The 57,671-nt window shown below is 41.1% G+C and carries 50 protein-coding genes and 1 tRNA gene (2 of these 51 cut by a window edge); 16 read left to right on the top strand and 35 right to left on the bottom strand.

Going from position 1 to position 57,671, the window contains the following annotated elements; translation table 11 throughout:
- Together argS and E0H79_RS07490 are read left to right on the top strand one after the other, a co-directional pair.
- Nucleotides 1–1,101: the 3' portion of an arginine--tRNA ligase gene (argS, locus tag E0H79_RS07485; RefSeq protein WP_131261276.1), read on the top strand. Its footprint begins 690 nt before the window's first position; only the last 1,101 of its 1,791 coding nucleotides appear in the window; its start codon lies beyond the left edge, outside the window; it ends in the stop codon at nt 1,099–1,101.
- Between the two features lie 34 nt (nt 1,102–1,135).
- Nucleotides 1,136–1,744, top strand: coding sequence for an SPOR domain-containing protein (locus E0H79_RS07490; RefSeq protein WP_004970222.1), 609 nt, complete (start codon nt 1,136–1,138; stop codon nt 1,742–1,744).
- A gap of 95 nt (nt 1,745–1,839) precedes the next feature.
- Here the strand turns inward: E0H79_RS07490 and E0H79_RS07495 are convergent, their stop codons facing one another.
- The 3 genes from E0H79_RS07495 to E0H79_RS07505 all read right to left on the bottom strand — a co-directional run bounded on the left by E0H79_RS07495 (nt 1,840) and on the right by E0H79_RS07505 (nt 3,995).
- Entirely contained in the window at nt 1,840–2,493 is a 654-nt protein-coding gene (locus E0H79_RS07495) for a glutathione S-transferase family protein (protein ID WP_131261277.1), read from the bottom strand.
- A gap of 123 nt (nt 2,494–2,616) precedes the next feature.
- On the bottom strand, nt 2,617–3,015 hold the full coding sequence (locus E0H79_RS07500) for an OsmC family protein (protein WP_131261278.1): 399 nt from the start codon (nt 3,013–3,015) through the stop codon (nt 2,617–2,619).
- Between the two features lie 32 nt (nt 3,016–3,047).
- Nucleotides 3,048–3,995 carry a pirin family protein gene (locus tag E0H79_RS07505; RefSeq protein ID WP_004970229.1) on the bottom strand — a complete coding sequence of 316 codons (948 nt, stop codon included), beginning with the start codon at nt 3,993–3,995 and terminating at the stop codon, nt 3,048–3,050.
- Nucleotides 3,996–4,241: 246 nt separating this feature from the next.
- Here E0H79_RS07505 and E0H79_RS07510 point away from each other — a divergent pair, with 246 nt between their 5' ends.
- The gene (locus tag E0H79_RS07510) at nt 4,242–5,534 is read left to right on the top strand and encodes a GGDEF domain-containing protein (protein WP_171458217.1); all 1,293 of its coding nucleotides are present in this window, start codon (nt 4,242–4,244) and stop codon (nt 5,532–5,534) included.
- Nucleotides 5,535–5,750: 216 nt separating this feature from the next.
- Here the strand turns inward: E0H79_RS07510 and guaA are convergent, their stop codons facing one another.
- Both guaA and E0H79_RS07520 read right to left on the bottom strand, forming a co-directional pair.
- Complete coding sequence (gene guaA / locus E0H79_RS07515; protein ID WP_131261279.1) at nt 5,751–7,319, bottom strand: glutamine-hydrolyzing GMP synthase; 1,569 nt, start codon at nt 7,317–7,319, stop codon at nt 5,751–5,753.
- Between the two features lie 224 nt (nt 7,320–7,543).
- Complete coding sequence (locus E0H79_RS07520) at nt 7,544–7,966, bottom strand: DoxX family protein (protein ID WP_131261280.1); 423 nt, start codon at nt 7,964–7,966, stop codon at nt 7,544–7,546.
- 231 nt (nt 7,967–8,197) lie between these two features.
- Here E0H79_RS07520 and E0H79_RS07525 point away from each other — a divergent pair, with 231 nt between their 5' ends.
- Nucleotides 8,198–8,833 carry a DedA family protein gene (locus tag E0H79_RS07525; RefSeq protein WP_096902210.1) on the top strand — a complete coding sequence of 212 codons (636 nt, stop codon included), beginning with the start codon at nt 8,198–8,200 and terminating at the stop codon, nt 8,831–8,833.
- Between the two features lie 98 nt (nt 8,834–8,931).
- Here the strand turns inward: E0H79_RS07525 and E0H79_RS07530 are convergent, their stop codons facing one another.
- The 5 genes from E0H79_RS07530 to E0H79_RS07550 all read right to left on the bottom strand — a co-directional run bounded on the left by E0H79_RS07530 (nt 8,932) and on the right by E0H79_RS07550 (nt 11,916).
- Entirely contained in the window at nt 8,932–9,522 is a 591-nt protein-coding gene (locus E0H79_RS07530) for a LysE family translocator (protein ID WP_131261281.1), read from the bottom strand.
- A 241-nt stretch (nt 9,523–9,763) separates the two neighbouring features.
- Entirely contained in the window at nt 9,764–10,159 is a 396-nt protein-coding gene (locus E0H79_RS07535; RefSeq protein WP_131261282.1) for a hypothetical protein, read from the bottom strand.
- 13 nt (nt 10,160–10,172) lie between these two features.
- A complete protein-coding gene (locus tag E0H79_RS07540) occupies nt 10,173–11,009 on the bottom strand; it encodes a ParA family protein (RefSeq protein ID WP_070155018.1) in 837 nt (278 codons plus the stop codon).
- A gap of 189 nt (nt 11,010–11,198) precedes the next feature.
- Nucleotides 11,199–11,591 (bottom strand): SirB2 family protein, encoded by a 393-nt coding sequence (locus E0H79_RS07545; RefSeq protein ID WP_131261283.1) that lies wholly within the window; start codon nt 11,589–11,591, stop codon nt 11,199–11,201.
- A gap of 13 nt (nt 11,592–11,604) precedes the next feature.
- A complete protein-coding gene (locus tag E0H79_RS07550) occupies nt 11,605–11,916 on the bottom strand; it encodes a BolA family protein (protein WP_096902208.1) in 312 nt (103 codons plus the stop codon).
- Nucleotides 11,917–12,149: 233 nt separating this feature from the next.
- Here E0H79_RS07550 and E0H79_RS07555 point away from each other — a divergent pair.
- From E0H79_RS07555 to E0H79_RS07565, 3 genes are all read left to right on the top strand, one after another.
- Nucleotides 12,150–12,225, top strand: a tRNA-Gly gene (locus E0H79_RS07555).
- Nucleotides 12,226–12,574: 349 nt separating this feature from the next.
- Nucleotides 12,575–12,892, top strand: a complete 318-nt coding sequence (locus E0H79_RS07560; RefSeq protein ID WP_004883943.1) for a helix-turn-helix domain-containing protein — start codon at nt 12,575–12,577, stop codon at nt 12,890–12,892.
- Entirely contained in the window at nt 12,889–14,178 is a 1,290-nt protein-coding gene (locus E0H79_RS07565) for a type II toxin-antitoxin system HipA family toxin (protein WP_004970273.1), read from the top strand. The genes E0H79_RS07560 and E0H79_RS07565 overlap by 4 nt, the downstream gene beginning before the upstream one ends.
- A 17-nt stretch (nt 14,179–14,195) precedes the next feature.
- Here E0H79_RS07565 and E0H79_RS07570 read toward each other — a convergent pair whose 3' ends face one another.
- Together E0H79_RS07570 and E0H79_RS07575 are read right to left on the bottom strand one after the other, a co-directional pair.
- The gene (locus E0H79_RS07570) at nt 14,196–17,543 is read right to left on the bottom strand and encodes a DEAD/DEAH box helicase (RefSeq protein ID WP_131261284.1); all 3,348 of its coding nucleotides are present in this window, start codon (nt 17,541–17,543) and stop codon (nt 14,196–14,198) included.
- A 166-nt stretch (nt 17,544–17,709) separates the two neighbouring features.
- On the bottom strand, nt 17,710–18,948 hold the full coding sequence (locus E0H79_RS07575; protein ID WP_131261285.1) for a hypothetical protein: 1,239 nt from the start codon (nt 18,946–18,948) through the stop codon (nt 17,710–17,712).
- Between the two features lie 213 nt (nt 18,949–19,161).
- Between E0H79_RS07575 and E0H79_RS07580 the strand changes: the two genes are divergently transcribed.
- Nucleotides 19,162–20,532 (top strand): phosphomannomutase CpsG, encoded by a 1,371-nt coding sequence (locus tag E0H79_RS07580; RefSeq protein ID WP_131261286.1) that lies wholly within the window; start codon nt 19,162–19,164, stop codon nt 20,530–20,532.
- A 92-nt stretch (nt 20,533–20,624) separates the two neighbouring features.
- Here the strand turns inward: E0H79_RS07580 and galE are convergent, their stop codons facing one another.
- The 17 genes from galE to tviB form a co-directional block, all read right to left on the bottom strand.
- Complete coding sequence (gene galE, locus E0H79_RS07585) at nt 20,625–21,647, bottom strand: UDP-glucose 4-epimerase GalE (protein ID WP_131261287.1); 1,023 nt, start codon at nt 21,645–21,647, stop codon at nt 20,625–20,627.
- The gene (gene pgi, locus E0H79_RS07590; RefSeq protein WP_131261288.1) at nt 21,640–23,361 is read right to left on the bottom strand and encodes a glucose-6-phosphate isomerase; all 1,722 of its coding nucleotides are present in this window, start codon (nt 23,359–23,361) and stop codon (nt 21,640–21,642) included. Before pgi ends, galE begins: the two co-directional genes overlap by 8 nt.
- A complete protein-coding gene (locus E0H79_RS07595; protein ID WP_131261289.1) occupies nt 23,361–24,629 on the bottom strand; it encodes a nucleotide sugar dehydrogenase in 1,269 nt (422 codons plus the stop codon). The genes pgi and E0H79_RS07595 overlap by 1 nt, the downstream gene beginning before the upstream one ends.
- 305 nt (nt 24,630–24,934) lie before the next feature.
- Nucleotides 24,935–25,816: a UTP--glucose-1-phosphate uridylyltransferase GalU gene (gene galU, locus E0H79_RS07600; protein ID WP_131261290.1), complete on the bottom strand. Its 882-nt coding sequence runs from the start codon at nt 25,814–25,816 to the stop codon at nt 24,935–24,937.
- A gap of 88 nt (nt 25,817–25,904) precedes the next feature.
- The gene (locus tag E0H79_RS07605; protein ID WP_131261291.1) at nt 25,905–27,779 is read right to left on the bottom strand and encodes a nucleoside-diphosphate sugar epimerase/dehydratase; all 1,875 of its coding nucleotides are present in this window, start codon (nt 27,777–27,779) and stop codon (nt 25,905–25,907) included.
- A 258-nt stretch (nt 27,780–28,037) separates the two neighbouring features.
- Nucleotides 28,038–29,213: a DegT/DnrJ/EryC1/StrS family aminotransferase gene (locus E0H79_RS07610; RefSeq protein ID WP_131261292.1), complete on the bottom strand. Its 1,176-nt coding sequence runs from the start codon at nt 29,211–29,213 to the stop codon at nt 28,038–28,040.
- 38 nt (nt 29,214–29,251) lie between these two features.
- A complete protein-coding gene (locus E0H79_RS07615) occupies nt 29,252–29,908 on the bottom strand; it encodes a NeuD/PglB/VioB family sugar acetyltransferase (RefSeq protein WP_131261293.1) in 657 nt (218 codons plus the stop codon).
- Nucleotides 29,901–30,512 (bottom strand): sugar transferase, encoded by a 612-nt coding sequence (locus tag E0H79_RS07620; protein WP_131261294.1) that lies wholly within the window; start codon nt 30,510–30,512, stop codon nt 29,901–29,903. The genes E0H79_RS07615 and E0H79_RS07620 overlap by 8 nt, the downstream gene beginning before the upstream one ends.
- Nucleotides 30,506–31,774: an O-antigen ligase family protein gene (locus E0H79_RS07625; RefSeq protein WP_131261295.1), complete on the bottom strand. Its 1,269-nt coding sequence runs from the start codon at nt 31,772–31,774 to the stop codon at nt 30,506–30,508. Before E0H79_RS07625 ends, E0H79_RS07620 begins: the two co-directional genes overlap by 7 nt.
- Nucleotides 31,775–32,971: a glycosyltransferase gene (locus E0H79_RS07630; RefSeq protein ID WP_131261296.1), complete on the bottom strand. Its 1,197-nt coding sequence runs from the start codon at nt 32,969–32,971 to the stop codon at nt 31,775–31,777.
- A complete protein-coding gene (locus E0H79_RS07635) occupies nt 32,961–34,265 on the bottom strand; it encodes a flippase (RefSeq protein ID WP_131261297.1) in 1,305 nt (434 codons plus the stop codon). Before E0H79_RS07635 ends, E0H79_RS07630 begins: the two co-directional genes overlap by 11 nt.
- Complete coding sequence (locus E0H79_RS07640; RefSeq protein WP_131261298.1) at nt 34,258–35,421, bottom strand: glycosyltransferase; 1,164 nt, start codon at nt 35,419–35,421, stop codon at nt 34,258–34,260. Before E0H79_RS07640 ends, E0H79_RS07635 begins: the two co-directional genes overlap by 8 nt.
- Nucleotides 35,422–36,531 carry a glycosyltransferase gene (locus tag E0H79_RS07645; protein WP_131261299.1) on the bottom strand — a complete coding sequence of 370 codons (1,110 nt, stop codon included), beginning with the start codon at nt 36,529–36,531 and terminating at the stop codon, nt 35,422–35,424.
- Entirely contained in the window at nt 36,524–37,615 is a 1,092-nt protein-coding gene (locus E0H79_RS07650; RefSeq protein ID WP_131261300.1) for a DegT/DnrJ/EryC1/StrS family aminotransferase, read from the bottom strand. The genes E0H79_RS07645 and E0H79_RS07650 overlap by 8 nt, the downstream gene beginning before the upstream one ends.
- Complete coding sequence (wbpD, locus tag E0H79_RS07655; RefSeq protein WP_131261301.1) at nt 37,612–38,199, bottom strand: UDP-2-acetamido-3-amino-2,3-dideoxy-D-glucuronate N-acetyltransferase; 588 nt, start codon at nt 38,197–38,199, stop codon at nt 37,612–37,614. Before wbpD ends, E0H79_RS07650 begins: the two co-directional genes overlap by 4 nt.
- A gap of 14 nt (nt 38,200–38,213) precedes the next feature.
- Nucleotides 38,214–39,158: a Gfo/Idh/MocA family protein gene (locus E0H79_RS07660; protein ID WP_131261302.1), complete on the bottom strand. Its 945-nt coding sequence runs from the start codon at nt 39,156–39,158 to the stop codon at nt 38,214–38,216.
- A gap of 30 nt (nt 39,159–39,188) precedes the next feature.
- Nucleotides 39,189–40,487 (bottom strand): Vi polysaccharide biosynthesis UDP-N-acetylglucosamine C-6 dehydrogenase TviB, encoded by a 1,299-nt coding sequence (tviB, locus tag E0H79_RS07665; RefSeq protein WP_131261303.1) that lies wholly within the window; start codon nt 40,485–40,487, stop codon nt 39,189–39,191.
- A gap of 317 nt (nt 40,488–40,804) precedes the next feature.
- On the opposite strand from tviB, the gene E0H79_RS07670 reads away from it, so the two are divergent.
- From E0H79_RS07670 to E0H79_RS07690, 5 genes are all read left to right on the top strand, one after another.
- Nucleotides 40,805–41,908, top strand: a complete 1,104-nt coding sequence (locus E0H79_RS07670) for a polysaccharide biosynthesis/export family protein (RefSeq protein ID WP_131261304.1) — start codon at nt 40,805–40,807, stop codon at nt 41,906–41,908.
- Complete coding sequence (locus tag E0H79_RS07675; RefSeq protein ID WP_131261305.1) at nt 41,908–42,336, top strand: low molecular weight protein-tyrosine-phosphatase; 429 nt, start codon at nt 41,908–41,910, stop codon at nt 42,334–42,336. Before E0H79_RS07670 ends, E0H79_RS07675 begins: the two co-directional genes overlap by 1 nt.
- Before the next feature lie 51 nt (nt 42,337–42,387).
- Nucleotides 42,388–44,577, top strand: coding sequence for a polysaccharide biosynthesis tyrosine autokinase (locus tag E0H79_RS07680; RefSeq protein WP_131261306.1), 2,190 nt, complete (start codon nt 42,388–42,390; stop codon nt 44,575–44,577).
- A gap of 460 nt (nt 44,578–45,037) precedes the next feature.
- Nucleotides 45,038–45,412, top strand: coding sequence for an endonuclease domain-containing protein (locus tag E0H79_RS07685; protein WP_131261307.1), 375 nt, complete (start codon nt 45,038–45,040; stop codon nt 45,410–45,412).
- A gap of 175 nt (nt 45,413–45,587) precedes the next feature.
- Nucleotides 45,588–47,030, top strand: coding sequence for a capsule assembly Wzi family protein (locus tag E0H79_RS07690; RefSeq protein WP_131261308.1), 1,443 nt, complete (start codon nt 45,588–45,590; stop codon nt 47,028–47,030).
- Nucleotides 47,031–47,125: 95 nt separating this feature from the next.
- On the opposite strand, the gene E0H79_RS07695 is transcribed toward E0H79_RS07690, so the two are convergent.
- Both E0H79_RS07695 and dapB read right to left on the bottom strand, forming a co-directional pair.
- On the bottom strand, nt 47,126–47,770 hold the full coding sequence (locus E0H79_RS07695; RefSeq protein WP_131261309.1) for an START domain-containing protein: 645 nt from the start codon (nt 47,768–47,770) through the stop codon (nt 47,126–47,128).
- A 132-nt stretch (nt 47,771–47,902) separates the two neighbouring features.
- Nucleotides 47,903–48,724, bottom strand: coding sequence for a 4-hydroxy-tetrahydrodipicolinate reductase (gene dapB, locus E0H79_RS07700; RefSeq protein ID WP_070154911.1), 822 nt, complete (start codon nt 48,722–48,724; stop codon nt 47,903–47,905).
- A gap of 282 nt (nt 48,725–49,006) precedes the next feature.
- Here dapB and E0H79_RS07705 point away from each other — a divergent pair, with 282 nt between their 5' ends.
- Nucleotides 49,007–49,294: a hypothetical protein gene (locus E0H79_RS07705; protein WP_131261310.1), complete on the top strand. Its 288-nt coding sequence runs from the start codon at nt 49,007–49,009 to the stop codon at nt 49,292–49,294.
- Nucleotides 49,295–49,388: 94 nt separating this feature from the next.
- Here the strand turns inward: E0H79_RS07705 and dnaJ are convergent, their stop codons facing one another.
- The 4 genes from dnaJ to E0H79_RS07725 form a co-directional block, all read right to left on the bottom strand.
- The gene (gene dnaJ / locus E0H79_RS07710; protein WP_004970338.1) at nt 49,389–50,504 is read right to left on the bottom strand and encodes a molecular chaperone DnaJ; all 1,116 of its coding nucleotides are present in this window, start codon (nt 50,502–50,504) and stop codon (nt 49,389–49,391) included.
- A gap of 129 nt (nt 50,505–50,633) precedes the next feature.
- Nucleotides 50,634–51,011, bottom strand: coding sequence for a hypothetical protein (locus E0H79_RS07715; protein WP_026438412.1), 378 nt, complete (start codon nt 51,009–51,011; stop codon nt 50,634–50,636).
- A gap of 135 nt (nt 51,012–51,146) precedes the next feature.
- The gene (locus tag E0H79_RS07720) at nt 51,147–54,281 is read right to left on the bottom strand and encodes an efflux RND transporter permease subunit (RefSeq protein ID WP_131261311.1); all 3,135 of its coding nucleotides are present in this window, start codon (nt 54,279–54,281) and stop codon (nt 51,147–51,149) included.
- Between the two features lie 3 nt (nt 54,282–54,284).
- Nucleotides 54,285–55,424, bottom strand: coding sequence for an efflux RND transporter periplasmic adaptor subunit (locus tag E0H79_RS07725; RefSeq protein ID WP_131261312.1), 1,140 nt, complete (start codon nt 55,422–55,424; stop codon nt 54,285–54,287).
- 213 nt (nt 55,425–55,637) lie between these two features.
- Here E0H79_RS07725 and E0H79_RS07730 point away from each other — a divergent pair, with 213 nt between their 5' ends.
- Together E0H79_RS07730 and ppc are read left to right on the top strand one after the other, a co-directional pair.
- Nucleotides 55,638–56,252: a TetR/AcrR family transcriptional regulator gene (locus E0H79_RS07730; protein WP_019837343.1), complete on the top strand. Its 615-nt coding sequence runs from the start codon at nt 55,638–55,640 to the stop codon at nt 56,250–56,252.
- A gap of 235 nt (nt 56,253–56,487) precedes the next feature.
- On the top strand, nt 56,488–57,671 hold the start of the coding sequence (ppc, locus tag E0H79_RS07735; RefSeq protein ID WP_131261313.1) for a phosphoenolpyruvate carboxylase. The gene runs 1,501 nt beyond the window's last position; 1,184 of the gene's 2,685 nt are visible here — the first part of the coding sequence; it begins with the start codon at nt 56,488–56,490; its stop codon lies off the right edge, out of view.

A 57,671-nucleotide genomic window follows, 5' to 3' on the forward strand; every position in this document is an offset into this window, starting at 1 on the left:
GAAGATGTGCAATATGCGGCAGAACTCGATGCCGATGGCAACAAAGTGGTCTTGTCGGGCGACAAAGAAAAACACATTGATGGTTTGATTTTCAATTCACAAACGCTCTTGGGTGATGATTATCGCGTGTTCCATCAGGCTGCGCTGAATGCTATTTTGGCCGACATTAAAGATGACTTGGGCGAGTTTGGTGTCACCTTTAACCAATGGTTTAGCGAAGCGTCATTGACTGAAAAAATTGATGAAGCTCTGCAAACACTAGATCAACGTGGTTATCTATACGAACAAGACGGCAATATCTGGTTTAAATCGACCGCATTTGGCGATGAAAAAGACCGTGTGGTGAAACGCCGCAATGGTCAAACCACTTACTTTGCTTCAGACATTGCTTATCACCTGAATAAATTACAACGTGGCTACACAGACCTAATTGATATTTGGGGTTCAGATCACCACGGTTATATTTCACGTGTGAAAGCGGCCATTGATGCACTAGGCTACGACTCGAAAAAATTAACGGTACTGTTAGTGCAGTTCGTGAGCTTATGGCGTGGTGGTGAAATGGTACAAATGTCATCCCGTTCAGGTCAGTACGTGACCTTGCGTGATTTGCGTAAAGAAGTCGGCAACGATGCTGCACGTTTCTATTACGTCATGCGCAAATCTGAACAGCACATTGACTTTGACCTAGATTTGGCCGTTTCACAAAGTAAAGACAATGCGGTCTACTATATTCAATATGCTCATGCACGTATTTGTCGTATGCTCGAAAAAGCTGCTGCTACGCAATTGAATTTTAATGCGACAACTGCACGTCAGTTTGCCGCTAAACTTGAGCTAGATGCTGAAACTGAAATTTTAGCCAAACTGGCTGCGTATCCTGAAATTTTAGTACGTGCTGCCAACAGCCACGAACCGCATCAGGTAGGTAACTATTTGAAAGAATTAGCAGCATTGTTCCACGGTTGGTACAATGAGCATAAAGTTCTGAATGATGATGCAGCCTTGACTCAAGCACGCTTATTGCTTTCAGTAAACGTACAACAAGTCTTGCGTAATGGTTTAGAATTATTAGGTGTCTCTGCACCAGAAACAATGTAAAAGCCAAATAAAAGCATAACAAGAGGAAGTCCACGTGTTTGGAAAAACGCAACGCGGTGTATCTGAACGACCGAATAAGCCCAAAAAACCACTAATTCCAACGTGGTTAGGCACACTCGTGGTGATTTTAATCGTGTTGTGTTTTGCTGTAGCCTTAATGCTATGGAAACCGTGGGCACCTGTACAGCCTAAAGGGCAAATCAATTCTGAGCATTATCAGGAAGATACCAACAAAGACTATCGTTTTTATGATTTGCTGCCACAGCAACAGGTTACCCCAATTCCTGAGCAAGCGGTGCCTGAAACACAGCAACAGAATACCGTAGTCATTGTTGAAGCGCCTGCTGCTGTAGAGGCGCCAGCGGCCAGCGAAGCCAATGTTGGTCTGACAGAAATGCCTGCCCCTGTGGTACAAGCCAGCTATATTCTACAAGTGCGTAGCTATACCGACCCAGATGCTGCAGATGCACGTCGTGCCGAAATTATTTTGAATGGTTTATCGGCAGATGTAGTGAAAAGTGTAGAAGGTGGTGAAACTTGGTATCGGGTGATTTCAGGCCCTTATGATTCAGCCGATGCTGCAGTGATTGCTCAGCAAACTTTGCAGCATAGTGGAATTGATTCAATTGTCGTGAAACGCTAAGCCTCATTGTTATCAATCGACCAAAATCAATTAAAAAAAGATGCCTCGGCATCTTTTTTTAGGTCTATAGAACGATGTACTCACAAAAATCATCGCTAGATTTGCATTAACTGCTGCTCACGTTCGCGTGCACGCTGAAATGCAGGACGCTGTTCCACGCGTGCCAAATAAGCCGCAATCTGTGGATAATGATGCCCGGTACGGCTTTGCAATGCTTGGAGCGGGAAACCCATTTGAATATCGGCAAAAGAAAAATCCCCTGCAAAATAATCATGTTTGCCCAAATAATCTTCTAAATAAGCAATATGATCTTTTAAACGAGGCTGAATAAACCCTGCTTTAACACCTGCAGTAATTTTTTGCGCCATTGGTCGAACTAACCATGGCACATGCTGCGGCACATTGGTTATCACCAATTGCATCACTAACAATGGCATTAGCGAGCCTTCGGCATAATGCATCCAGTATTGATATGCTTGCTGTGCTGAAGCCTGCTGCGGTTTAAACTGCCTTTGCGTATCATAATGCTGCTGCAAGTACTCCAAAATGACTGCAGATTCTGCAATGGTCTGCTCTGCATCCGTCAAAATTGGTGCTTTACCCAATGGGTGAATCAGCTTCAATTCATTGGGCGCACTTAAATTGGGCTGACGGTGGTAAAACTTGATTTCATAGTCCAAACCCAGCTCTTCGAGCGCCCACAAAATGCGGAAAGAGCGGGATTGATCAAGGTGGTGTAAAGTAATCATAAACGTCCTATTTTGTTTTTATTACATCTGTTTTAAGTGATTGTTATATCTTCTGTTTCACGCAACATTATAAAAAGGCATGTCCTGCATGCCTTTTTATAAGAGACGGATTCAACTCTAGGTTTAACCCAATTCAGTACGAATTTCCACACTGCGTAACAAGGTTTTCGTCACAGGTGTTTTTTGACAGATATTCAGTACTTTTTGCTGTAATTCTACATCTAACGCTGCTTCAGTTTGCACACGGCGTTCAATCCACTCCTGCCCTTCCTGATTGGTAAAGAAGTCCGCCTCGACCTGAATTTTGCCAAAATCCAAACCCTTATGCTGTGCATACATACGCAAGGTAATCATGGTGCAAGCGACCAAACTGCTACATAACAGATCATAAGGTGCAGGACCTGCATCTTGACCACCTAACTTTTCAGGCTCATCTACCTTCCATTGGTGCTGACCACTTTGGATCTGACCTTGCCATGCCGTGTCTAAACTGCGTACCTGTGCTGTGCCAATCTTGGCCATAAGATGCTCCCTATAGATTGATATTCCATCATTTATTTTGATGCACGCATTTTTGCGGGGAAAGTCGGCGCTTCTAAACGTGGTCCATCGTAGTCTGGTATTGTGCCAAAACGAGGATCATGATTGACCCATTGCTCACGTGCAATGCTGAGTTCCTCTTGGGTACGACCGACGAGATTCCACCACAACAAAATTGGCGACTCAAAAGGTAAACCGCCCAATAGCAACAGACGCGCACCCGCATGTAAATCTAGCTGAATTTCGGTTAAGCCCGGTTCAAGCACCAGCATATTTTCATCGTTTAATTCATGCCCATGCACAGTGGCTGTGCCTTCCAGCATCATCAAACCATATTCAAATTTAGGATTCAGCGGCAAACGGGTTGTCGTGCTGGTTTCACTATAAATATCTACCCCTAGCAACTCACTATGTACTAATACTGGTGAAGTGGTATTTAAAAATTCACCAACTAAGATGGTAAATTCCACTCCATCTAGCAAAACCACAGGCAAGTCAGGGTAATGATCAAAACGTGGCGCCATATTGCGCTGATCATCAGGTAAAGCAATCCACAGTTGCGCTGTATGCATGTGTGTTTCGGTGTCGGGAGCAACTTCGGTATGTGAAATACCATAACCCGCGGTCATTAAATTAACCTGTTTGGGACGAATCAATTGCTTAGTACCCAAACTGTCGGTATGCATAATGCTGCCTTCAATCATCCAGGTGAATGTTTGCAAACCAATATGTGGATGCGGCCCGACGTCTAAGCCTTCACCTTGTGGAAAATTGACAGGGCCTGCGTGATCCAGAAAACACCATGCCCCAATCATGCGTTTATGCCGACTCGGTAAAGCACGTTTAATTAAAGTTCCCTGCCCAATTTCAGCACTACGCAGTGGAAATTCCTGTATAAATTGCTTGACGTACTTATCACAATCGTCTGAATTGGAAAGCTCGGTATAATTGCTGTTGCTCATCCTATACCTCTTATATTTCTGTAAATTCCTTGACTATTAAATACGCTAAATCACTAACGAAGAGCAAGATGAAATTTGTTGTTCTGATTTTTATGGTTCAAACTTGAACTACACCTTAAAATATATGGCATAATTTTGACCAAAATTTAAAAAAAATAGAGAAAATACCCAAATTTAGGGAGGTTATTTTTTCTGCATTTTGCGCATAATCCTCACTATAAGTTGTCAATTTGAGTAAATATCGCTATGTCTGTAAAAGCTCGAATGGGGGAACAGACCCGTTCGAAGATTTTAAGCAATCAGGAAGCCTCAGAAAAACTTTTAAAAACAACTGAGTGTGATCTTGAAAACCGACAAGCAATTGAAAAAGCATTGCAGCACCCTGCTGCGCAACTTCCACCACAATTTGAAACACATTTTTATCAACACCAAAATTTACATCAGCGTCGTTATTTACGCCAAGTCAATTACATTGGGCAAATGACGTTCCTGCTGTATTTCTTTATCGATTATTTCATCATTCCAGATGTCACTACGCTCTCGGCCACACTCCGTCTCAGTGCTGTTGTATTGGCGCTGATTGGCAATTATTTCTGCTTTAAATTGATCAAAGATATTCGCCTGCTGGATTTAATTTTACCGGTCAGCGCCACACTGTGCTGCGGTATTTGGTTCTATATCCTGTCGCAATCACAAAGCCCTTGGATTTCCACTTATGTTTATGCCTCGGTCATTTTTGTACTCATGGCCAATCTGTGTATTCAAGTGCGTTTCCGCCCTGCGGTCTATAATTCATTGGTCATGAGCGTACTCATGTTTTTTGGGGTGATTTCCCTCACCAACTTGCAGGATGCCTTAGTTTTTATGGTGATGTATATCCCTGTATGTTTGTTGAGTTTGTATATCAGCTGGATCAATACCCTAAATGCCCGCCATCACTTTTTACGCAGTTTGCTGGATGACTGGAATTTTCATACCTTGCAAGCCTTGGCGCATACCGATGAACTGACCCAACTCAATAACCGACGTCAGTTTGTACACATGGCAGAACACAAAATTCATGCATGGCCTAAATCTGAATCGGTCTGCTTACTAATGTTTGATGTCGACTTTTTTAAACAAATTAACGATACCTATGGGCACGATATTGGAGATCGAGTCTTACAAAATATTGCAGACATTGCCCGTAAAGAAATGCGCCGCAAGGATATTTTGGCACGCTTTGGCGGTGAAGAGTTTATTGCACTGCTTAGTGAAACCAGCTTAGATGAAGCACTGATGATTTCAGAGCGCTTAAGACAAAAAATTGCTCAGCATGAAATGTGCATTGATAAAAAATGTTTTAATTTTACGGTCTCCATTGGCGTGTCGAGTTTAAAACCACAACAAACCGACTTGCAGACCCTAATTAAAGAAGCCGATTTGGCCTTATACCAAGCCAAACAACGTGGACGAAATTGTGTCATCAGTTTTGATGTGGGGATGCCTGAGCCCCCTAAATCTACGGTAAAAAAAGAAATTAAATCTTGGATTGTTTAGCAGGCATAAAAAAGAGCACATGGAGTGCTCTTTTTTTATGTGCAAGAGGAAAGCTAGCTGCCGCAAGCATCTTGCACCCATTTTAAAAGCCGTGCTTTAAAATGGGCTCATGTCGTAAAACTGGCAAGCAGCAGTGCTGCTTGAAACCCCTAGCTGCCGCGCGCATAGCGCTTGGCGTAATTCAGGCACGAAGCAGTGCTTCGTGAAATCCCTGAATTACTCCCATTCAATGGTTGCAGGTGGTTTAGATGATACGTCATAAACCACACGTGAAACCTCTGCAATTTCATTCATGATGCGCGTTGAAATACGGTCAACCAAATCATACGGCAAGTGTGCGAAACGTGCAGTCATAAAGTCCACTGTTTCTACGGCACGTAGTGCGATTACCCATGCATAACGACGGCCATCACCTACGACACCAACTGATTTTACAGGTTGGAATACTGCAAATGCTTGAGCTGTTTTGTCATACCAGCCACTTGCACGTAATTCCTGCATGAAAATATCATCAGCTAGACGTAAAATGTCTGCATATTCTTTTTTCACTTCACCCAAAATACGCACGCCCAAACCTGGACCTGGGAATGGATGGCGGTAAATCATGCTGTGTGGCAAGCCTAAAGTGGTGCCAAGTTTACGAACTTCATCTTTAAACAAATCACGTAATGGTTCAACCAATTCAAAAGCTAAATCTTCTGGTAAACCACCCACGTTGTGGTGTGATTTAATCACATGCGCTTTGCCTTGTTTGCTGGCTGCAGATTCAATCACGTCTGGGTAAATCGTACCTTGTGCCAAGAATTTCACGCCATCCAGCTTACGTGCTTCTTCGGCAAAAACTTCAATAAATTCACGACCAATGATTTTACGTTTTTTCTCTGGATCAACTTCGCCAGCCAATGCACCCAAGAAACGCTGTTCAGCGTCGGCACGAATCACGCGAATCCCCATGTTTTCTGCAAACATTTGCATCACTTGATCGCCTTCGTTCAAGCGCAACAAACCATTGTCTACAAATACACACGTTAATTGATCGCCAATGGCTTTATGCAACAATGCCGCAACCACAGAAGAATCCACACCGCCCGACAAACCAAGCAATACTTTTTCATCGCCAATTTGCTGACGTAATTGCTCTACGCGCAGGTCGATGATGTGTTCTGGTGTCCATAAACCGCGACATCCACAAATTTGATGGACGAAGTTAGACAATAACTCTGCACCTTTTGCAGTGTGTGTCACTTCTGGGTGGAACTGAATCCCATAGAAACGGCGAGTTTCATCAGAAATCATTGCCACTGGGCAGCTTGGCGTGCTTGCAGTAATTTGGAAGCCTTCTGGAATACGTGCCACTTTATCGCCATGGCTCATCCAAACGTGCAATTGGTTTTCACGGTCTTGCAAGTTACCAATCAGTTTGTCACGTACCAAAATATCGACTTCGGCATAACCGAATTCATGCACTGTACCCGCTTCAACTTTACCGCCCAATTGTTCTGACATGGTCTGTAAACCATAGCAGATACCCAGTACAGGTACGCCTAAGTTAAATACAATTTCAGGTGCGCGTGGACTACCCGCTTGGTGAACACTTTCAGGTCCACCCGATAAGATAATACCGTTTGGATTAAATGCACGAATGTCTTCTTCCGACATATCGTAGGCATACATTTCAGAATATACGCCCGCTTCACGAACACGACGTGCGATCAGCTGGCTATATTGCGAACCGAAATCCAGAATCAGGATACGATCTTCAGTAATTTGAGTATTGGTAGTCATGACAAACAACTATAGAAAGGCAAACGAATTAAGCGCGCTATTCTAGCATTTTTCCACGCCTTGCGCACACTATTCAGACAATCCTAAAAATGGCTATTTTTCTTCGTGATATTGCAGTGACCACATACTCTAAGTTTTAAAAGACTATGCATTTTCTATGGCATAAAAAAAGCAACCTTCTTGAAGATTGCTTAAATTGTTGAGCTGATGTGGAAATCAATGACTTACTTTTTTGCTTCCAAAAGATGGTCTAGACTTATTTTGCCTGCACCGTAAAGCATGATGTAGAAGAAACCGCCAGCCAAACCAATATTTTTCATAAAACTCAGCGCATCTTCTGGTGCAGCATGGAATAAAAATGCAGTTAAAAGACTAAAAACACCTAAACCCAAACCCACGACACGTGCTTGTAAACCGAATAGAATTGCCAAACCACCACCAAGTTCTAGCAAAATCACCAAAGGTAGCAATGAACCTGAAACACCCATAGCTTGCATATAGCCCACTGTTGCATCATAGCCTGCAATTTTTCCCCAACCAGATACAATAAATAAATACGCTAAAAAAGCACGTGCAAATAAACTTACAATGGCTTGCACACTTGCTTTTTCGACCACACTTTTTAACACAACATTTGGATTAAACATCAGATCACCTATATTTTTGATTCATTCTTGAAGACAAATACATCTTAGTTTTTTCAAAATTCAGGATAAATACGCATTTAAAAGACATGTTGTTGCATCTATGCAACGAAAAAGAACCGATGTGGCTGGTCTAGCATCCCTAAAATCACTGTGAAAATTATTTACCTTTTCATACTGACTTTCCGCCTGTGGACTGCTAGGATTTGAGCACACTTTCGCTTGTTTTTTCCCATGGAACTGATTGATTTTATATTACACGTCGATGAACATTTGCTCGAATTCATCACCCAATATGGGGTATGGATTTACGCTATTTTATTCCTGATTATTTTTGTAGAAACAGGCTTGGTGGTCATGCCGTTTTTACCTGGCGATAGTTTACTGTTCGCGGCAGGCGCATTGGCTGCATCGACAGGAGTGATGGATCCGTGGATTTTGGGTATTTTATTGTTTACTGCTGCGGTACTCGGTGACACCCTGAATTACCACATTGGTAAATATATTGGTCCACGGGTTTTTGAACTGGAATCACGTTTTATCAATAAAAAACATTTGATCGAAACCCAGAAGTTTTTTGAGCGACACGGCGGAAAAACCATTATTTTTGCGCGTTTTGTGCCTTTTGCGCGTACCTTTGCGCCCTTCGTGGCGGGTGCAGGCAGCATGAATTATAAATACTTCCTGACCTATAACGTGATTGGCGCTTTTTGCTGGATCGCGTCGTTTATTACACTCGGTTATTTGTTTGGCAATATGCCAATAGTGAAAGACAATTTCACCCATTTAATTTTCGGCATTATTATTTTAAGTGTCTTGCCTGGAGTGATTGGTTTTATTCGCCAAAAACTCAAGAAAAAAACTGCTTAAGTTGTGAAATTCTTTGGGCATGCCTGTTGAACAGTGCTGCCCTTATCCATTCAAAATAGGTGAGATGAGTGCTCAACTCACCAAAAATCTCTAAATCTTTAGAAAAAACGTGCTACCACTGGCAGCATACACACCACCAACAGCAAAGCCGAGCCTTTATATAACAAATCTGCCGTCACTTTATTGGTTTCTCGCGCCAAAACTGCTCGCCCAAAAGACATCCAAAATAACGCTGTTGGCAATAAAATCAGACCAAATAAGACATAGACCATGGCAAAGTTGGTCGGGTTATCCCATGTTTCTGTAGGCAAAATACCTGCCGCAAATAACAAGGCTTTCGGGTTTTTAAAAGTCGAAAAAAATAATTGTGCAGGGCGAATGGCAGAGTGCTTTTGACAATGTTGTTCTAAATGTGACTGCTTCCATAAATGAAAAGCCATCCAAAATACATAGCCCGCACTTAAAACATGCAGAATATCAATCAAATAAGGCCAAATTGGCGCACTCAAATGAATGAATAACGCCCACAGACTAATGGCATACATATAACCAAAAAACTCTGCGGGAATCAGCAGACTGGTTTTGGCAATGCCTTGTTGGTGGGCTGAGCTTGCCAATAGCGCATTGGTCGGGCCAGGAATCATCAAGACCGCAATCATTGCTAGGACAAAGAGCCAACTTTCAATCATAAACACCAGAGCATGCAAATCAAAAATAGGAGCACACCTTATATGAAAGCCATTGAAAATGACAAGTTTTTCTATCTGGCAGGACTGACCCAAGGGTATAAATAGAACAGAAAATAAAATTAAGTTTTTGTTTTTAAAATATTAGATTGAAATCAATCTTGAATTATCTTGCTACATTTTTTAAGCAATGGTGCTGCAAAAATGACAGCACCACGGACGAAATATTCGTAAACCCTAAAATTTAAGATGTTGCGGGTTTGAGTTTGACAATAATCGGGCAAGCTTTAAATTTTGCTGCTTGCACAATGGCTTCTTGCTCACCTAAAAGACGTGCCAATTCTGTTCTTTTGGTATTGGATGACTGTCCCATATTGACAGAAACACTCGGTGCAACGCCCCAACCGCCACGGCTGCCCCAACCACCGCCTAAACCGATACCCACACCAACACCTGTACGTTTCGGTGCTTCAACACCGCTTTCAATATATTGCTGAATACGGTTATATTCGCTTTGTAATTGTTGGCAATTCAAAGCCTGATAATGTGTAGGCGACACATAGCTAGGTTTCACTGTGGTCGCACAAGCCCCTAGCAATAAACTACTTGCCGCGACAAGACCAATTGCAAATGTTTTCATGTCTACCTCTGTATCACGCTTGCTCAATTTCATTGAACAATGATTGATAGGCCTGCGTCAATTTATGATCTGTTGCCAAATGAATTAATGGCAAATTTTTATGATGTGATTCTTTCATCAACACCGAAGGCGGTAACATACTATTCAAAACAGGCAAACCTTCATCTTTGAGTTGCTGCACCACTTCACGCGGTAACTTGGCCTGTGCCTGATATTGATTCACCACAATGCCTTCAATTTGCAAGTTTGCATTGTGGTCATCCTGAGTTTCCAACACATTTTCAATCAAACTTTGCAAAGCACGTTTAGAAAAGACATCGCAGTCAAATGGAATGAGCACCCGATCTGCAGCAATTAATGCCGACAAGGTAAAGAAGTTAAATGCAGGCGGGGTATCAATAAACACGCGGTCATATTGATCGGACAATTGTTGCAAGGCATCGCGCAGTTTGTAAATTTTATGTTTCGATTCAAGTGCGTGTGCCAAACCGCCCAATTGCGGACTCGCAGGGATCACATCCAAATTTTTAAATGGCGATTGATGCACATAGGCTTCTAAACCTTTGCTGCGGTTTTTTAAAATTGAGCCTAAAGCATTGCCCAGTAAACCTTTGGATTGGTTTGCACCCAACACTTCTTCAAAGTAATTTTCGATGTTGGGTTCAAGCGCAGGCTTGTCGGCAGAATAAGTGGCATCATCACCCAATAAATATTGGCTGGAGTTGGCTTGCGGGTCGAGGTCAATCACCAATGTTTTTAAACCCTGATGCGCACTGATTGCAGCCAAATTGACGGTAATACTGGATTTTCCAACACCACCTTTCTGATTAAACACCACACGTGTGCGCATTGCCGCCCCTCTTTTCAATTTTTGTTGTGACATCACTTCAGTTTAACTGAGCTGTAAATATTCTTGCCGAATTATGTCTAACAATTCACCAGTGCTCAAATATGCAGCCAATCTTTTGCCAATATTTACATACATTCAATGCTCGTGAGTTCACACCCACGAGCAACATCCACAATAAGATCTGCTGACTTAGCCAAAGCTTGGCTTTAACATCACCAAACCTAAAATGGCAAAAAATGCGACTAAGGCTAAGCCCCAACCAACACGGCGTTGAATCAACAAAATACTGTCATCTTTTTTATACGCTTTGATTAAAGATGACAGCATCACCAAAAATAAAATAATTTTGGCATAAAACCATGTTTCGACTTGAAAGTCTTTTAAAAACAAAGCAATGACACCTGTCACTACAATCAACGTCAGTGCTGAATGTTGCAATGCAACAAAGACTGTCCACGCTTTAGGATTAGGCGAGTTATTTTGTGTGCCCTTAAACAAAGTCATGGCACGTACAAACAGCACCAATAATAATAAAGCCGCTGCAGCAACGTGAATGGTATTCAGCATTCCTAAATTTTCCATTTATTTCAATCCATTACGATGTTTTTGGTGCGTGGGCGCATTCTGGACTGCTGGTGTCTTGTCCCTGCCATTCAGATGCAACAAAGGCATGAATTGCCAATGCATGAATTTTACTTGGGGCGAGTAAGTCACCCACAGCAGCATAAATTTTTTGATGACGTTGTACGGCGCGTAGCCCCTGAAAATCTTCACTCACCATCACCACTTTAAAATGCGACTCTTTACCCGGGAAATAACCGCCATGTCCTGCAGATTCGTTCACCACCTCTAAATGGCTTGGATTGAAAACGGCTAAGCGTTGTAGCAACTGTTGTTCTAAGCTCATGCTTGTATTTCCCCGAATGGTTTTAAAAGCTCTCTGAAGTATAACGTGTTCTGTGTGATTCGCAGCATCTTGCCGTGAGGATTCTTCGATTTACGATTCGCACCACTTTTCGTTATGAAATTTAGGCTGATGACTGCTGTTTTTTCTAAAAATGTTGTTTATTTATTCAGTCAGTACAACGATATGCAAAAAATGATTGACCCTATTTTTGCATCATGTATTATACACCGCATGCGGGAATAGCTCAGTTGGTAGAGCACAACCTTGCCAAGGTTGGGGTCGCGAGTTCGAGTCTCGTTTCCCGCTCCAGATTCTAAAAGCCCCAGTCGAATGACTGGGGCTTTTTTATTGTTGTTTTATTCAATATTTTACTTCATAAGAAATTTTTATACTTAAAAAAGTAAGTTTACAAAAGTGCTCTTTCAAAACTGTGAACAAAAAACCGTGTAGATGATGCTCCAGAGTATCAATCATACAAGATAAAAAAAACTCCAAAACAAAAGATAGTATTAGCTACTACTAAGTGGCTTATGTTAAACAAGATCAGCTTGCCTAAATCCTAAATATTGATGCCGCGGAGCCTGTTAATAATTTCTGTCATTGCTTCTTAATAAAAAAGCAACTAATATGCTTCTTACATCACAAAAAAGCAATAAATATGTCTACACTAAATAAGTCTTTACTACAGCAAGTCAAAAAAAGACGAACCCTATTGGGTTTAAAGCAAGTTGATATGCAATCACGTACAGGCATTTCAAGACAGCAGTACCAAAAACTGGAAAGTCAAGGCAATCCTCGATTAGATACCTTAGAAATTATTGCGGCAGGACTAAATGCTCAACTGATGCTCATCCCAGATGATAAGGTTCATTTGATTAGACAATTATTGAATGATGAAATTAAAGTCACTATTGAAGATCAAGATGACTTAATGTCTAACCCATGGAAAGGTCTTCTCGGAGGAGAGGAACCATGAATACTGTTGCCGTCCTGAAATTAACATTACATCACGTTGTCGTTGGATACTTGGCAGGATTTCAGAGCGGAAAAAATATTCTGGTTTTCACAGATTCTTTTCACTTGGATCAGCAACGTCCGACCTTGAGCTTGCTTACTTCCCCTTTATATCCTCAAGCGGATAAGATTTTAGAAAAGACCTATGTTACACATCAGCGCTTACACCCCTTGCTATCAAATCTGCTACCAGAAGGTGCATTACGCGAACTCATAGCACAAAGCCTCAAAATACATATAGACAATGAATTTCAGTTATTGGCAGCTTTAGGTCATGACTTACCTGGGGCACTGATTGCAACCCCAGTAGATCCAGAAGAAATCCCAGATGGAATAAAATTTAAGCTTCAGATCTCGAATCCAGATCAGATATTAAAACAAGAGATTCGGACAAATAATAAGTTTTCCTTGGCTGGCGTCCAAATGAAGTTTTCCATGAAAGCCAAAGATGGGCGTTTTACATTAGCACAGGCAACGGAATCCAGCCTACTCGGTGATTGGATTGTCAAAACTCCTTCTACCAGACATGCTTTTGTTCCGCTGAATGAATACTCTATGATGATCCTTGCCAAAATGGTCGGAATAGATATCCCAGAGATTCGTTTGGTAGATATGGCACTCTTACAAGACCTTCCACCATTAAATCTACCCCAAGAGCAATATGCTTTTGCAATTAAGAGATTCGATAGGCAGAGTACTGCTAATACTACAGAGCTTATTCATATTGAAGATTTTGCTCAGATCTTTGGTTCATATCCACACCAGAAATACAGCACCACAAATTATGAGCAGATCGGTAAGATCATTTATCACTATTCAGATAACAAAATTTTTGATATTCAGCAATTTGCCAGCCGTTTACTCGTCAATATTTTACTCGCCAATGGAGATGCACACTTAAAGAACTGGAGTATGATTTATCACGATAAAACAACGCCAAGATTATCCCCTGCATACGATATATTGATGACAAGTGTATATATTGAAAATGAGCGTCATTTCGCCTTAAATCTTGCCAAAAATAAAGATTGGTATTTAGCTGAGATGAAACACTTTGAACAATGGGCTGAAAAAGTCGGTGTTCCATGGCGTGTTATTGAAAAACAACTTCACGCGATCATGGACAAAGCACGGTCGGTATGGCCAGTGCTATTACTAGACTTACCTATGATTTCTGTTCATAAAGAAAAATTAAGAGAACATTGGAAAAAATTGCATCCGGACTTTCAGATACTTACAGATGATTAGGGTAATCTGAAACCAAACTAAAATTTCTCAAACAAGTTCATCACGTCATTTTCCGTCAGTTTCGCTTCGCCTTCATGATCTGTACTTAGAATAGAGTGTGCCAGTTCTGCTTTATTTTGCTGTAAGGCAAGAATTTTTTCTTCTATGCTTTTATTAGTAATCAGCTTATAGACAAATACCGGCTTGTCCTGTCCAATCCGCCATGCACGATCTGAAGCTTGATCTTCAGCAGCAGGGTTCCACCATGGATCATAGTGAATGACCGTATCTGCGGCAGTTAGATTCAAACCGACCCCTCCTGCTTTCAGACTGATTAAAAATACCGGCACTTGTCCAGACTGAAACGCTGTAATGACTTCATCTCGCTTTTTGGTCTTTCCAGTCAGCTTCACATAGCCAATTTCTGCGTGATGGAACTGTTGTTCAATCAGTTCCAACATTGAGGTAAACTGAGAGAAGATAAGAATTTTTCGCCCCTCTTCCACCATTGGAACGACCATATCCATCAACTGTTCAAGTTTGGCAGAATGCGCCTGCCCAATTTTCACTGAATCCAGCTTTAGTAAGCTAGGATGGCAGCACACCTGACGTAGCTTCAGTAAGGCATCTAAAATTTGAATTTGACTACGTTTAAAGCCTTTTTCTGCCACAATTTTCTGAATGCTTGCCTGCATCGTGGCACGAACAGCCTCATATAACTTGGATTGCTGGTCATTCATATCAATATTGACTTCAATCGTGGTTTTTTCTGGCAACTCTTTGGCTACGTCAGTTTTCAAGCGACGTAAAATGAAGGGCTTAATCCGGTTGACCAACTTTTGTCTTAACTGCTCATCACCGCGCTTTTCAATCGGATGACGGTACTTTTTATTAAAAATTTCTTGTGAATATAAAAATCCTGGCATCAGGAAATAAAATAGTGCCCACAGCTCACCCAAATGATTTTCCATAGGTGTACCAGTTAGACATAGACGATGTCGCGCTGTTAATTGCCGTACTACCTGTGCAGCTTTGGCGCGCGGATTTTTGATATTCTGCGCCTCATCCAAAATGAGTTGATGATATTCATATTGCTTTAGTTGCTCTTCATCTCTCGCCAGAAGCGGATAAGTGGTTAACACAATATCATAGTGCGGAATCTGCTCAAAATACTGATGACGATCGGGCCCCTGTAGCAGCAATACCTTGAGCTCTGGGGTAAATTTCTCCGCTTCTTTGAACCAGTTATGCATCAGCGATGTGGGTGCAACAATTAAGGCGGGACTATCCTGCAAATATCCAGCCTGCTTTTCCATGAGTAAATGGGCTAAAGTTTGTGCTGTTTTCCCCAAGCCCATATCATCTGCCAGAATCCCGCCATGCTGGGTTTCCCTTAAAAACTGTAACCAGCCTAAGCCCTGCTGCTGGTATAGACGCAACTCCCCCTGAAAACCTTGTGGTGTCGGCAGTTGTTGCTGATAGCCTTGTTTGAATTTATGTACAAATTTCTGCAGGCGATCACTGACCTGCCATGTCATCCCAAGATTATGCTGCAATTCTAATAATTGACTCGCATCATAGCGATCAATACTGCGCTCTTCTTGCTGTAAAATGCTCTGCAAATGCAATAATACCGGCTTAATATCCCTAGCGGATAGCGCCAAATTAGGTTGATCAACTGCAGTTTTCACGGTGAAAATTTGACTGTCATGCAGATGAATAAAAGTCCGCGGATCAAGTAAATCAGGATTTACTCGCACCAAAGCTACGAGCGCATCAAGTAAATTATAAGAATTGCCTGCACTGTCTTGAACCGTCGCCCCGATATTGAACCAGTCCTGCTGGCCTTCAGATTCAGTGATAGAAATATTTAAATTTTCAACATATTGCAGGTTAAAGGAGCTGTGTTCCAGATGCTCTATCTGCCATCCAATCAATTCAATTTGATTGATGGGCATCAGCTGTTTGATCCAGTCTCCATAGAACGCAAAAACCATAGAATCGAGACGTTGTTTATCCAGTTTTAATTGCTGGTCATAACTAAGATCTTTCACCCACTTCAGTGATTCGACCAATAGCTGTAAACGCTGGATTGACTGTTGTTCCTGAACTAAGTCCCGAAGCTGTCGCACCATTTTGTCATGCTGCTCACCAATGAAACTGTCACCTGATGTACCTGCTTTAATTCGCCCGCCTGCATAGGAGAATTCAATTTCAGCACAAACAGACTCTTCCCATTTCCAATCAAATTTATCTAAAACACCGAAGCGTAAAATTGGCTGGGGACTACCCTCAAGGACATCAATATGCTGAATAGACTCGGGCTGAGGCAGATTTTTCACGTCTGAATATTGATGAGTCAGTTTCTCAAACTCTGGCAAGAGCATAGATGGAAGATCAGGCATCTGTAAAAAATGGTACAGAAGATTTGCCGTATATTCACCATATAACTGGCCCACCGTGTTCTGTTGAATATCCACATAACACGGTGGCTGGCTAGCGAGAATTTGGATATGTGGATTTGATTTTAAATCGAGTCGAATATCACCATTGACCAATTCAATATTTAAATGCTCTGTCTGTTTGTTTACACCTTGTTGCCAGATCAGTTCGATGTGATAGCCTTGTTCTGACCATTGAAGTGCAGTATGGCTCTTTTTTTGCCAGTACACATCGCCACTTTGAATAAAAGATTTGAAATGCTCCAATAAAATTCCGGAGATATCAAGATTGCTTTGATAAAAACGTTCGTCACTGTTTATTTTGGCATAATAATAAATCTGGTTAAATAATTGTCGTTTTTGTTCAGGTAAAGTCAGATGCTTTCTGGTGATATTTTCATATTGGGTATAATAACTTTCCCCCGCAATTGAGCTGTTTTTATTGCGTCTGGCCTTCTGAACATCAACTGTCAATTTCTTTAAGCTGACAGACTGATCTAACAGGTAAATTAAATAATTGTTTGTTTTGACAGATTGCTCTGGTTCAGTCTGTTGTAAATACCGTTTAAAATCATTCAACCAGCGCTGTGCCTGATCATCCCCCCGTAGGCGTTTTGCGATTCCCTGCGGGGATTGAGAGTCAGCATAACGCTGCTGAAATTCCTGGCGATATTCCTGAAAGAATAACCGCGCTAAAGCAGCAGCATGTTTACAGTTATATCCAACCGGACAAGTGCAGTCGTCATCGATTAAACGGTCTTTTTGGGGATTATAGGTAATTGCGGTATCGTAATAATCTGTTCCTTCAATTTGGGCATACATCGTAACCCCGTCTTTTTCCTCAAAGAACTCAATCGTTTCCCTATCAATGTGTTTAGCATAGCTCAGACTGCGCTGAAGAGTTGCAGTACTAAAGCGAGATAGAAAATTGATCAATGAGGACATAATTACCAGAAACCAAAAATGTTTATACAATCATAACGGACAAAGGTGTCATTTCAGAATAGTAGCCGAACGGCCCAACCTGAGCATAACTTGGATTCACTCAAAAGGAATATTGTAAATAAAGACTACTTTTTGCATAAACATTCAAAGCCAAACCTCAATATGTCTACATCATCACAGCATGCATTTCCCACACATATTGACTGCGCATCAATTGCTTTAATTGTTTAAGGTCTTGATATTTTTCCAGTATCTCTTGCGCTCGAGCTAATTTTTGTTGAACATGTCGATAGTCTTGCTCATATTTTCGATACAAATCCTGCACTTTAATTTTACGGTTAGAATATAAAAACTGACTCCAATTAAAAGAGTAAATAATGTCATCTACTTGCATTTGCAAAGTTTCTAACTGTTCTTCTAAAAGCAGGTTATACGCTTTTAATTGTTGATTGGCGAAAGACAAATTATGCTGCTGACCCAACTGAATTTGCAAATTTAACAATGTCAATAAATCATTGGCTTCATAAGCCTGATTGGCTTGCTGCATCAATACGGTTTTTTCTTGTTTTTTCTGCTCATCTTGCTCACGATCTGGGTGAATCCACGCTGTAATTTTTAAGTAAATCGCTTTAATGGACTGATTTGCTAGTTTCTTGGCTTCTTCACGCTGTTGCTGTTTTTTTGCTGCTTTGGCTTTTTCACGGGCAATTTGCTGTTCGGCAAAAGCTTTTTGCGCACTACTCAACTGACTTAAAAAATCCAGCTCCTCTTGTTCTTGCATTTTTTGTTCAAATTTTTTTATAAAGTCATCTAAATCTAATGGATCATGCTGAAAATCAAAAAAATCTAGATCTAGGTCATATTCTTCACAAAGAAAATGCTTCAAACTTTCTAGCTTGAGCTGTGCCAAGCGCTCTTGTTCAGACTCATCATGTTCAAAACTATTTTGTTCACATTGTTCAACATTTTCGTCTTCTGACTCTGTTGCTGTTTTAGCTTCAGATCTTAAATCCACATCATCTGTGTCTAGCAATTCAATATGATGCCCATAACTGTTCAGCAATTCTGTTAAAAACTGAACTTGTTCGGTAGACATCTGCTGCGAATCCAAAAGTTGTAAACTGAGTTGCTCAATTTTTTGATCCAGCTTAGTTTGCTGGGCTGCCGTCACTTTTTGTTGTTTTTGCTGAAGCAATTGTTGAATTTGCTGAAATATAACTTCACGCAATTGCGCATAAGTCGGTAAAATTTCACGGCTGGCACGTGCCTGAATATCGGCTTGTGCGGTCTGCCATTCATTCAAACGTAGCTGTTCCTGCTCAATTTTTTGGCATAATTTCTGAAATTTTTTCTGTGGCGCAGAAAGTTTCTGCTCTGGCTCTAAAGTACTTTTCTGTAATTCCATCTTCAATCATATCGAACACATAAGTCTGAGCCGTATTTTAACCAACTTCTTACTCATTAAAAACATCTTTGCCCATCACCACATCTTTTCTCATCCATAGTCTTTGACCTGAAACATCTTCAAGCAATTGATCTTCCATTCTATACAGCACATTACACATAGTTCGATTATCATAGGCAGCAATACGATTTTTCCAAATATTTAGGACAATACATGAGCACATTAACCTGTTTTAAAGCCTATGACATTCGCGGAAAATTGGGCACAGAACTCAATGAAGAGATTGCCTATAAAATTGGTCGTGCTTACGGACAAATTTACCAACCCAAAACCGTTGCGATTGGTTGCGATATTCGTCTTAGCAGCGAAGGCTTAAAGCAGGCCACCATTCGTGGTTTAAATGATGCAGGGGTCAATGTGCTCGACTTGGGAATGACAGGCACAGAAGAAGTCTATTTCGCAGCCTTTCATTTAGACGTGCAAGGTGGCATTGAAGTAACTGCCAGCCATAACCCCATGGACTACAACGGCATGAAACTGGTACGTGAAAATGCACGTCCGATTAGTGCCGATACCGGCCTAAAAGACATTCAGGCTTTGGCAGAATCGGGCGAATTTACCCCAGTTGAGCACAAAGGTAGCACTCAAAGCTACAATATTTTGCCTCAATTTATTGACCATTTAATGACTTATATCGAGCCTAGCAAAATTCGCCCAATGAAACTGGTCATGAATGCAGGCAATGGCGCTGCAGGACATGTGGTCGATGCGATTGAGCAAAAATTCAAAGCTCTGAATATCCCTGTTGAGTTTGTCAAAATTCACAATGATGCCGATGGTACTTTCCCCAATGGTATCCCGAACCCAATTTTAGTGGAAAACCGTGATAGCACCCGCAATACCGTATTAGAGCATCAAGCCGACATGGGCATTGCGTGGGATGGTGACTTTGACCGCTGTTTCTTATTCGATGAAAAAGGCCAATTTATTGAAGGCTATTATATTGTCGGCTTATTGGCACAGGCATTTTTACTCAAACAAGCAGGTGAGAAAATCGTGCATGACCCACGTTTAGTCTGGAATACCTTTGATGTGGTCGCTCAATATCAGGGTGAAGCGATTCAATCTAAATCTGGGCATGCCTTTATTAAAGATGTAATGCGTGAACACAATGCTGTTTACGGCGGTGAAATGAGTGCACACCACTATTTTCGTGATTTTGCCTATTGTGACAGCGGCATGATTCCTTGGTTATTGGTGCTTTCTGTGTTGTCTGAAACAGGAGAATCGCTATCAAATCTAGTCGAAGAAATGATTGCCAAATTCCCATGTTCGGGGGAAATTAACTTTAAAGTGGCCGATACTCAAGCCACCATCCAAAAAATCTTTGAGCATTATGCTAGCCAAAACCCAGCAATTGACCAAACCGATGGCGTGAGTCTTGACTTTGGGGCATGGCGTTTTAATGTGCGTGCGTCAAATACCGAGCCTTTATTGCGCTTAAATATTGAAAGCCGTCGTGGCCACAATCCACGCCCGATGCAGGACTATGTGGATGAGTTGACGCAACTCATTCAAGCCTAATCTGAAAAATCAAAGTAATAAAAAATGGGAGTCAAAACTGACTCCCATTTTTTATGCCCTAAACTTTGTGGCTGAGTGTATGGCTAGAATGATTAATCTTGACGATAACCATTCGGATTCTGCTTTTGCCAGTTCCAGCTATCGGCCAACATATCTTCTAAAGCATATTGTGGTGTCCAGCCCAGTTCTTGCACAGCACGGCTGTTATCTGCAAAAGAGGTCGCAACATCGCCTTCACGACGTGGTGCAAACTCAAATGGAATCTGCACACCATTGACCTGTTCAAAAGTATTCTTCACTTGCAGCACCGAAATTCCATTACCCGTACCAATATTCCAAGCACGGCAACCCTGGGCAGTCAAACGGTTATTCAAGGCACATAAATGCGCGTTGGCCAAATCGACCACATGAATATAATCGCGCACACCAGTACCATCTGGCGTGGGATAATCCTGCCCAAAAATTGACAGTTTTTCACGACGTCCCACCGCCACTTGGGTGACATAAGGCATTAAATTATTTGGAATACCTTGTGGGTCTTCGCCAATGCAGCCACTTTTATGTGCCCCCACAGGATTAAAATAACGCAATAGCGCAATCGACCAACGTGCATCAGCAAGGGCTGCTTTTTGTAAAAGCTGCTCCACAATCAGCTTGGTATAGCCATAGTTATTGCTTGGCATACCCGTTGGCATCTCTTCATTCAACGGCGAAATATTGGATTCGTCATATACTGTAGCCGATGAACTAAACACCAGTTTAAAGACATGCGCGCGTTGCATCGCCTGGATCAAGCTAATTGAGCCCGCAATATTGTTATCAAAATAGCTCAATGGAATTTGTTGGCTTTCTCCCACTGCTTTGAGTCCTGCAAAATGAATCACCGCATCAATTTGATGTGCAGCAAACACAGCATCCAAAGCAGCAGCATCACGAATATCACCCTGAATAAACTGCAAGGTTTTGCCCGTCAGTTGCTGCACCCGCGCCAATGACTCTGCCGAGCTATTGGACAAATTATCTAGCACCACCACGCTGTGCCCTGCATTCAGCAACTCGACACAGGTATGTGAACCAATATAGCCCGCACCGCCTGTTACTAAAACATTAGCCATCTATTTTTCCTAATAAAATTTTTAATAAACCTTGAGTCGATGCATCGAGTGCCGATAAATCCTGTTGCTGCCCATTTAAAATAGGCAAAAGCTGATTGGCAATTTCCTTACCTTTTTCTACGCCCCATTGGTCAAAGGGATTGATATTCCACAGCACCGATTGTACAAAGACTTTGTGTTCATACAAAGCAATCAACATGCCTAAGCTATACGGATTGAGTTCTTGCAATAAAATACTGCTACTTGGCTGATTACCACTGTACTGCTTATATGCCGCTAAGCCCTCTAATTCCTGCTGATCTAAGGCCTGATTACCAAAGGCCAAAAGCCGCGACTGCGCCAAGCAGTTGGACAAGGCCAAATGATGCTGCTCTACCAAAGCCTCAGCATTTTCCGCATAGGTAAATTGATTGGCATTATAACGCTGCACAGGGGCAATAAAATCACAGCTGACCGCATGTGTCCCTTGGTGCAACAATTGATAGAACGCATGCTGTGCATTCGGCCCAACCTCACCCCAAACAATCGGGCAGGTATCCAAGCTAACCGCCTCGCCATTACGCTGAATCGACTTGCCATTAGATTCCATTTCTAATTGCTGTAAATACGAAGCGAAGTATTTTAAACGTCCATCATAAGGCAACACCGCATGAGTCTGAATATTCAGGAAGTTATTATTCCACACCCCCAGCAAACCCATCAGCACTGGGATGTTCTGATCAAATGCAGCATTTTGAAAATGCTGATCAACCGCATGTGCACCTGCTAAAAACCGCTGAAAACCCGCAACGCCAATGGTCAGGGCAATCGGTAAGCCAATACACGACCATAACGAATAGCGACCACCCACCCAATCCCAAAGCAAGAGCTGATTTTCAGGGCAAATGCCCCAAGCAGTCATTTTATCGGCTTTGGTGGATACCCCAATAAAGTGATGTTTCAGAATTTGCGCATGTGTACCCAAAGCCTTTTCTAGCCATTGTTTCACCGTTTGCGCATTGGATAAGGTATCAATCGTACCAAAAGACTTGGACGAAATAATAAACAAGGTCGTTTCAGGACGTAGACGATGCAGCAATTCGGATAGCTGACTGCCATCCATAGTGGATACAAAATGTACATTCAGTGGTTTTTCAGTTGCCACTTTAAAATCAGATAAGGCTTGGGTCACCATCAACGGGCCTAAATCTGAGCCACCCACACCAATATTGACCACATCCTGAATCACTTCACCAGTGGCACCACGGTATTGGCCTGCATGAATTTTTTCCACCAAGGCATACATACGCTCAAGCTGGGTATGGACTTGCTCAGTCAATGCAGCGTAGGCATCGGTCTGTTCGGAAGCGCTTGCTGCTGTGCTAGGCGCAGGCAAACGCAAGGCCCAATGCATCGCATCGCGCTGTTCGGTATAGTTGATTTTCTCTGAGCCAGTTGCCGTTGAAAATAAACGTCCAATCCATTCAGCAAGCTGACTCTGCTTGGCAAACTGAACCAAGGTCTGCAACACCTTGGCATCAATCCGATGCTTGCTATAGTCAAACAGCACACTGTCCAAAGCCACCGAGAAACGCTGAAAACGCTGCGGATCTTGAGCAAACAGCTGATTTAAATGCAGTTGCTGAAACTGATGCTGCAATTGTTGTAACTGCGGCAAGGCATTGTCATTTGGAGAGATCGAACTTTGCGTCTGTGGCATTGTGCTACGAATCATTAGCGACCGACTCCCATATAAGCAAAACCTTGTGCCTTCACAAATTCAGGATCATAAATATTACGACCATCCAAAATCAGCGGATGCTGCATCTGCTGCAACAAAGTTGGATAATCCAAACTCCAATATTGTTTCCACGCGGTCAGCACACATAATGCCGATGCACCTTCGACGGCTTGATATTGGTCTGTACATAAAATTAGATCATCGCGCTGACCATACTGTGCCACAATTTCAGGCAAGGCTTGTGGGTCGTGCAATTTGACCGTCACACCCTGCGCCCACAACGCAGGCAACATCACATGAATGGGCGAATGTTGCACCCTTGCGGTATTTTCTTTAAAGGCTGCGCCCCAAATAGCCACAGTTTTGCCGTTTAAATCGCCCTGATAATAATTCCACAACTTTCTAAACAAGAGTTCTTTTTGTTGTTCGTTAATGTCCCAGACCTGCGCCAACAGCTGACTTTTCACCCCTGTGGTGGAGACGGTACTGGCCAGAGTCTGAATATCATGACTAAAGTTTTCACCACCAAACCCTGCACCGGGGTACATATACGATGCACCAATACGGCTATCTGCTGCCATACCCTGTCGCACATGTTCAATATCAATCCCTAGTTTTTCTGCCACCACTGCCAAGTCATTGATATAACTGATACGAGTCGCCAACATGCCTGAAATACTCAGTTTGGTAAATTCTGCATCCAACACAGGCATAAACAGATATTGCTGCGCACGTGGGAATAAGGGGCGGAGTAATTCTTTGAGTTTGACTTGTGCACGTTCATTTTCACAACCCACCGTGAGTTGCTGTGCGCGGGTCATACTTTGAATGGCATTGCCCTCTTGAATCATGTCGGGCAAATACATCCAGTCATCTTGTGGCAAGATTTTTTGCAGGCGCTGTGTGCCATTTAAACCCAAAGTCGAGGCATTGATCATCAATTTAGGGTGAATGATCGGACGTTGTTGCAACTGCCCCAAAACGGTTAAGGCGTGTGCTTCTTCAGTCGGGTTCAAACTGAGTAAATACACATCCACATCTAAAGGCAATGCAGCAAAATCACAATAGTGTAAAAAGCCCTTGCTGCATTGTTGTTGTAATAACAGGCTCAAGGCTTGGTCTTGAAAACTGAGATGTTGCTGTTCTAGTGGATGCGCAGCATCCTGAAAGATATCGCACCAATAGACTTGATGCCCACATTCTGCCAAGAGTGCAGACATCACGCCTGCATAGAGGGTTTTTCCAAAGACTGCGACTTTCAAAATGTGTTCCTGTGTATTGGTTGATGCTGTTTATTTCATGAGGTTCCTCTCTTTATTTAAGGGAGGTTAGGAAGGATTTTTACATTTCATCCTTTCCTACTGTTCCTCCCTTTTTAAAGGGAGGCTAGGAGGGATTTTCAACATTGAAAGTTTTCACCATATTTGGCTCTCCTTTTTTTAATCCCCCTCAATCCCCCTTTGAAAAGGGGGAGGTTCGCACAAGCAAGGGCTTTGTAATGGGATATTCCTCTCTTTTTAAAGGGAGGCTAGGAGGGATTTTCTAATCTTTTCCCCTTAACTCACCCTTAAGATTCAATCTTTAACTCTTGAATCAAGGCTTTAAAATCATCGCCTAATTTTGGATGATCGACGCCATAATGCAACACTGCTTTTAAGTAACCCAACTTGCTGCCACAGTCAAAAGTCTGACCTTGCATACGGTAAGCTTCGACCACACTGTTTTGTTGCAACATGGCAATCGCATCGGTCAATTGAATTTCATTGCCTGCCCCTTTAGGGGTGTTTTCCAGCAAAGTCATAATTACTGCAGGCAAGACGTAACGCCCCACCACCGATAAATTAGAAGGTGCCGTGCCTACTGCGGGTTTTTCGACAATGCCCTGCATCACGGTACTTTCACCTTCAGCAGGTGCTGTGGCTACATCGACAATACCGTATTGATCGACCAGATGATCTGGCACTGCTTCGACCATAATCTGTGCGGCATGGCTTTGCTCAAAACGCTGAATCATACGCGCCAAGTCATTTTGTGCCACATCATCCTTTACCAAAACATCGGGTAACAGTACCGCAAAAGCATCATTGCCTACTACAGATTTGGCACATAGCACCGCATGGCCTAAACCGAGAGGCTGTGGCTGACGCACACTCACGACACTGACATGTGCAGGTAAAATTTCGGTAATTTCTTTGAGCAAATCCAGTTTTTGTTTGTGTGCTAATGTGGTTTCTAGCTCAAAGTTACGGTCAAAGTAGTTTTCAATGGAGGCTTTAGAGGAATGAGTCACCAAAATAATTTGCTCAATCCCTGCTGCAACTGCCTCGCGCACTACATATTCAATCGCAGGACGATCGACCACGGTCACCATTTCTTTAGGGATAGATTTACTGGCAGGTAAAAAGCGGGTGCCTAAACCAGCAACGGGTAAAATGGCTTTTTTAATCATCTTAGATACCTAATTTCACACAAACTTTTTAGTTAAATTCTACTCATCAACAAGTTGAACTGACTTACTTCAACTTAGTTTTTGAAATTTAGTTCACCTTAACTTCTGTACCACGGGCATAACCATCCACATAGTGTTCAAGCTGTGCTAAAGCCCAGTCGATATCACTTTGAATTGCGGTTAAGTCATGCATACGCTCAAACACCATCAGCAATTCATCCAACGGATACATTTTTTCATAAGAACGCAAAATACGACTGTGCTGGGTCACTTCGGTATTATCGGCATCAATCAACAATTCTTCGTAAAGTTTTTCGCCTGGGCGTAAGCCTGAATATTGAATTTCAATATCACCTTCCTGACTGCCTGTTTCTCGTACTTTTAAACCACTCAGTGCAATCATTTGACGGGCCAAGTCCTGAATGCGTACAGGTTCCCCCATATCCAGCAGGAATACATCGCCCCCCTGACCTAAAGCACCCGCCTGAATCACCAATTGCGAGGCTTCTGGAATAGTCATAAAGTAACGGGTGACTTCAGGATGAGTCACGGTAATGGGTCCACCTTTGGCAATTTGCTGTTTAAACAACGGCACCACCGAACCCGATGATCCCAAAACATTCCCAAAACGGACAATGCTAATTTGGGTCTGATCTTGCGCTTCTGCCATCGCTTGACAATACAACTCTGCCATACGTTTAGACGCCCCCATGACATTGGTCGGACGCACGGCTTTATCGGTAGAAATGAGTACAAAGGTTTCTACAGCTGTTTTGACCGCTGCATTTAAGCTAAATGCCGTACCAATGGCGTTGTTTTTCAAACCTGCCAATGGATTACATTCTACCAACGGCACGTGTTTGTAAGCAGCCGCATGGTACACGGTTTGAACCCTATACTGTTCCATCACTCGCTCTAGTTTGGCCTGATCGAGCACTGAACCTAAAATCGGGATAATCGTGACATCGCTATTTAAGCGTAATTCTTTGTCAATGCTATACAACGCAAATTCGGTCAGTTCATAAATTACCAAAGCTTTGGGTTTATTTTTAACAATTTGGCGACACAGTTCAGAACCAATGGAACCACCCGCGCCTGTGACCAAGACCATTTTGTCTTGAATATTTTTAGCCAACAGTTCGGGTACAGGCGGCACAGGGTCACGCCCGAGCAAGTCAATAATATCGACTTCCTGAATATCCGATACGCGAATTTCACCATCGACCAGTTTGGTCAGTCCTGGAATTTCGGTAATTTTAATATGTGCAGGTTCTAAAAATTTGACGATCTCGCTTTTACGCATCCGTCCTACAGAAGGCAGCGCAATCAGAATTTCATCGACATTTTTTTTAGCTAACAATTTTAATGCGCTGTCTGCGTCATAGACTTTTAAACGCCCCAATTGCTGCCCAGTGAGTGACGGATCATCATCAATAAACATCACGGGTAAGTGTTCATCGGAATTGTATAGTGCCGCTGCAATTTGCTGTCCTGCATTGCCTGCACCATAAATCGCCACACGTTTTTTTTGTACATCGGCTTGTAAATAAGAACGCACGATAAAGCGAATAAAACCGCGGCTAAACCAAACCCATGCGAACATGAGAAATCCGAACATGAGCGGAATAGAAGTGGGAATAAAGGCATCGGTAAAATAAGCCAGCGCATACAACCCTGCCACAGTCAAAGAAGTACCCAACCCCAGTTTGACCATAAACAGTTCGCTGTAGGTGCGCACAATAAAGCGATACACCCCAAAAATAAACAGCGATACAACTGCAATCACACTCGCCCATACCGAACCAAAAGCCAAGTTGGGGACCACTTCTGCGCCTAAATCAAACTGGCGGATGGCATAACATAGCCATAGCAAGACAGGAAATACACAAAAGTCCAGCACCATTAAAAATGCGAGTTTGACTAAGCGGGGGGATTCTACAGCAGGTTCGATAATGGATTTCACGGAATGAGGCTTCTCAATTTTTTACTGAGGATGGTTTGGATGAGATATCTTAAAACAACCCTCAGTTCACACTATTTTTATCAGAGTAAGATATATGACTTTTCAATATTTTACTCTATTTTCGGTTTAAAGATTAGATGACTCTATCGCATTGCAAAAGCCGAATGATGCAAAGCTACAACAACCAACCTAACGCAGCCCTTTGCGCCCTATCGCAAGATGAAGATCACCACTTGGGGGCTGCATCATAAGTATGGCTTAGCCTGCCATCTTTTGTATCACCTGCTGAATTGCCGCAATAGTTTTTGTGATACTGTCATTGCTTAAATTTGGATGAACCAAGAACATTAAACTGGTTTCGCCTAATTGCTGTGCATTGACCAAACGCTGTGCAGGTCGCCATGCGGTGCCATCAAAAGCATGCTCCAAATACACTTCTGAGCATGAACCACTAAAACAAGGTACATTCAGAGCATTAATTTCCTCCATGATACGATCACGTGACCAGCCTGCAGGTAAGTGTTCGCTATTCACCTGCACATAGCACTTGTAATTGGCATGTACATAGTCGCTGTCTGGGTAATGCACAGTAAAATATGGACTGTCCTGAAAGGCTGCCAAAATGCGCTGTGCATGCTCGGTACGTTTTTGTGTCCATTCAGGCATGCGCTGTAATTGTATACGTCCAATCACGGCTTGCATTTCCATCATGCGCCAGTTGGTGCCAAATGAGTCATGTAACCAGCGGAAACCCGGTGGATGTTGTTTGTGATAAATGCTGTCGTAATTTTTACCGTGGTCTTTGTACGACCACATTTTTTTCCATAGGTTTTCATCGTTGGTGGTAACCATACCGCCTTCGCCACCTGTGGTCATAATTTTGTCCTGACAGAAAGACCACGCACCAATATGTCCAATTGAACCTGCAGATTTGCCTTTGTACATCGCACCATGTGCTTGTGCACAGTCTTCAATCACATACAGACCCCTTTCTTTTGCCAATTGCATAATCGGGTCCATATCACACATCCACCCTGCCAAATGCACACAAATAATGGCTTTGGTATTTGGAGTCAGTACCGCTTCAATGGTACGGGCAGAAATGTTTTGTGAATCGAGCTCTACATCTGCAAAAATGGGGTTGGCACCTGCTGTAACAATGGAGCTTGCCGACGCTAAAAAGGTGCGTGAAGTGACAATCACGTCATCACCCGCACCAATGTTCAAGGCTTTGAGTGCAACATCTAAAGCGACAGTACCGTTGGCAAGTGCCACGGCATATTGGGTTTGCGCAAATTGCGCAAATTCTTTTTCAAATTCGCGGCATTCTTGCCCTGTCCAGTAGTTGACTTTGTTGGAGAGTAAAACTTGAGATACGGCATCTGCCTCTTGTTGAGTAAAGCTTGGCCATGGTTCAAATGCAGTATTTAGCATGCTTTATCCTAGAATATTAATCGTATTCGTCTTAAAAATTAGTTCTTTTTCAACAGTCGCGCAGGGTTACCCACAACCGTCACACCTGCAGGTACACTTTTAGTCACTACTGCGCCCATACCAACCACCGCACCCCGACCAATAATTAAAGGTTGGTCTGGCGTACCTTGTTTTATCACCGCACCCGCACCAATGTAAGCATGGTCATGAATATGAATATTGCCATTACACTGAACACCTGGGGCAAAAGTCACAAAGTCACCAATCACACAATCATGTTCTACATAGCTATACAAGTTGGCATGAAAGCATTTACCAATTTTTATATTTGAGGTAATGCTCACATAAGGGCTGAGTGCTGCACCTGCGCCAATTTCAACCTCATCCATCAGCATGACATTATCTGCCTGAACACTCCAGAGCTCAATTGCATCTTGTTCAAGCTGTATTGAAATTTTTTCACGTACTTGACTATTGGCAATCGCAATCAACACCTGTTTTAGAGTCGCTGGGTGTTCTTTAAATGCCGCATAATTCATGGCACGATGCGAATTGATTATAGTTTCTACAACCAAGTTATCATCTATAAAAACAATTTCAGCAGGATTTCCCAAACGTTTTAATTGGGCTCTTGCCACTGGCATCAAGCTACGCCCACAGCCAGAGGCACCATATACTGCATATAGTTCAGTCATGCTGTTGATCCGATTTTGTACCCGTGAATTTAGTCATGGTCGCTTCGCCTGCTTCGTTAATATCATCTTTAGCGAGCACTTTTTCTACCGTTTTCAGCATAATTTTAAAATCTAACCAAATCGACTGATTTTCTACATACCACGTATCAAGTTTAAATTTTTCTTCCCAACTAATGGCATTACGTCCATTTACCTGTGCATACCCTGTCATGCCTGGGCGGACTAAATGACGTTTGGCTTGTTCTTGGTTATATAGCGGTAAATATTCCATGAGTAGTGGGCGTGGTCCGACTATGCTCATATCGCCCTTAATGACGTTCCATAATTCTGGCATTTCATCCAAACTACTAGAACGCAGCATTTTACCAAACGGAGTTAATCGCTCACTGTCTGGTAAGAGGTTGCCTTGTGCATCTACCGCGTCTTTCATACTGCGAAATTTAATCATTTCAAAAGGTTTGCCGTGTAAACCCGGGCGTACCTGACGAAATAAAACAGGCGAACCTAGGTTTTTTTTCACTTTATGTGCCACATAAAAATACAACGGTGACAGTAAAATCAAGGCAATAGAAGCAATAATAATATCGAGGAGGCGTTTTAGCATTTTGAACTCGAAGTATTTAGATGAGTACGTTTATGATGTATAGAATAAATTACTATAAAAAGTATCAGACACCATATAAATGGTAGTCTAAGTATAGATGAAGGAATCCATACGAGCCAACAAAACAAAATTAGACTAAATATAAAAAATATTTTTTGATTTAAAGTTAAAAAAATATTTTTTAATAATATCCAAGAAGATAAAAAAATTAAACTTAATAAAGCAATAAAAGAAAAAAGACCGAATGCTAAATACATTTCCATAAAAAAACTATGAGGATTTCTATACCCTAATGAATAACTTAAAGGGTTTAAATTAAAATAACCTTCATAGTTTCGTGGACCATACCCAATCCATAAAATTTTAAAATTTTCAAAAAACTTTTGATAAATCTCAGCCCTATAACTGACTGAATTATCCTCATCTAAAGCAAATATAGCTAATTCAAGTCTGACTATAGAGCGCTCTAACCAACTAAATTTAATTAAAAAATTAAAAACTGGTATTAAAAAATTAGGATTAAAGAGAAAAAAAGAAAATATTACACCTAAAGTAGAATATAAAAACTTAATATAAGATTTTGAGTTTAAGAATAATACTAAAAAAAGAATTGCTGCATATCCCAAAATAGCAGCACGTGATGCACTAACAAAAATAACCACACCCAATAGTAATACTAAAAAATAACCCAAACTTTTAATTTTTCGATTATTTTCATCTAGAATAAAAAAGAAAGCAATTAATGCACTAAAACAGGTCGAAATTACAGCTTGGTCATTAGTATTAAAGAAAAAACCCTTAAAAGCACCTTCTGATACTTCTAACTCTTTATTACCAACAACCAATTGAACTTTAAAAATCAGCTCTAAAAAGAATCCTATCAAAGTAATTAAAGATAAAAAAAACAAAAACTGCCTAATTTTTATCAAATAATTATCTTTAAAATATACAACCCCATAAAGAAATAAAGAAATAAAAAAATAAAAAAAAGAATAATCTAATATATTTTCAATAGTGAAATTAAGTATCAAGGCATTAAATGAAAATAAACACATGATAAGTAACAATACTAAAATAATAAAAGTATCTCTACTAAATTTATTAAAAAATATGAGGGTTACAGTTAGTATAAAAAATAGGGGCATGAGAGCAGTATCAAGCCGAGGAATACCTAATTTTGTAGATAAAAATGGTCCTAATAGGATTAAGCTAGAACTAATATAAAGCAATAATCCATATAATTGATGCTGAGTTATTTTCATCTATTTTTCACTAAGAATTAATTTATCAACTAAATGAGAAATTTCATTATAAGAAATATCTCTTAGAAATCTTTTTTTTGCAATATTTTGATTTACTAAGGACATTTTCTCTAAAGTTTCACGATCTTGTGATAACCTAATTAACTTTTTAGCTAAATCGGCAGCATTATTTGCACAATATTGCACTCCACCGCCTAAAGCTAATAACTCCTTAACTTCTTCAGATTCTTGGCAGCTTATAATTGGCAATCCACAACAAAAATAATCAGAAAGCTTATTCGTTATAGTTGCTTGAGATGTAGCTTTAATAGGATTTATAGCAATGTCTGAAGACATTAAGATTTTCATGGCATTATCGTAAGTAAGGGAACCCAAAAATCTAATATAATTGCCATGCTCTGTATTCAATGTTTTAAGATTCTGTTCATGAGGTCCTGTACCTATAAATTGTATTTGAACGAACTCATGACATAAAGCTGCAGCTTTTACTACCGTATCAAGATCGTAACTACCCGCCATTGTACCTATATATGTTGCAATAATTTTGGGTGATTTTCGCTCTTTATTATATTTTTCAAAATGTAAACTATCTGCACCGATATAGACGACTTTTTTTAAATTATCGTCAAGATTTTTGACATCACTTCTTTTTAAATATGTTTTTGAAACTGCGACTAAACCATCAGCCAAACTATAGGTGGTATTTGCATATCTAGTAATAGGAGATAATATTTTTTGAACTATAACATTTGAGAATATAGGAATTGGTCCTGATATTGCTTCTGGCCATATATCCTGTACATCAATAACTAATTTATATCCATATTTTTTTTTATATCTCCCTAAAATATAATTAGTTTTGATTAGCGGGTAAGCTGAATATACCAGATCAATAGGTTGATTATATGAGGCCAGAAATTGTTCAAATTTTTTACAAAAAATATGATGACTTAACAATCTTTTAAAAGATACATTTTTTTGATAACCAGGTTCATCAATCAAAATAACTTTAAAATCTTGCATGTTTGGATTTTGAGCACGAATAGACTTTAAAATATGACAAAATTTACTCGTGACAAGAGTTACACTATATTTTTGACTCAATTTTTTAGCAACAGCGATAAAACGATTGGCTCCAGGTTCATTTGGAAATGTAATATAAGGTGCAACTATCAGAATATGTTTTTTAATTAGCATTTCTCAATCCTTTAATTGAATTTTTAACAACTTGCAAATCAGTTGATTGAGGTATTAGGTTTCTAATAACTTTCACACCAGTTACTTTATTAAATGCATATGCACGTAATAAAAAATCAGAAAAATAAGCTATTGAGGTAGCTATAGCTGCTCCCTTAACACCCAAATAAGGAATTAAAAACAGACTTAAAATCACATTAATTAGCAATACCCAACAAGCATTATGCAAATTAATATTTGCCAACCCCCGAGCTGCTAAGTCATTAGCTAAAATCCTAGACGGGGTCCAAGCTAATATACCTGGGAGTAATAATAATGCCACTACTATAGACTGAATATATTCAACACCAAAAAATACATTTATCAAAATAGGCAAGAGTAATGAAAAAATAAAACCTAATAAGAACGTAAAAAACAGAGTTATTCTTGCAATATCTATAGTCGATTTTGCCAAATCTTTAGAATTTTCTTCATTTAAATTATGAGTTATTTTAGGTAAAAATATAGTACTCACAGCTTGGGATGGTAACCATAATTTCTCTACCAATTGTAAGCCTACAGTGTATATACCAACTAAAGAGGGTGAAGTGAAAAAACCTAATATAAACAAAGAAGAACGATAGTTCAATAAAGTTACAATATTGCTCAGATGAGATTTAACACTATAACCCATAAATTCCTTATAGAATTTTATTAATGAGTAGGCTTTAATCTCAATATTTTTCAATAAAACAATTATAACGATAAAAAATGTAATAAAATTAGCAAGAGTATAAGCATAAAGCATACTTAAAATATCGGAATAAAATATTACTACACCCAAGGTAACTAGAAGCATAAGCACAGGTTGTAGAATACAAATAATATTAAAAATATTAAACTTTTGAGTTGCTTGTAATATTGAAGGCAATACTGTAGTAAACGTTAAGGGAATTAATGATAATGTTGCTAGATATAGTAAATCTACTGGTATTTGAGGAAAGGCCCAGTTAGCATAAAAAAATAAAAAAACACAACAACCTATTGTGCCTATAATTGATATCATCAGCAAACTTAGTAAGTTCACATACAATACCTCTGTTTCTTTTACCTTTTTTCTACCAACACTAAAAATATTAGCACTTTGCAAGCCAAAACTTAGAATTTGAGATAATAAAGAGGGTATTAGAATTGCTAATGTATACTGTCCCATTCCCACTACATTTAAAGTACGAGCAATTATAATCAAAGTTAAAATTTGACAAAGACCTGCAAATATCTGTCTAAAAAAAGTCGTTGAAACTAGTTTAAGCATTGATACTCTCTGCAATACAGTGCTTATATATTTCTTTTACTCTGGAAATAAAAGCTTTTTCTGAAAAACGCTCTAAGCATCTTTGTCGAATGGAGTCGGAATCGTATAATTCAGGATTTTCCCCTACTTCTTTCATAGCTTGAGCTAAAGCATTCGCATCCGCAACTTCAACTAATATCCCATCTCCAGAAACTATAATGGATTCTGGACCACCACATTTAGTAGCAACAACAGGTGTACCCTGTGATAATGCCTCAATCACAACAACACCAAATGTTTCTACATGACTAGAAAGAACAAAACATGCACTTTCTGCCATAAGTAGCCGCACGCTCTCTCTAGGCAATGCTCCTGCAAATGTGACAGCTTCTTCAATATTTAGGATTTTAGCTAATTTTTGTAAATTTTCTCTTTCGGGACCATCACCACCTAATATTAATTTAACTTCAGGTTTTTCCTTATACAATATAGAAAAAGCTTTCAGTAAAATATCAAAACCTTTTTTCGATTGCATCCAACCTACAGCACAAAATTGATTATCTTTTTTTAATATGGGTATTTCTTCAGCAAACTTTCGATCCAATAAGTTTGGTAAAAACTCCCATTCTTTTCCACTTAATTTTTGCTTTAAAAGTAAACAAAATTCGTTACTTACAGCACTGAGGTGGCTTGCAAAATTTTCCGACTCTCTCAGTAAAGCCCACTGCCAAGGGGAAACTAATTCACGAGCGAATGTAGTACTATGTTCAGTAACGCAATAAGGTATATTATATTTTTTATATATTTCAAGTGCTAATGGTCCTGCCAATAATAAACTATGTACATGGATAACATCAGGCTCCCCTTGCTCTTTAATATATCTTTCAAAAAGCTTTAGACCTGCTTTTACCCATCTATGTAGATCTAAATATGGCACTTTAGGAAAACAAAATACACCATGTTTAAAATAGGTTGGAATATTATTATCCATCCAAATTTCTGTTGCATAACTTCCTGTAATTGCCTTAACACCCTGTCTTAAAGACCTAAACTGCGGAGCAATAACACCAACTCGCATCCCTGCTCTCGACAAAGCATGTGCCTGCTCTCTGAAAAAACAACCATTTAAGTCTTCGTTATTTAATGGATACCAAGATGGTAAAATCAAAACATGCATTTATAATTCCTTGTATAAAGAAATTAATTTTTTCGCATAATTTTGAGGATCACATTCCTTTATAATCAAATCATAAGCATTTTCTACATATACTTGAGTTTGCTCTTTATCCTCAATCGTTTGCAAAATTGCTTTTGCCATAGCTTCAGTATTTCGCGGCTCAACCAAATGACCCGTTTGGTTATTAATCACAATTTCACCAATAGCTGAAGCAGCATAAGCACATACTGGAGTTTTTGTTAGCATTGCTTCTACAATTGCATTAGATACCCCTGCACCAGAATCACCATCTACAACAATAGGGCTAACAAAAACATCTACCTTTTGCATGAAATCTTCAACATCCACAATATTGCCCATGAAGCTGATTTTATGTTGAATATTCATATTCTCAGCTAAACATTCCAATTCTTTTCTATGCGGTCCATCACCACCAATAATAAACTGAATATTTTGCGGAAATTCTTTGGACTCTTTTATATATTTGGCTATTTCTAAAAATAAATCCACACACCTATCAGCTCTTAAAGCCGATAACGTCCCAACTGTAATAAAATTTTTAGACAATTTTTCTTTAGGTGCAGTATCTGGATTTAATCGATAAGCATTATAAACATATGAAGTACGTAATGGTTCAAATCCATATCGAATTAATTTTTTTTGTTCTAATTTACAATTACCCAACCCTCTAATATCCATTCTATTAAATAAAGGTACAACATATTTATAAGTTGAGTGATTTAACCCTCGAGATGTCCAGAATATTTTTGGATTTTTATTTTTTGAAAAAAATTTAGCCACCCATAACATAGGTATAGGCCTAGCCATTTGTGCATGTATCACATTAACATGGTATTTATTTACCACATAAATAACTTTTAATATGTATTGCAATATTTTTATTGGATTTTTCGTATGAGATATTACATCAAACTGTTTAATATCTAATTGATTAATCGATTCAGATAAAGGGCCTTTCTTACCCAAGACATAAACATCTTGAACATATGATTTCAGCTCTTTGGCTGTGATATAAGTAGCTATTTCTGTTCCTCCAACTTTACCCATATCACTTACTAATAAAACACGTAATTCTTCATTATTAGTCATGTAGAGCTCCAAATGAGCTTACAATTTTCTCTTGCGCTTCAACAGTCAAATAAGGATGCATCGGCAAACTCATTACACGTTCAGCGACCAAATCTCCTATAGGTAAAACTGCATTATCATCTGCTACAGCAGGCTGCTTATTTAACGGAATCGGATAATGCACAGCAGTTGGAATACCTTGAGCTTTTAACTTTTCCTGAACCTCGCTGCGATTTTCCACCTGAATCGTATATTGTGCCCAAGCACTTTGATTATGCACTTCAATAAATGGAGTTGTTAAAATACCTGCTTCGTTTAATAGTTTGCTATAAGTATCCGCCACATGCTGACGCGCCTGCATTTCATCGTCCAAAATTGCTAGTTTTGGCAATAAAATAGCCGCTTGCAAGGTATCTAAACGACTGTTTACCCCAACACGAATATGATGATAACGACGGTCTTGCCCATGACGTGCAATCTGACGAATCACTTTTGCAAGCTCTTCATCGTTGGTAAAAATCGCACCACCGTCCCCATAGCAACCTAAAGGCTTACTTGGGAAGAAACTTGTACAAGCAACTGTAGTCAAATTACAACTTTTACGGCCTTTATAGGTTGCACCAAAGCTTTGCGCTGCATCTTCAATAACAGGAATATTATACTTCGCAGCAATTGCATTAATTGCATCAAAATCAGCACATTGTCCATACAGACTTACTGGAATAATTGCTTTAGTGCGTGGTGTAATGGCTGCTTCTAGTTTTTCTACATCTAAGTTGTAGGTTTTTGGGTTCACATCTACATAAACTGGTGTCGCACGCAACACTGCCACAGTTTCTGCTGTTGCAATATAGGTAAAACCTGGGGTAATGACTTCATCTCCAGGCCCTATGCCAAATGCCATTTGGGCAATTTGCAAAGCATCTGTACCATTGGCACAAGTAATACAATATTTAGCGCCCACATAAGCCGCTAACTTTTCTTCTAGTTCTGCAACTTCTGGCCCTAAGATATACTGACCATGTGCTAATACTCGCTGAATACCTGCATCAATTTCAGCTTTAATACGTGACTGCTGAGCTTTTAAATCAATAAATTCAATCATGCTGCAACCTGCTCTTTTGTTACAACCTTACCCTTCAGTCGGTAAAGCGCCCCTGTATGCTCACATACAACTTGTGCTTCACCCTCTAATGGCAAATCCAATTGTTCACCAAACTCACTCATCCAACCAATTTGCTTGGCAGGCACACCAACCATCAGTGCATAGGCTGGTACATCTTTATTTACCACTGCACCTGCACCCACAAATGAATATTCACCAATTGTAATACCACACACAATGGTACAATTTGCACCCAAAGTCGCACCTTTTTTTACAAGAGTATTACGGTATTCATCTTTACGTTCAATCAGTGAGCGTGGGTTATATACATTGGTAAAAACCATGCTCGGCCCACAAAATACCCCTTCTTCAAGCGTGACATTGTCATACACCGAAACATTATTTTGTACTTTGCAATGATCACCTATCACGACCTTATTGCCCACAAAAACATTCTGGCCTAAAGATACGCCTTGTCCAATTTTGGCACCGCCACAAACATGCACAAAATGCCAAACACGAGAGTTCTCACCAATTTGAGCACCCTCATCTACAATTGCACTTTCATGTTGATAAAAACTCATCGTATTCTGCCTTATTATTTTACTTTTACTAATAGAGGATGCGGGTTGCTTGGATTTTCAACAACTGGAGCAACACGAATCACTTCAACCGTTTCAATTGCTGCACGGTTTTCTTCTACGCCATACCCTTTACCAGACAAAATACGTTGGTAACTTTGGGTGTGCAAGTCTGTAAAACCACCTGAAAATTCAAGCTCTTCATTTTCAATGGTAATACTACGGTAGGTTAATTTTTCACCCTGTACCGCATTTTCTGGTAAATTTTTGGCATCAATAGACAAAAACCAGCGTACACGAGCACGCTCATATTCTAAATAACCTGATGCGGTTTTTTCATCACGATAATGCACTTCATTTTTCACAATTTTGCCAAAAATAAAATGTAGCATGTCATAAAAATGCACACCAATATTGGTTGCTACGCCACCCGATTTATTATCTACCCCTTTCCATGATTTTAAATACCACTTACCACGTGAGGTTAAATACGTTAAATCTACATCAAAAATTTTACCTGCAGGTGCAGCCTGAACTTTATCACGCAACGCGATAATAGAAGGGTGCAAACGTAGCTGTAAAATCGAGTTTACTTTTGCACCATACTGTTTTTCATATTCAGATAAAAGGTTTAAATCTTCTGAATTCAATACCAATGGCTTTTCACAAATAACATCTATGCCATTTTTTAAAGCATATTTCATGTGTGGCGCATGTAAATAGTTTGGTGAGCAAATCGCAACATAATCTAGCTTTTCACCTTTAAGTTTTTGATCCTCTACATAGGCTTCAAACTCTTCAAATTCGGTAAAAAATTCAGCTTCAGGAAAGTGGCTGTCCATAATACCAACAGAGTCGTTAACATCCATTGCTACAGACAAAGTATTGCCTGTTTCTTTAATTGCTTTTAAATGACGTGGTGCGATATAACCTGCTGCACCAATCAGGGCAAATTTTTTCATATTTTTACTACAATCTATTTTGGGTGAATCTTATAAACGGAATACGGTAAAACCTTGTGCTGTCATTTCATCACGATTAAACAAGCTTTTTACATCGGTCAATACAGGTTGTTCTGCTTTAACATAGGCACGTAACTGTTCAGGACTCAAAGCACGAAACTCATTATGTCCCACAGCAACGACTAAACTGTCCACAGGGTGTTCAGCATCTACCTGAACTAAGTCAATTCCATATTCATGTTTGACTTCTTCGGCATCGGCCCAAGGGTCACACACTGCAACCTTAATGCCCCATTGATCGAACTCTTTAATTACATCTACAATTTTACTGTTACGAATATCTGGGCAGTTTTCTTTAAAAGTGATACCTAAAATACCAACAGTGGCTTTGGTCACATCAATATTATTTTTCACCATTCTTTTAATGGTGGCACGTGCAACATAACGTGCCATATTGTCATTAATACGGCGACCCGCCAAAATCACTTGCGGATGATAACCAACCTCCTCTGCTTTATGGGTTAAATAGTACGGATCGACCCCAATACAATGCCCTCCCACTAGACCTGGGCGGAAAGGTAAAAAGTTCCACTTACTCCCTGCGGCTTCCAACACATCTAAAGTATCAATACCAATACGTGAGAAAATTACCGAAAGCTCATTCACCAAAGCAATATTTAAATCACGCTGAGTATTTTCAATGACTTTGGCTGCTTCAGCCACTTTAATGCTTGATGCTTTATGTGTGCCTGCAGTAATAATGCTGGCATAGACTTGGTCTACAAGAGTAGCAATTTCTGGGGTACTGCCACTGGTAATTTTTTTAATTTTCGTCAGGGTATTTACTTTGTCGCCTGGGTTAATCCGCTCTGGGCTGTAGCCTGCAAAAAAGTCCTGATTGAATTTTAAGCCAGATACTTGTTCTAAGACTGGAATACATACTTCTTCTGTAGCACCTGGGTATACCGTAGACTCATAAACGACAACATCTCCTTTATTTAACACCTTACCCAATGTTTCACTGGCTTTTCTTAAAGGAGTTAAATCAGGACGATTGACTGCATCTACAGGGGTTGGCACTGTTACAATAAAAAAATTGCAGCTGTTTAAGTCATCTAAATTGGCTGAATAGCTTAAATGTGTCGCTTGTTTAAGTTCTTCTGGCGACACTTCTAAAGTGTGATCTTCTCCACTTTGTAATTCTTGTATGCGTTTTTGGTGAATATCAAAACCAACCACTGGCATTTTTTTTCCGAATTCAACTGCCAAAGGTAAACCGACATAGCCTAAACCAATAACGGCAATTTTTAGTTCAGAGAGTTGTAGCATTTGAGCGCCTTTAAATTTATATCTGTATTTTATGAAGAATGGATCTTTCGGCAAGGATACTAGCAGAAATTCATGAAATTTCTATTGTGATTTGTGCTCAAATTATTTGAAACAGATCGCAATGTATAGTTTTTGTGAATATTCACTTTTTTTATTTAAAATAAATTCATAATTTTTAAGGTTTATCTTGTTTTGCTTTAAGGTTCTGACCAAATATGCAAAATGATTACAAATTGCTATGTACCTATTTTACAAGTTCGGTAAAATGACAACAATTTATTTTAAAAGATTTTAAAAAATTAATAATGGAATCTCGCGTGCGACACTTTCAACTGGCTGTTTTATTGGCATGTGGCATTGTCACTACGGGGTGCGCTGTCACCTCTGGTTTACAAACCTACGACTTACCTCGTGAAGGGGTTTACACCACCGACTTGGGTACAGCAGTCAATGTGATTAAACTCACCCAAGACTCAATGCTTGCGGTGCAGCCTGCCGTACACAATATTCAACAAGACTATGCGCATTTATTTAATACACGACAGCGTCAATACACTTTAAGTTCAGGCGATATTCTCTCTATTTATTTATGGGCATATCCTGAAATCACCCCTCAATCATCTAGTATTAGCAACAATCAATCCGCGCAAGCAAATGGTTATCAGATTGATCAAAGTGGATATATTCAGTTTCCGATTATCGGGCGTTACAAAGCTGCAGGGAAATCTTTAGCACAAGTCAACCATGAATTACGCGGGCAATTGGCACGTTACCTAAAAACCCCAGACGTGATTGTGCGGGTCTTATCTTACCAAGGTAAATATTTTTCTGTTCAAGGAAATGTGCAACAAAGTGGTCGATTTTTTTTGAACGATCAGCCTATTAGTCTTTATGCCGCCATTGGAATAGCGGGTGGAATTAACACTGAAACAGGGAATAAAACCTCATTAACGCTTATTAGAGATGGGAAAAGCTACCAGTTAAATACTCTAGAGTTAGAAAAGTCTGGCTACTCTCTACACGATTTATTGATTCAGCCCAATGATACCATTTATGTAAATGCACGTGAGAATCAAAAAATTTATGTCATGGGGGAATCTAATAATAATCAAGCCCTACCAATGCGTGAACAAGGCATGAGCTTAAGCGATGTATTGGGTGAAAGCTTGGGCTTAAACCCACTGTCTGCCAGCCGTAGTAAAATTTATGTGGTACGCAGTCAGCCCAATGCAACACATACCGAAGTCTATCACATGGATTTAACCAGTATTGCCGACTTTGGCTTAGCCAATCAGTTTAAAATGCGCAGCAATGATATTGTCTATGTCGATGCATCAGGCTTGGCACGCTGGCAACGTGTGGTGAATCAAATTATTCCATTCTCAAATGCTTTATATAACCTAGATCGTTTGGGGAACTAATGAAAATTAATAACATTTTGGTGGTATGTATCGGCAATATTTGCCGTAGCCCCATGGCAGAATACTTTTTAAAAGAGCAATATCCACACTTACATATTGAATCTGCGGGTATTTCAGGCTTGGTGGGTCATGCAGCCGATGATAAAGCCCGTTTATGTATGCAACGTCACGGCATCGACATGAGTCCACACGTAGCAAAAAAACTCAATGCAGAGCTGATTAAAAAAGCCGATCTGATTTTGGTTATGAGCCAAAATCAACAAAAGCATGTGGAACAAACTTGGCCCTTTGCCAAAGGCAAAACCTTTAGATTGGGGCACTGGCAAAGTAAAAACGTCGCTGACCCATATCAGCACGATCAAGCCATATTTGATGAAACCTGCACATTAATTCAAGCCTGCATTGCCGACTGGAAAAAATATATCTAGTTTCTTGATATTCTCGCTTTTTTAAAATTCTACTTTTTTGATATTTAAACTATGAGCCAAACCGCCAACACCGAAGACACCATTGATTTAAAGGAATTATTTTTTTCCTTAATCGCACAATGGAAAATGATTACTCTTTGCGTTCTACTCAGTATCGTCTGCGCTTTACTGTATTTAAGAACTACACCAGACACCTATGCAGTCGATGCTCTCGTTCAAATTGAGCAAACACGTGGAACATCGACAGCCTTATTAGGTGAAGAGCTTTCTAAAGTTTTAGATCAAAATTCACCAGCACAACCTGAAATTGAAATTTTAAAATCACGTTTGGTGTTGGGTAACGTTATTAATCATCTGAATTTAAATATTCGCGTTTCGGGTACGGAAGATAGTTTCTGGAATCGTTTATTGGCCAAGCATGAATATAACAGTGAATATTCAGCGCAATCGGTGCTGTTTAAAGATAATCAAAAAAGTTTTGATATTCGCCAGTTCGATATTCCGCAATACTTTCAAGATAAAAACTTAATCCTCAAATTTGCACAAGGCAAATACAGCCTGACGGATGAGGAAACCGAACAAGTGGTTTTTTCAGCGCCTTTAAATCAAGTCAGTCAATTACAGTCTGAATTTGGGGTTTGGAAAGTTGCCATTTTTACTCAAGACAGCTTTGATACCACTTATAATATTGAAAAACAAAGCTTACCTGCCGCAATGAAAACCTTAACTGCCAACTATTCTGTGGCAGAAAAAGGTAAATTGACAGGTGTATTGGGACTAAATTACCAAGGGCAAGACAAACAACACATTACCCAAGTGTTGAATGCAATATTGGCCGCTTATAGCCAACAGAATATTGAACGTCGTACCGCAGAAACTGCACAGACTTTAAAATTTTTGGAAGACCAGCTTCCAGAACTTAAACAACAGCTAGACGTGGCAGAACGTGAATTTAACCGTTTCCGCCAACAGTTTAATACGGTCGATGTGACCAAAGAGTCTGAGTTGTACTTAACCCAAAGTATTACCCTGGAAACTCAAAAAGCAGAGTTAGAGCAAAAAGTGGCTGAAGCTGCTGCCAAATACACCAATGAACACCCTGTCATGCAGCAAATGAATGCTCAATTGGGTGCGATTAACAAACGAATTGCTGAATTAGACGGCACACTTAAACGCTTACCTGAACTACAACGCCAATATTTACAACTGTTCCGTGAAGTTGAGGTGAAACAACAACTGTATACTGGCTTACTTAACTCTTACCAACAACTGCGTATTGCCAAAGCAGGTGAAATTGGTAACGTCCGTATTGTAGATACTGCTGTAGAACCAATTGAGCCAATTAAACCTAAGAAATTACAAATTCTGATTTTGTCAGTTTTCTTGGGTGGTTTTCTGGGCACATTGTTGGCATTACTGCGTAATATGTTGCGTTCAGGTATTAAAGACTCGAATCAGATTGAAAATGAACTGGATTTACCTGTTTACGCCACTGTGCCACGTTCACCTGTACAAGAAAGTCGTATTAAAATTCTGAAAAAGAAAAAGAATATTCCTATTCTTGCGGTTAAAAACAGTGATGATATTGCCATTGAAAGCCTGCGTAGCATGCGTACTGCCATTCACTTTGCCTTAAGCAGTGCCAAAAACAATATCATTATGATTTCTGGCCCTGCACCAGAGTTGGGTAAATCATTTATTTCGACTAACTTAGCTACTATTTTGGCACAAAGTGATAAGCGCGTATTATTGGTTGATGCCGATTTACGTCGCGGTTATATGCATAAATACTTCAACTATGATGTGCAACCTGGTTTGGCTGAATATTTAAATGGTCAACAAGAATTAGGCAGTGTTGTACGTAGTACTGAAGTTGAAAATTTAAGCATCATGAGTCGTGGCAAAAGTCCTGCCAATCCGTCAGAGTTGTTAAGTACGCAAAAATTTGCAGACATGCTCACGCACTTGTCTAGTCAGTTTGACCATATTCTGATTGATACCCCACCAGTCCTTGCGGTAACCGATGGGATTATTATTTCACAATATGCAGGTGTGAATTTGGTTGTGGCACGTTATGGCAAAACTCAAATGAAAGAACTTGAACTGACTGTCAACCGCTTTGAACAGGCTGGCGTGAAAGTAAACGGCTTTATTTTGAATGATATTCAACGTGAAGCTGGTGGTTATGGCTATGGTTATAACTATGCTTATGCCTATAAAGCCAATAAGGATGATGATTAAACTATTTACTCAACCTCCCTTTTTGCTAGGCTTCCCCCTTTGTCAAAGATGAGCTATACCTCGTGCTAGCCTCCCCCTTTGTCAAGGTGAGCCATATATGGCGCAAGGAGGGGGATTAAAAAAATCTAAAAAGGTGAGCCGCAAACCACCAACATTCAAAATCCCTCCTAGCCTCCCTTTAATAAAGGGAGGGTTGTTCATTATAAAATTGATTTCAAGTGCGAAAATTTAAAGCAATGCTAAAATTTCGTGTTGGAAGAAATTTTATGGGAAACATGCTTGTGCGAACCTCCCCTTTGCAAAGGTGAACTATATGCTCGTGCTAGCTTCCCCCTTTGAAAAAGGTGAGCCATATATGGCGCAAAAAGGGGGATTAAAAAAATCTAAAAAGATGAGCTATGTATGTCACAAGAAAGCTAATTAAAAATATACCACTTTTTAAAACAAAGAATAAAAAACCATGCAACCCTATAACAAAAATTTAAAATATAACGCACGACAGTTAAGAAACAATATGACCGAAGCAGAACAGAAACTCTGGTTACGACTGCGTCAAAAACAACTCTTGGGCTTACAGTTTTATCGGCAAAAGCCTATTCTGAATTTTATTGTAGATTTTTACTGTCCTGCGGCAAGTTTAATTATTGAATGCGATGGCAGCCAACATTTGAACAAAAAAGGCTTAAAGTATGATTTATCACGTGATCAGGCTTTAACACAGTTAAATTTAACGGTGTTAAGATTTAACAATTTACAAATTTTGCATGAACTTGATGCAGTCGTCCAAACCATTGAAAATGTGATTTTAAGTCAACACGCTAATAATCCCTCCTAGCCTCCCTTTAAAAAGTGAGGAACATTCATTACAAAGCCCTTGCTTGTGCTAGCCTCCACCGTTTACAGAAGAATTTTCTTTTGAAATTTACAACAATACTCAACAATTCACATTGCAAAAATCCACTCAAAAACCTATTTTGGTTACAGTTTATAAACGCTGAGAATATATAAGAATGTTTGCACCCAAAGCGCTGCTGGCGACACTGGCATTAAGCTCATCCTTAACCTTTGCCCAAGGCATTGTCTTAAATGACCAAAACTTACGTACCGATTTAAACTGGCTAAATCAGCAAGGCGTCATTCAAATTAGTACGTCAACTTGGCCTATGAGTGGTGATGAAATTCAACGTGCACTTTCTCAAGCCAAGATTAGCAACAACAATCAACAAAAAGTAATCGATGCAGTTGTGGCAGATTTAAATGCTAATAACCAACTGCTCAAAGCCTCGCTTTTTGCAGAAACAGATCAAAAGAATATTCCTCAAGCCTTTGGCGACCAACAAAAAGCACAATATCAAGCAGGTTTGGAACTCAATGCAGGCAATCAAAACTGGGATGCTAAAATTAGGGTCAATGCAGAAAAAGATCCACAAATTGACAACGATCAAGATGTCAATGTTGAAGGTTCGTATATTGCAGCCAAACTTTGGAATCAATGGCTCATTGCTGGGCAAATTCCAACCTACTGGGGGCCTGCACATGACGGCAGTTTAATTCGTGGCGATGCTAGCCGCCCAGTTTACGGCGTAACCATGCAGCGTGCTGAACAACAAGCCTTCAGCAACAAATGGTTGTCATGGATTGGCCCATGGCAATATCAGGCCTTTGCAGGTCAGTTGCATGATTATGATGCTGTACCCGATGCCAAATTGATTGGTTTACGTGTCACTGCACAACCGCTGCCTTATTTGGAATTGGGTGCTTCACGTGCCTTTCAATGGGGGGGTGAAGATCGTCCAGAAAGCTTGAACTCACTTTGGGATGCTTTTGTTGGCAATAAAGATAATGGTGGTACTGGCGAACCGGACCCCTCTAACCAAGTGGCAGGCTTTGATGCACGCTTAAACCTACAGCCATTGCTACAAGTGCCAATGGGTGTTTATGCACAATACGCAGGTGAAGATGAAGCAGGCGGCTTACCCGCTAAAAAAATGTATTTGGCTGGGGTAGATTATTCATCAAGCTATCAGAATATGCCATTCCAACTGTATACCGAATGGGCTGACACCCGTACCAACGGTAAAGCATTAGGCGTTACTTATAATCACAGCACCTATACCAATGGTTTCTATCAACATGGCTATCCTTTAGCACATGCTATGGGTGGTGATGGACAAATGATTTCACTCGGTGGTGATATTCGTTTTGATCGTATCAACCGCGTGAATGCACGTGTAATGTTTGCCAAATTGAATGAATCAAACCGCGCAACCAACCAAGCTTTCCCAGAAAAAGATCAGTTAAAAGCTTTGGATTTGACTTGGACACACTATTTACGCCCAGATATTCCACTTAAACTGAATGGCTGGATTAGCGATTCAGATGTCCATGGCAATGATGGTGGTGCATCGATTGGAATTGAGTTTCCTTTAGAAAAAGGATTATTTTCTTATTAAGTCTACCCACTAGACCGAAAATACATCATGGATGAGATCGACACCGATTTCATCCATTTTTCTAAAATCAAAAGAATTCAGCGTAACTCAACCATTTAACGCAAAATTTCAGGCAACGCCTTATAACTACGGCTTTTGCTTAATTCAATTTTCATTTTCTGCAGCATTTGATACGGTTGCTGCTGCACAAACATATTCACAAAACTTAAAGGAATCGAGCCTTCAGGGTTGGCGTAGCCATAGGTACTGACTTTGACTTTTTGATTGCCCAGTTTTTGAAATGTCCAGTCGCCTTCATAATCCTGAATGCGTACATAATCTGGGTTCAGTGGATAGCCGCCCTCAATGGCTTTATTTTGAATACTAATAATACCTTGCGCATCTTTACTCATTTTGCCTTTGACCACTAAATCACGGTCTTTCAGCGGAAAAGGAAAGTCCAGCACCATATACAGCAAGAACTCACCTTTTTGGTCATCGCGTGACAAAACTTTGACACTGCCAACATAAGGCACCCATTTCACGGCATGATCAACATCTAAAATTAAGGCAGCAGCTTTTTCTAAAGGTACATTGAAGGTGGTTTCGGCCTTATATAAAAACACCGGGCTAGACTGTTGTTGAAAGGTCCAGACTTTAATATTGTTTTTATGTATGCTGAGTTTGGCATGTTCAATATTTTGTGCAGAGGCCGCACAAATACAGGTGCTTAACCCAAGCATCAGCAGAGATTTTTTCATTTTATTTTGCATCTTATTTTAGTTTTAGATCGGGTCTGATGCGTCATCATCCATGACATCAGACCCTAGTTTTAGCGGCAGATTGAAAATTGTTCAAGTCATTTTTATCTATTTCGGATTCCTGCGCAGTTTTTAAACCTGAATATCGTTAAATCCAAGTACATCTTTCATATCGTATTTACGCGCTTCGCGTCCCACCACCCACGCTGCAGCACGCACGGCACCTGCAGCAAAGTTCATGCGGTTGGTGGCTTTGTGGGTAATTTCCACACGCTCGCCATCGGCAATAAACATCGCAGTATGTTCACCCACAATGTCGCCACCACGAATGGTTTGGAAACCAATACTTTTACGTTCACGTGGCCCTGTGTGTCCTTCGCGGCAGTAAACAGCATCGTGTTTTAAATCACGACCTAAGGTTGCTGCAATGGCCTCGCCCATCATCAATGCCGTGCCTGATGGTGCATCGACTTTATGACGATGATGCGCTTCAATCACTTCAATATCTACACTATCACCAAAGACTTTGGCTGCCAGTTCCAACAGTTTAATAGATACGTTTACCCCAACTGAATAGTTGGCGGCATATACCACAGGCGTCTGTTGAGCCGATTCTTCTAAGAGTGCTTTTTGTTCATCATTCATGCCTGTGGTGCCAATCACAATCGCCACGCCTGCTTCACGACAAAGCTTTAAGTGCTGTGCAGTGGCGGCTGGTGCGGTAAAGTCGATTACGACATCACAGTCAGCTAATACTTGTTCTAGGCTACCCACGACTTTCACACCGAGTGTACCCACACCTGCCAGCTCTCCCGCATCTGCCCCCAAGAGACTGCTTTCTGGGCGTTCTACTGCGGCTGCCAATTGGTAGCCTGCTTCTTGAACGGCTTGAATTAAGATGCGGCCCATACGGCCGCCTGCGCCTAATACACCAATGCGTGGAGTTGCTGACATAGCATATTCCTAAAATAGATTCTCAATTGTGCTTACTATAGCAAAACTCGCTGCCTAGGCTAAGTTTGTCTGCCAAGTTTCTGGGTTTATTTTTATCGGAAAGCAACTGTGACAGTATGCTAAAGGTCACTTTAAATGCCACTGGCAAACTTTTATCAAAGCGATGCTAAAAATTTATCTGAAAATGCTCATTTTTTATTTTTATTTCACAAATTTGCAAACTTGTATGCGCAGACTAGCCTGCACGAATGATAACAACTGCAAAAATTAAAGGGGATTTACATGCATTCGAAGAAAATTGTATTGGCATTATTGTTGGGTATGAGCACAGCATCCGTATTTGCAGAGCCTGCACTTCAAGAAGGGGATACGCTAGAAAGCCTGTCCAAAGTCCGTATTAGCGTGACACTACAAGAACCGCTTGCTGTTGAAGTCGATGCACCTGAACTAGAAGAAACAGCACCAACGGAAAATGTGGTTGTTGCAACCGTTCAACCACAAACTGTCGTTAAAACAGCAACGACTGAAATGGTGGATGTTTTAGAGATTGATGTACCTGAAGTCGAATAAGAGTACAGCAGATACAACAAAGGCGATCTTCAAGATCGCCTTTATTTTTGAGTTTAGATCAGGTCGTGCTTTGACATACCTAACCTAGGTTTCCTTAATCAAATAAACGATCAAAGAAAGACTTTTTCTTTGGTGATGACTGACTGCCCTCACCTTCCATCGTCGTCTGCAACTCTTTTAACAATTCACGCTGACGTGCCGTTAAATTCACAGGTGTTTCCACCACAATACGGCAGAGTAAATCGCCCTGCATACTGGTACGCACAGGTTTTACCCCTTTACCACGCAAACGGAACAATTTACCCGTTTGTGTTCCCTCAGGTACTTTCAGGCTCACGCGACCATCTAGAGTAGGAATTTCAATTTCCTTACCTAAAGCAGCATCGGCAATGCTAACAGGCACATCCATATACAGATCAGCACCATCACGCTGGAAGATTTCGTGCTCACGCACCACCACTTCTACATATAGGTCGCCCGATTGACCATCACGAATGGCTTCACCTTTACCTGTTAAGCGTACGCGGTCGCCATTGTCCACGCCAGCAGGAATGGTCACCTCAAGGGTTTGCTGACGATCTGACACACCCGAACCATGACATTTTTTACATGGGTTCTTGATAATTTTGCCCTGACCACGACAAGTGCTACAGGTTTGCTGTACCGAGAAGAAACCTTGCTGCATGCGTACTTGACCCGCACCATGACAGGTTGGACAGGTTTCAACATCATTTGGATTTTCCGAGCCTTTACCATCACAAGCTTCACATGGCGCAGGTGCTGTAAAGGTGATGGTTTTCTTAACGCCTTTGACTGCTTCTTCAAGCGTCAATTCCATCACATAGCGTAAGTCTGAACCACGGCGTTGACGTTGCTGGCCACGCCCCCCCCCACCAAAGGCTCCACCGAAAATATCCCCAAACTGGCTGAAAATATCTTCCGCACTGAAACCACCGAAGCCGCCAGCACCACCGCCCATACCACCTTCAAAGGCTTGATGGCCCATACGGTCGTACATGCTGCGTTTTTCGCTGTCTGACAGAACTTCATACGCTTCTGAAGCTTCTTTAAACTTCTCTTCAGCTTCAGGATTGTCCGGGTTACGGTCTGGATGATATTTCATCGCCAACTTACGGTAGGCTTTTTTAATTTCATCATCACTAGCGGTTTTAGAGACGCCCAAAACCTCATAATAATCACGTTTAGCCATGTCTGGCGATGCTCCTCACGGAATTCTATTTAAAACTTAACTGAAGTCTGAAATTGGGGTCAAACTGAGTTTTACAAGGGAAAGCTGTTAAAAATTTTAGCTGAAGTGCTTTAGATGAAGTTCAAGCCATTAGAACACAGCTTTATTTTTCAAAAATTTGGATAGCCCTTTAATCCAAGCATTGATTAAAAATAAGAAGGCAATCACGGCAAAGACCACACCTGCTACGGTGCAGGCTTTGACCCATAAAAAGGCATCCCAAGGAAAGAAGGCCAATGGAATAAACCACAATGCAGCAAACAATGCCAATACACTGTAAATCACCACATTACGCATGATCCATAAAGCCTGTGCCTGTAACCAGACTTCAGTGCTATCGACCACAATCACTTTTCGTGCATACCAATACGCCAATGCACCACTCACCACAGTAAATAAAGCAAAAAACATAAACACGTAAGAGATCGCGACAGACCGGCGAAACTTTACCAAGTTATCTTGCTTCATAATGTGATTTAACCCCATCTGTGCCATGCTTTATTTTTTAATCTGGCGCATGCTGTAACGTATGCAAAGGCTGAAAAATATAAGGTGCTACTATATTGAAATTTTCCAAGTTTCGCACCCGTTATTATGTCACTTTTACAGATTATGTGGATTTTTTTTCACTTTAAACCACTGGGCGTATAACGCAGGTAAAAAGAACAGAGTTAATAAGGTCGCCACAATTAATCCGCCCATAATTGCCACAGCCATCGGGCCAAAGAAAATACTGCGAGAAAGTGGAATCATCGCCAAAACAGCCGCTAATGCTGTAAGGACAATTGGACGACAACGGCGTACCGTGGCGTTAATAATCGCATCCCACTGCGACTCTCCTGCCCGAATATCCTGCTCAATCTGATCAATTAAAATCAAGGAATTGCGCATGATCATGCCTGATAAGGCAATCGTGCCAAGCATCGCCACAAAACCAAAGGGTTTGTTAAACAGCAACAGGAACAATACCACACCAATAATGCCAAGCGGCGCAGTCAAAAATACAATGAACGCACGAGACATGCTACGCAACTGAATCATTAACAAGGTCATCACCACTGCAAGGAAAACTGGCATGCCTGCATTGACTGACTTTTGCCCACGTGCCGACTCTTCAACTGTACCGCCCACTTCAATTAAATAGCCACTTGGCAACTTTTCACGCAGGGCCGCCATCGGTTCAGACAGTTCTGCCACCACCGTTGCAGGTTGCAAATTGCTACGAATATCACCACGTACGGTAATGGTCGGCAAGCGGTTACGATGCCAAATTAAGCCTTCTTCAAAACGGTATTCAATTTGTGCAATTTGCGCCAACGGCACCGATGTTCCACGTGAAGTCGGTATAGCCAAACTGCTTAAAGATGCGACATCTAGGCGCTCGGTTTGATCACCACGTAAACGGATTTCAATCAGTTCACGTTTTTCACGATACTGGTTAATAGCCGCGCCACTGATAGAGCTATTAAGGAAGTTAGCTAAATCCAGACTCGACACCCCCATTTGACGGGCACGGTCTTGATCAATCTGCAATTGAATGACTTTGCTCGGCTCACCCCAATCTAAATGCACATTGGTACTGTTTGGATTGGCACTGATGGTGGCTGCGACTTGCTGTGCCCATTGTCGCACTTGTGCCAAGTCTTCTCCTGACACGCGGAATTGCAATGGATAACCCACTGGTGGGCCATTTTCCAATAATGACACGCGAGTACGCACCTCTGGCAATAACAAGCGAATTTGTTCAGATAAATTACGGCGAATTTCATTGCGGTCTTCTAAAGACGATGCCAATACCACAAATTGGGCAAAACTGGCCTGCGGTAATTGCTGATCTAAAGGCAAATAGAAACGCGGCGAACCTGTGCCAACATAGGCTACATAATTGTCGATGCCTTGTTGTTGCGCCAAGAACTTTTCAACTTTTTTAACGGCTGCTTCTGTGGCTGTTAAAGACGCACCTTCTTCAAGTTTTAAATCGACTAAAATTTCTGCCCGATTGGAAGGTGGGAAAAATTGCTGTGGTACCAATTTAAACATCGCAATTGACAGTACAAATATGCCAACTGTGATTGCAATGACGGTTTTTCGATAGCGCACACAAGTATTAACCCATCCACGAAACACTTGATAAAAGCGGGTTTGATATGGGTCGTGCAATTCACCTACGTGCTGTAGCACAGGCTGCGGTTCAGCTTGTTTGCGTACACGCGCCCAAAGACGTTGATACCACGGCGCTCGCTGTGCATGACGCTGAAAATCTGGCAATAATTTATCGCCCAGATACGGCACGAATAGCACGGCAGCAAACCAGGACACCACCAAAGCTATGGTGACTACTTGGAAAATTGAACGGGTATATTCCCCTGTACTTGAGGCTGCTGTGGCAATGGGTAAAAAACCTGCCGCGGTAATCAATGTCCCTGTCAGCATAGGGAAAGCAGTCGTTCGCCACGCATGACCTGCGGCTTGCAAGCGGCTATAGCCTTGCTCCATCTTAATTGCCATCATTTCAATGGCGATAATGGCATCATCCACCAACAATCCGAGGGCTAAAATAAGCGCACCGAGTGAAATTTTGTGCAGTCCGACATCAAACAAATGCATACCTGCAAAAGTCATCGCCAAGACCAGTGGAATGGAAAATGCCACCACCAAGCCCGTGCGAAAACCCAGTGAAAAGAAGCTGACCAAGAGCACGATAATCACCGCCTCAGCCAACACTTTCATAAATTCATTGACGCTGTGTTTTACCGCAACAGGCTGATCAGAAACTTTTTGCAGTTGCATGCCCAAAGGCAAGGTCTTTTGCAAACGGGCAAATTCAGTTTCCAGATTTTCACCCAAAGCCAGAATATCACCGCCTTTACGCATCGACACCGCAATGCCAATGCCATTTTCGCCCATAAAGCGCATACGCGGTTGAGCAGGTTCGCTAAACCCACGATAGACCTCGGCAACATCGCCCAGTTGAATGGTGGTGCCATTCACCAACAGCGGCATTTGTTTCAACTCATCGACACTGTGCAACGCACCGCTGACACGCACCTGAATACGGTCTGAATGGGTTTCAAAAAAACCTGCGCTTGCCATGCTGTTTTGTTGTTGTAAGGCTTGCTGAATCGCGGTAACAGGAATACCGAGTTGTGCGGCTTTGGTGTTAGATAACTCAATCCAAATTTTTTGATCTTGCAAACCGACCAAATTAACTTTGGCAACATCTTTGACTCGCTGTAATTGTAGCTGCAAACGGTCGGCATATTCTTTGAGGGTGGCGTAGTCATAGTCTGCGCCTGTCAGCACATAAATATTGCCAAAAGTGTCGCCAAATTCATCATTAAAAAATGGGCCTTGTACCCCTTGCGGCAATTCATGACGAATATCATTTACCTTTTTACGCACCTTGTACCAAACATCTGGAATTTGGCTAGAACGCATGGAATCTTTGGCAATAAAAGTCACCATGGACTCGCCCGGACGCGAATAAGCCATGATGCGTTCATAGTCGCCCGTGCTCATCAATTCTTTTTCGATGCGGTCGGTGACTTGTAACGAGACCTCTTTGGCGCTCGCTCCCGGCCAATAGGTTTGAATCACCATCACTTTAAAAGTAAACGGTGGATCTTCACTTTGTGCCAGTTTGGAATAGGAAAAAATCCCGACAATGCCCAACAGCAGCATCAAGTAGACCACTAGACCTTTATTTTTCAGCGCCCATTCGGATAAGTTAAAATTCATATTTTAACGCTCCGTCTGTGTAGCCGCAGAAGCTGCCTGAGCGGTTGGATTGACTGCCTGTACAGCTTGATTGTCACGGTTAATCGGGCGGATTTTTTGTCGATCACGCAGTAAATGTACCCCACCCATCACCACATAATCTTGCGGCTGCAAGCCCCTGAGTACAGGCACGCTGTCCCGTCCATAAGCGCCCAAGGTAACGGGAATTTGGCGAACGGTTGAATCCGGCTGCAAAACCAAAACAAAAGCCTGTTGCCCTGTTGCCGATACGCTAGATAAAGGTACATATAAACCTTGATTGGCTTGGCGAGTCAGAAATACCCGCGCACTTTGCCCCAATTGAATTTGTGCATTGCCTTCGCGTAACGCCACTTTGACTTTAAAAGTACGCGACTGATCTGCCGCAGGGGAAATTTCTCGAACCGTACCTGCAAAACGGGTATCGGGTTGTGACCATAAACTTACCGTTGCCTCTTGCCCGACTCGAATTTCACCCACCGCTTGTTCAGGCACGCCAATCACGACTTCACGCTCCCCATCAATCGCCAATTGATAAGCGACCTGCCCTGCCGCTAAAACCTGCCCAACTTCAATATTGCGTTCAGTAATCACACCATTTTTTGTGGCACGTAACTGGTTATAGTCGGTTTGATTACTGCTGACTGCATAATTGGACTGCGCCTGTTTCAACTGCGCCATGGCATGTTGATACTGGTTTTTGACTGCATCATATTGCGAGCGGCTGACTGCATTCATGGGTAACAATTGCTGAAAACGCTGCAATTCATCACTGGCAACTTTTGCAGCAGATTGCGCACTTTCCAGTTGCGCACGTGCGGCATTGAGCTGTAATGCTGCATCTTGCACATCCAGGGTTGCTAAGACTTGCCCAACCTTAACCCGATCTCCCACATCGGCAAAACGCTGTGTAACTTGCCCTGCAACCCGAAATGCCAAAGCAGTTTGCTGACGTGCTTGTACCTCGCCTGCATAGCTTTTTTGCTCAAGATGTAAACTGCTGGGCTGAGTCACCATCACTAAAGGGACTTCCTGTTCCACCTCGGTTTTTTGCTTGCTGCATCCCATTAGGGTGATACAGCACAGCAGCATCAGGCTACCAATGAGATTCTGAGTCGTTTTCATCTAGCGTGCTCTTATTTAAACGTTTTTATTAGGGCAGAATACGGTAGGGTTTGCTGACACTTCGTCTATGTTTGCGACAGCGCAAGCCATTTATGAAGTGCGTGCAAACCCCTATATTAAATTGATTATTTTTTAATTAATATACCACTGGGTACATTAATTAAAACTGAAGCGTCATTTTCCAGTTGTACTGATGCAAATTAGGATGAGCGTGTGCAGATTCATGTCGGACGACCAAAAGATTTAGAAAAACGCCAACGCATTTTAATGTCGGCAAAACACTTGTTTTTAAAGTTGGGCTTTCATGGTTCTAGTATGAATCAGATTGCACGTGAAGCAGGCGTGACCAAATTAACGGTGTATAACCACTTTCAAGACAAAGCCACGTTATTTTCCTGTGCCATTGAAGAAACCTGTGAAAGTCTGCTCAAAGCACAACCTTTGGACTTGACTGCACATAGCAATTTTAAGCAGGCCTTATACCAAGCCTGTAAACTGTCCTTGAACTTGGTCAATATGCCTGAAGCGATTAAATTAGAACATTTGCTGATGGAACTGGCCTCGGAGCAAAATCCGTTGGCATTGCAGTTTTACAATGCCTCACATGCCAAACTTCGCGCGATGTGGGAAAGCTTCTTTCGCCAAGCAGTAGAATTGCAGTTTATTCAGGCCGATGAACCAAAAACGCAAACTGAATTGATCGTTTCCTTACTGCATGGTTTACGTCACCATGAAGTTTTACTCGGTGTACGTGCCGTGCCCGATGCTGCACAATCTCAAAAGATTATTGAAGATGCGATTGGTATTTTTATGCTGCGTTATGGCTGAGCAAGCTAATTTTGCAGCCTCATCATGCGAAATCTAACTCTCACGTTGCACATATACGAATGATCAACTGACTCATATCTCCGTCCTGTATTTCTCTCCTAAATACTGCCACTTGGCACTATAACTTCAGATGCGCAAAATCCATGCAACTTTTGTAGATAGCCCGCTTGGATTGTATCTAAATCGGGGTATAGTCTTAACAGAGTAGAAAAACACAGAACATGGAGAACAACGAATGATTCAACAAATTGATGCTCCTCTACGCGATGACGTACGCTTACTTGGCAACTTATTGGGTGAGACCCTCAAGTTACACGCAGGACAAGATTTGTTTAATCAGGTCGAACAAATTCGTGCTTTATCTAAAGGCGCGCGCGATGGACAAGCCGAAGCTGAAAAACAACTCGAACAACTGTTTTTAAGTCTAGAAGATGACGAAATCTTACCGCTCACCCGTGCCTTTACCCACTTTTTGAACTTTGCCAACATTGCCGAGCAATATCATGTGGTGCGGAGCCGTCGCCAAAGCGAATTTGATGAAAATGGCGTTTCTCCAAACCCACTAGATCACTTATTTATCAAGTTTAAAGACAACCAAATTTCTGCAGAAACACTCTTTCAACAAGTCTGTGAACTGAAAATTGAGTTGGTTTTAACTGCGCATCCAACTGAAGTCAGCCGTCGTACCCTCATTCAAAAATATGACGATATTAATGACTGCTTGTTTAAAATGGATCAGCAAAAACTGACACCACGTGAACGTCAGGCAGTTTTGGCAGATTTAAAACAGCTGATCAGCTCGGCTTGGCAAACCGATGAAATTCGCCAACATCGCCCAACCCCTGTCGATGAAGCCAAATGGGGCTTTACCACCATCGAACAAACCTTGTGGAATGCGGTGCCTAAATTCATGCGTGAGTTAGACAGCATTGTGCAGGAACATTGTGGGCAAAGCCTGCCGCTGAGTGTTGCGCCTGTGCGTTTCGCCTCTTGGATGGGCGGTGACCGCGATGGCAACCCGAATGTCACCCATAAAGTCACTCAAGAAGTATTGTGGCTATCGCGTTGGAAAGCAGCAGAACTGTATTTACGTGATATCGAAAACCTGCGTTGGGAACTCTCCATTCAGCAATGCAGCCCAGAATTGGCAGATGCTTTGGGACATTTCCATGCCGAGCCGTACCGTGAATATTTACGCGACACCCGAGAACGCCTAAAAGCCACCCGCGACTGGTTAGCAGCGAAACTGCAAGGCAAAGAGGCTGATGACAGTTTGGTCATCAAAAGCAAAGACGAACTGTTACAGCCTTTATTGCTGTGTTATCGCTCGCTGACGGCTTGCCAATTATCAGACATTGCGAACGGCAAATTGTTGGATTTAATTCATCGTGTGAATTGTTTCGGCATTGAATTACTAAA

The organism is Acinetobacter sp. ANC 5045 (assembly GCF_004331005.1).
Lineage (GTDB): Bacteria > Pseudomonadota > Gammaproteobacteria > Pseudomonadales > Moraxellaceae > Acinetobacter > Acinetobacter towneri.

Excerpts from the sequence above, each read along its gene's own strand:
- E0H79_RS07495 (WP_131261277.1), bottom strand. The coding sequence starts at position 2,493 with ATGATTACTTTACACCACCTTGATCAATCCCGCTCTTTCCGCATTTTG.
- E0H79_RS07500 (WP_131261278.1), bottom strand. The coding sequence starts at position 3,015 with ATGGCCAAGATTGGCACAGCACAGGTACGCAGTTTAGACACGGCATGG.
- E0H79_RS07505 (WP_004970229.1), bottom strand. The coding sequence starts at position 3,995 with ATGAGCAACAGCAATTATACCGAGCTTTCCAATTCAGACGATTGTGAT.
- E0H79_RS07510 (WP_171458217.1), top strand. The coding sequence starts at position 4,242 with ATGTCTGTAAAAGCTCGAATGGGGGAACAGACCCGTTCGAAGATTTTA.
- guaA (WP_131261279.1), bottom strand. The coding sequence starts at position 7,319 with ATGACTACCAATACTCAAATTACTGAAGATCGTATCCTGATTCTGGAT.
- E0H79_RS07520 (WP_131261280.1), bottom strand. The coding sequence starts at position 7,966 with ATGTTTAATCCAAATGTTGTGTTAAAAAGTGTGGTCGAAAAAGCAAGT.
- E0H79_RS07525 (WP_096902210.1), top strand. The coding sequence starts at position 8,198 with ATGGAACTGATTGATTTTATATTACACGTCGATGAACATTTGCTCGAA.
- E0H79_RS07530 (WP_131261281.1), bottom strand. The coding sequence starts at position 9,522 with ATGATTGAAAGTTGGCTCTTTGTCCTAGCAATGATTGCGGTCTTGATG.
- E0H79_RS07535 (WP_131261282.1), bottom strand. The coding sequence starts at position 10,159 with ATGAAAACATTTGCAATTGGTCTTGTCGCGGCAAGTAGTTTATTGCTA.
- E0H79_RS07540 (WP_070155018.1), bottom strand. The coding sequence starts at position 11,009 with ATGCGCACACGTGTGGTGTTTAATCAGAAAGGTGGTGTTGGAAAATCC.
- E0H79_RS07545 (WP_131261283.1), bottom strand. The coding sequence starts at position 11,591 with ATGGAAAATTTAGGAATGCTGAATACCATTCACGTTGCTGCAGCGGCT.
- E0H79_RS07550 (WP_096902208.1), bottom strand. The coding sequence starts at position 11,916 with ATGAGCTTAGAACAACAGTTGCTACAACGCTTAGCCGTTTTCAATCCA.
- E0H79_RS07560 (WP_004883943.1), top strand. The coding sequence starts at position 12,575 with ATGTCTACACTAAATAAGTCTTTACTACAGCAAGTCAAAAAAAGACGA.
- E0H79_RS07565 (WP_004970273.1), top strand. The coding sequence starts at position 12,889 with ATGAATACTGTTGCCGTCCTGAAATTAACATTACATCACGTTGTCGTT.
- E0H79_RS07570 (WP_131261284.1), bottom strand. The coding sequence starts at position 17,543 with ATGTCCTCATTGATCAATTTTCTATCTCGCTTTAGTACTGCAACTCTT.
- E0H79_RS07575 (WP_131261285.1), bottom strand. The coding sequence starts at position 18,948 with ATGGAATTACAGAAAAGTACTTTAGAGCCAGAGCAGAAACTTTCTGCG.
- E0H79_RS07580 (WP_131261286.1), top strand. The coding sequence starts at position 19,162 with ATGAGCACATTAACCTGTTTTAAAGCCTATGACATTCGCGGAAAATTG.
- galE (WP_131261287.1), bottom strand. The coding sequence starts at position 21,647 with ATGGCTAATGTTTTAGTAACAGGCGGTGCGGGCTATATTGGTTCACAT.
- pgi (WP_131261288.1), bottom strand. The coding sequence starts at position 23,361 with ATGATTCGTAGCACAATGCCACAGACGCAAAGTTCGATCTCTCCAAAT.
- galU (WP_131261290.1), bottom strand. The coding sequence starts at position 25,816 with ATGATTAAAAAAGCCATTTTACCCGTTGCTGGTTTAGGCACCCGCTTT.
- E0H79_RS07610 (WP_131261292.1), bottom strand. The coding sequence starts at position 29,213 with ATGCTAAATACTGCATTTGAACCATGGCCAAGCTTTACTCAACAAGAG.
- E0H79_RS07615 (WP_131261293.1), bottom strand. The coding sequence starts at position 29,908 with ATGACTGAACTATATGCAGTATATGGTGCCTCTGGCTGTGGGCGTAGC.
- E0H79_RS07620 (WP_131261294.1), bottom strand. The coding sequence starts at position 30,512 with ATGCTAAAACGCCTCCTCGATATTATTATTGCTTCTATTGCCTTGATT.
- E0H79_RS07625 (WP_131261295.1), bottom strand. The coding sequence starts at position 31,774 with ATGAAAATAACTCAGCATCAATTATATGGATTATTGCTTTATATTAGT.
- E0H79_RS07630 (WP_131261296.1), bottom strand. The coding sequence starts at position 32,971 with ATGCTAATTAAAAAACATATTCTGATAGTTGCACCTTATATTACATTT.
- E0H79_RS07635 (WP_131261297.1), bottom strand. The coding sequence starts at position 34,265 with ATGCTTAAACTAGTTTCAACGACTTTTTTTAGACAGATATTTGCAGGT.
- E0H79_RS07640 (WP_131261298.1), bottom strand. The coding sequence starts at position 35,421 with ATGCATGTTTTGATTTTACCATCTTGGTATCCATTAAATAACGAAGAC.
- E0H79_RS07645 (WP_131261299.1), bottom strand. The coding sequence starts at position 36,531 with ATGACTAATAATGAAGAATTACGTGTTTTATTAGTAAGTGATATGGGT.
- E0H79_RS07650 (WP_131261300.1), bottom strand. The coding sequence starts at position 37,615 with ATGATTGAATTTATTGATTTAAAAGCTCAGCAGTCACGTATTAAAGCT.
- wbpD (WP_131261301.1), bottom strand. The coding sequence starts at position 38,199 with ATGAGTTTTTATCAACATGAAAGTGCAATTGTAGATGAGGGTGCTCAA.
- E0H79_RS07660 (WP_131261302.1), bottom strand. The coding sequence starts at position 39,158 with ATGAAAAAATTTGCCCTGATTGGTGCAGCAGGTTATATCGCACCACGT.
- tviB (WP_131261303.1), bottom strand. The coding sequence starts at position 40,487 with ATGCTACAACTCTCTGAACTAAAAATTGCCGTTATTGGTTTAGGCTAT.
- E0H79_RS07675 (WP_131261305.1), top strand. The coding sequence starts at position 41,908 with ATGAAAATTAATAACATTTTGGTGGTATGTATCGGCAATATTTGCCGT.
- E0H79_RS07680 (WP_131261306.1), top strand. The coding sequence starts at position 42,388 with ATGAGCCAAACCGCCAACACCGAAGACACCATTGATTTAAAGGAATTA.
- E0H79_RS07685 (WP_131261307.1), top strand. The coding sequence starts at position 45,038 with ATGCAACCCTATAACAAAAATTTAAAATATAACGCACGACAGTTAAGA.
- E0H79_RS07690 (WP_131261308.1), top strand. The coding sequence starts at position 45,588 with ATGTTTGCACCCAAAGCGCTGCTGGCGACACTGGCATTAAGCTCATCC.
- E0H79_RS07695 (WP_131261309.1), bottom strand. The coding sequence starts at position 47,770 with ATGAAAAAATCTCTGCTGATGCTTGGGTTAAGCACCTGTATTTGTGCG.
- dapB (WP_070154911.1), bottom strand. The coding sequence starts at position 48,724 with ATGTCAGCAACTCCACGCATTGGTGTATTAGGCGCAGGCGGCCGTATG.
- E0H79_RS07705 (WP_131261310.1), top strand. The coding sequence starts at position 49,007 with ATGCATTCGAAGAAAATTGTATTGGCATTATTGTTGGGTATGAGCACA.
- dnaJ (WP_004970338.1), bottom strand. The coding sequence starts at position 50,504 with ATGGCTAAACGTGATTATTATGAGGTTTTGGGCGTCTCTAAAACCGCT.
- E0H79_RS07715 (WP_026438412.1), bottom strand. The coding sequence starts at position 51,011 with ATGAAGCAAGATAACTTGGTAAAGTTTCGCCGGTCTGTCGCGATCTCT.
- E0H79_RS07720 (WP_131261311.1), bottom strand. The coding sequence starts at position 54,281 with ATGAATTTTAACTTATCCGAATGGGCGCTGAAAAATAAAGGTCTAGTG.
- E0H79_RS07725 (WP_131261312.1), bottom strand. The coding sequence starts at position 55,424 with ATGAAAACGACTCAGAATCTCATTGGTAGCCTGATGCTGCTGTGCTGT.